The sequence below is a fragment of the Ruegeria sp. SCP11 genome, from assembly GCF_040329455.1.
Taxonomy (GTDB): Bacteria; Pseudomonadota; Alphaproteobacteria; order Rhodobacterales; family Rhodobacteraceae; genus Ruegeria; species Ruegeria atlantica_E.
Genome location: NZ_JBDZYG010000001.1, coordinates 564,048 through 611,451, shown reverse-complemented (window position 1 = coordinate 611,451; position 47,404 = coordinate 564,048). Strand labels below are relative to the sequence as shown.

Genomic DNA, 47,404 nt, shown 5'->3' with positions numbered 1-47,404 from the left:
TAACAGCTCATCGTTTGTCGAGCGCACCATCTCAGACGTGTCTCTCTCCAACGGTGATGTGATCGAGATCGCGGGTTTTCAAGATTCTGGGGAACCTTTGAGAACAGACTACCTAGACTTCGAGTTTGTCGACTGGATACTGGTTTGAAAAACACTTCAGATAAACGTTTTGCCTCGCCTCATCGCCAATGGGTACAGCACAGGTTGCAAAACGAAAGCATTCGCCAGTTAGCGTCAAAGCCAACCGTACAGACTTGAAGGATACACAAGGAGTGAGATTTACTACTTTTTGTGGAGGTCAAACAGAATTCGGTTGGGCCATGTCGCTTTGCCCTTGATTTGAAGCAAGCAGTGGGAAAGTACTTTGCCAGTACTCGGTACTTGCATCCGCAGCTATTATCTTCTCTTTAGTTTTTCGTATTGGCAGAACTGATAGTAGATGACTACTTCTTTGCCACGCCCTATCCCCTTAGTTTTAAGCCAAAAACAGTTCTGTGACCAATTTGACTGCACTTTCACCCAAACACCTAGATTGCATCGCTTCAGTCAGCCAAAATCCGATAGACAGAACTCCTGCCTATCCCTAGGCGTTGCGCTGTCTCTGATGCCCTTACACTCTTTGCCTTAAGCTTTCTGACCTCATCTGATTTTGCCATGGCTGTGGGCTTCCTGCCTTTGTATTTCCCGAGCGTCTTTGCATCAGCAATCCCCTCCCTCTGGCGTTCAAGCATGATGCCTCTTTCGAACTCAGCGATACCACCTAGAACTGTAAGCATCAGCTTGCCTGTGGGCGTGGATGTATCGATGCCAAGATTGATGATCTTGAGTGAAGCAGATTTACCTTCAATTTCCATTAGGATCGACAACAGGTGAACCAATGAATTGGCCAGACGGTCTAGTTTTGTAACGACCAAGGTATCTCCCTCACGTATGAACTCTAACGCAAAGGTAAGCTATTCTCTTGCTGTCACATCGACAGACGAAACCTACTCCCTGAAAACCCCTTCATAGCCATCAGTTTCTAACTGTTCAATCTGTGCTTCAAATCCCGACCTCTGATCCAAGATTGACGTCCTGGCATATCCGATAAGCATAAACCTTCCTCTCAATAGCCTCTTAGACATAGGGACACGGATACCTCAAAACGTTACCACCCACCCTATTGGAACCAACTAACTCAGGCTGTGCGCATCCCATGAGATCAAGGCCCACTGATACCACCAGTTAAACAGGTTGAGCTCACTAAAAGACCAAAATGTGAGTTTTGCTCAACCTACCGCCGAGACAGAACACGCTGTGCAACCTCTCGAACACGATCAATGCCCCTGAAAGAGCGCTTTTTCAGGTTAAGAGAAATGCTTCATTGTTCCGAATGTGCATGCCCTATCGAAAGAACATGGGGCGCGTACAGTCGCCGGCAGTTGAACTAACCATGTGCTCAAGACTGCGCTCCAAGCAAAAGAGCAGACACTGCGCAAAATGATGTCAAAGTCACACTACTCTTACCAGTGTCGTAGTTTGTTGCCTTTTTGCTACTTTTTGCGCGGATTATATGAGCCTTCGTTGTTGCTCGTCTCCAATAGCGGCGATAGAAAGGCGGCGCGATTGATCGTGACCAAGGAAACTCCTTGGAAATGCTGTGCAAAGATAGAAAAAATGAAAATAAAAGAAAGAAGTTTGACCTCTTTTGTACTAGCAGGGTTTTTGGCAATTTTTACCACGACCGTACTGCAGTTCACTATATTTGAAGGCGCTATACTTTTAAATGTGAATTTCCTGCTGCTTGGCGGTGCATTTCTTGTGAATATTTGGGCAATATTTCATTATATTAGCCATCGAAACGCAGGGATCGCATGCATACAGGTCAGCTATTACAACGCTTTCGGAATGATTTTACCCGGCATTATATATCTAAGCGTTGGTCTTCTTCCATGGGTTGCTGGATTTCGTATATATAGTGACAATTTGATGTTCCAAACATCGGCTTTGTTGTTACTCGCCTCTTTCGCTCTGCACCTTGGAATTATACGAGGCTTAACGTTTTCTGGTAACCAAAAGACAGAAATAGCTAGATATTCCGAGAAAAGAATTTTTTGGGTATTGGTGATTTTGTTTCTTCTATGCCTGTGTGCTTTTGCATGGATTGGACCGAGCATAATAACTATGCCAAGGATAGAACTGAGCAGTAAAGTAGAAGAGGGAAGAAATACATTCGGCGTCTTCAAACGAGTCTCTTTAGTTCTTTTTGCTGTTGGTCTTGTAGCTGGGTATTTCGCTCGACATAGCGAACACAGGCAGAACCGTAGAGTTTTTATGGTATTGTTTATCTTAAGCGCCGCAACCCTTCTAATCTTTGTAAATCCGCTAAACTCAGCCAGATGGCGTGTTATGGGGTTTATAGTCTCTTTCGCATTGATTTTCTTTTCGTTTAATTCTCCAAAATTGAAGACAACATTCTTCTTACTTCTTCTTTTCGGAACGATAGTCGTCTATCCGTTGATTGGTGTTTTTAGCCGGTCTGCAGACCAGTGGAACACTTTGACCGCAGGCCAATGGCAAGCTTTTTTTGCCGCTGGGGATTTTGATGGAGTTCAAAATGTTTTGCAGGGCATTTATTACGTTCAGGTTGAGGGGGTTTCGTGGGGCTTTGGTATGGTCTCGTCAATTTTCGCATTTGTCCCACCCCAGATATGGGTGGACAAGCCGGTACACTCTGGAAGGCTTGCAGCAGAATTGGTGGGAACAATTAACCCAAACCTTGCAATGCCTTTGCCCGGCGAGGCATTTATGAACTTCGGTTGGTTTGGAATCGGATTTATGTACGTTGTTGGAAGATGGATCGCTGCAATTGATAGAAACATTCGGGTTGCATCAATCCCCAACTTTAGCTTCTTTGTTTCAGTGGTTATTGCTGGAAGTGCACTCTTTGTCTCTCGCGGCGCATTAATGTCAGCAATGGAATTTATCGGCATCATCATGATTAGCATAATGGGTATAATGCTCGTGGGAAGTCGGTACACCCAACATTCTTGATGATACCATTTGAGGTTTCATAAGTTTTTACGAGATAAAAATATAGCACTTCATTACAGGGGTCAGGTGTGACGCAATTTGAAAAACGAAAACTTCAGGGTCTTCAGTACCTTCGTGCAATTGCTGCAATTGCAGTGGTCATTGAACATATATTAGGGCAAATCTCTTTGCGATCTGGTGTGGCTATGCCACTTGATGGAATTGATTTAGGTGCAAGGGGGGTAAGCCTTTTCTTTGTCCTTAGCGGGTACATTATTTACCATGCTCATAGTTCTGATGGCCGCGGTTGGAATTACCTTTATAATTTCTATTATAAAAGATTGATTAGAATAGTACCGTTCACTCTCCTGGTTGCAAGTGTCTGGGTTGTAATGGCGCAACTTGGGAAGGTAGTTGGTGTAGAGGCCTCTGGTGGAGACTTTTGCAGTTGGCTCAGCGCATCATTCATACTCCCATTGTGCGAACCTTATCCTCAAGTTATTTGGACCTTAAGGCATGAGGCGCTTTTCTACCTTATGTTTGGGGTATTCTTTTTCTCTCAGAGAGCTTTCTTTGTTATGCTATGTTTGTGGGCGGTTGGTTCAATTTTAGTTCCAACAGGTTTCCCATTGGATGCATCGTCGCCAGAGGAGATTTTACTGGTTACGGCTTTCTCGGAAGCCAACGTTCTGTTTCTCCTCGGTGTACTAACCGGAGTTGCTGACAGAAAATTATTAAAGTTCAGCGTTCCTTCCTCTGTGTTTTTGATCGGCATCCTAATATCTGCTGGCTTTGGGGCGCTTCTCGGTGAGGAGAAGTATACGTTATTAACCGTTTCCACATTTGGAGTTTTTTGTGCTGTGCTTGTGTTCTTGGGAGCAAGAGTGGATATGTCATGGCGAATGGGCGAGCTGCTTGGTGATGCCAGCTTTGCGATGTACATCACACACCCGCTACTTCTAACTGCTTCAACAATTTTGCTCTTTAAGATCACGAACAATTTGTTTGTGGTGTTTATGGCAGAGTTCCTTGTTATGATGTTGGTGGCAGTTCTCTTCTATCGCTTTATAGAAGCTCCATTTCTAAAGCTTGTTCGAAAAAAGAAGCGGTCTGCGGTCAAGGACTTGCGACTCACAAGCTGAATTGGCTCATAAATAAAAGTAGGGAGCGGAGTAGGACTCGAGGAAAATTCCGATGCCTCTATCTTAAGCGGACATGCCCAATCCAAAACGGCGCTGACCTTCTGTATTGACACGTTTCAGATGATGTACTCTTCTAGGGTTTCGTTCCTTCTGAATGGCCAGAATAATCCATGTATTAACTTGTCTTTCGAATCTTAAGATAGGTTGTGAGTGTTACACGAAGCAAATCAACTGAATTTTGAACCTCTGCCATTCCTTCTGGGATTGTTTCGACCTCAACAAGAGGGGGGTGGCGTTTGAGAAACTGAGCCCAAAAACCAAGGGGTTTATTATTGTTCTTTTGATTTGAGGTTGTTTTCCCTTAAGCAGACTGCCTCTGAGGCTGCTACATTCCACGGCATACCGCCTCTTTCCCGAAGCACACCGCGATCACGTGGGCGATGCAGAACGGCGCAACCATCGAGGAGGACGCCAGTTTCTTCTCCACCTCCACCGACACCATTGAGCGGGTGTATAGGCACCACTCACCCTACTGTCAGGAATCAGCGATGGAAGCGATCAACAATCCTATCAAGGCGCTGAAACGTGGGCCGTTTCATAGGCGGGGGTGATCCAGTGACCCCAAGAGTTGGTGCTAAGTTGTTGATTTCAATGGCGCACCTGAGAGGATTCGAACCTCTGGCCTCTGCCTTCGGAGGGCAGCGCTCTATCCAGCTGAGCTACAGGTGCCTTGGCCGTTAGCTATCCTTGATCCGATCCGGGTGCAACTGCAAATCTTCCCGGATCGGTCAGGTTTCACGCAAAGAGATCGTGCGCCAGTTCAAGCGCATCAACCAGCGTATCGACCTCACCCTTGGTGTTGTAGAGACCAAAGCTTGCGCGGCAAGTTGCGGTCACGCCCAAGAAATCCATCAACGGTCCAGCGCAGTGATGACCAGCGCGTACAGCGACACCTTTCTTATCGAGAATCGTAGAAACGTCATGCGCATGCCCTGCCCCGTCCAGCGTGAAGCTGAAGATCGCAGCCTTGTCCGGGCGTGTTCCCTGAACCTGCACCCAATTCAGGCCGGTCAGCTTTTGCATTGCGTAATCTCGCAGCGCGCCTTCATGAGCGGCGACGTTCTCCATCCCCAGATCCATCATGTAATCCAGGGCCACACCCAAGCCGATGGTTTGTACGATGCCAGGCGTTCCGGCCTCGAATTTCATTGGCGGATCGTTATAGATTACCTGATCCTTACTGACTTCTTTGATCATGTCGCCGCCACCGATGAAGGGGCGCATCTCGGCCATACGGTCGGACTTGATGTAGATCGCGCCCGAGCCTGACGGGCCATAGAGCTTGTGACCTGTGATCGCGTAGAAGTCGCAACCAATATCTTGAACGTTGACCGGCATGTGTACCGCACCCTGGCTGCCATCAACCAGCACCGGAACACCCTTGGCATGGGCGCCTTCGGTGATCGCCTTGACGTCCACAACTGTACCCAGAACATTCGAGCACTGGGTAACAGCCACAAGCTTGGTCTTTGGGCCGATCGCATCAATCACGGCCTGCGGGTCCAACCCACCATCCGCATCTATATCCACCCATTTCAAGACAACGCCTTGACGTTCCCGCAAGAAGTGCCAGGGCACGATATTAGCGTGGTGCTCCATAACACTGAGGACGATCTCATCACCCGCCTGCAGACGCGGCATCGCCCAGCCATAGGCCACAAGGTTGATCCCCTCGGTCGTGCCCGAATTCAGTACGATTTCGTTCTCATTCGCCGCACCTAAGAACTTGGCAATCGTACCACGAACAGATTCATACTTCTCGGTCGCGAGGTTGGACAAGAAATGCAGGCCGCGATGCACATTCGAATATTCCTCGGCATAGGCCCGCGTTACCGCGTCGATCACCACCTGTGGTTTCTGCGCCGAAGCACCATTGTCCAGATAGGTCAGGGGCTTACCGTTCACCTCACGCGACAGGATCGGAAAGTCTGCACGGATTTTTTCTACGTCATACATGGTTTTCTTGTCCCTATACCGGGGCGCTGGGTGTCACTGCGAGGACAAAAGGCACGGCGACCAGAGCCGACAGCACAATGACCCCAAAGGATTTCCAGAGCGTCCCGAATTTATGCGCTTCATTGAGGAAATGAAGCGTGACGTAAAGGCTCACTATTGCCGTGGCGAACAAAAACAGCACCATCAGAAACGGAATGGCAATCGCCAGCAGAAGCGTAATGAACATTGCCGTGATCTGTAGGTACTGCAGCCAGACCGTTAACGTCATGATCTCGTTAAAGGTGGCGCGTCCGCCCAACAAACGCCCCGCAAACAGAAATGCGGCGATACTGAACATCATTAGCGTGCCCGAGCGGATCAGGCTCATAAAAATCGGTTCGGGCGGCGGAGCATCCATGCCGTCCGGGACGGGCAGAAGATATTCGAACCCGAACTGAACCAGCGCATTCAGGATAACGGCTAGACAAAAGCCCAACCACAGAACCTCGCGCCCAAGTCGATATTCCAGCAATCGTCGGGCAGCCTCTGCTGGGTTGGTGAGGGTTAGAACCGCAAGGCTGCCCAAAGTCATGGTATTCATTCAGAGGACCTTTGTGCTTGTTTGAGGCCAGCCAGCCAAAACCAGATAAAAACCCCAAGCCACACAGCGCCCACCAAGGTCAATGCCGGACCGGGCCCGATGAAACCTGCGACCAGACCGTTCAGAAGCAGCAGAGGCGTAGACGCTAGAAGCGCCCAGAACAGAGCGAGCCGCGCGCCATAAGACGTACCCCGACCGCCCACAAGACGGGCAGCGCCATAGGATACGAATGCTAGCGCATAAAAGAACAGCGGTAGAATGATGACAGTGCCCAGCAAGGCGCCGCCCATCAGCATGTTAAGTTCAAGCCCTTCCAAATGAGCCCGACGCGCTAGGCTGGGAAGCTGCGCAATGAACGCCACGACGCAGAACCCCATAACGAAGATCAGCGCCCTGTCCTCACGTTCGCCCAAGTCCAGAAGCCGGCGCACCACACGCCCCGGCCCCCGGTAAGTGGCCACGATATCCGATGTCAGAGGCATCAGCTGTGCCGCGCCAGCCAGCCTTCCAGACGGGTCACGATCTCCTCAGCCAGTTCGCTGTCTTCGATCTCGTCCACCGCCTCGGCCAAAAACGCCAGCGTCAGCATGTTTGTGGCATCCTTGTACGGAACGCCCCGCGACCGCAGATAGAACAAAGCCGTCTCATCAATCGCGCCCGAAGTCGAGCCGTGCGAACAGGCAACGTCATCGGCGTAGATCTCAAGCTCGGGCTTGGCAAGAAACTGGCTGTCATCATCCAACAGCAGCGATTGGCTGATCTGATAGCCATCGGTTTTCTGTGCGCCTTCCTTCACAAGGATCTTGCCCTGAAATACGCCGGTCGCGCCGTTGCGCAGCACTTTCTTGAACACCTGACGGCTTTCGCAGTTCACCGCGTCATGGGTGACGAAAACGGTGTCGTCGTGGTGGAAGTCACCATCTCCAACACAGGCACCTGCCACGTGGGCCACGGCATCATCACCTGTCAATTCGATGACCTGCTCATTTCGGGTCAGAACGCCGTTCGCGGTCAGGGTAAACGATTTGTAGGTCGATTCCTGACCCAAGCGGGTGAACATATGGGTGGCAGCACGCCGCTCATGGTCCCGACCTTGCGCCCGGATGTGATGCAAAGTGCCATTGTCGGCGATATCGATTTCCATGCACTTATTGAAGCGAGACGCCGCCGGACCATTTTCCAGAATTGTCACTTCGGCATCGCTTTCCACGCGGATGACATGGTGCAGGATCGCATCCGAAGTCACCGACTCATGGCGGTACACAAAGTTGATCGGCTTGGACGGTTTACCGGTTACGTGGATCGCGACACCATCAGTCGCATAGGCTGTGTTCAGTGCTGCCAGCGGTCGCTGAACCGGGGTCTGGCCCCGTTCTTCCAGTTTGCCGTACAACTCTTTCGCCCAATGGATATCCTTGCAGCAGATATCTTCGAGCCGATCGATCTTTACTCCCTCAAGGGTTAGATCGTCCGAATCCTCGGGGCTGAAGACGCCATCGATAAACACGATTTTCAGGCGATCGACATCGTTGAACACCATTGGTTCACCTGAGTCGAACACAGCGGCCTTTATTGCCTCGGGTGAAATGAGCGTGTCAGGCTGAGTGTACTTCCAGTATTCGTCACGACGCCCGGGCAGACCCATCTCGCGCAAACGAGCGAGCGCCCCGTCACGAGCTGTCTTCGTGCAGCCGGGATCGGGCATGGTCAGAGACGCCAACCGCGCCTCGGTTGCGGTCTGTTTCGCTTGCGGCAAAGCCATCAGTTCACCTCGGCCAGAATGTCGGCATAACCATTATGTTCAACTTCCAGCGCCAACTCAGGGCCGCCGGATTTCACGATCCGGCCATCCGCCATGATGTGGACGACGTCAGGTTTGATGTGGTCCAGCAGACGCTGATAGTGCGTGATGACAAGGAAACCCCGGCCTTCGTCACGCAGCGCGTTCACGCCTTCCGACACCAGCTTCATCGCATCCACGTCGAGACCCGAGTCGGTCTCATCCAGGATGCACATCTTTGGCTCCAGCATCGCCATCTGCAGGATTTCGTTACGCTTTTTCTCACCACCCGAGAACCCGACGTTCACCGGGCGCTTCAGCATATCCGCATCGATTTTCAGCGATTTGGCTTTAGCGCGCACTTCTTTCAGGAAATCGGCGGCGGACAGTTCTTCTTGCCCACGTGCCTTGCGCTGAGCGTTCACAGCGGTCCGCAGGAAGGTCATGTTGCCGACGCCCGGAATTTCAACCGGGTACTGGAATGCCAAGAATACACCGGCTGCGGCGCGCTCTTCCGGCTCCATCTCCAGCAGGTCCTCGCCGTCAAGAGTGGCCGAGCCTTCGGTCACTTCATAACCATCGCGGCCCGACAGTACATAGCTGAGCGTCGACTTGCCCGAGCCGTTCGGCCCCATGATCGCGTGTACCTTCCCGGCTTCAACCGTCAGGTCCACACCTTTGAGGATCTGCTTGTCTTCTTCTTCAAGCTGTACGTGCAGGTTCTTGATTTCCAGCATGTTTTTTCCTTTTGCATCTCGCAAGGGGCGTCGTGGCCCCGATAAATTCCTATCCCAGCACTTTGCGGATCAGACGTGCGGCAACCCAACCAAGGATTGCCCCGATGCCCACCGCCCAAACCGGGTTGATGAAGTCCATGTAGAAGATGTTGACGTAGGCCACCCCAAGAAGGCCGCCCAAAACAGGCAGGGCGTACCCAAGCCAGGTCAGCACATCATCCTTTCGGATGCCGTTTCGGGGTGTTCGCGTCATCAGCCGACAGAGCCTTCGAGTGAAATTGCCACCAACTGCTGCGCTTCCATGGCGAACTCCATCGGCAGGGCCTGCAGAACGTCCTTACAGAAGCCATTGACGACCAGCGCCACGGCCTCTTCTTCGTCCATGCCGCGCTGACGGCAATAGAAAAGCTGATCGTCGTCAACCTTGGAGGTTGTCGCCTCATGCTCAACGCGCGAGGAGTTGTTCTTGACCTCGATATACGGAACCGTATGCGCCCCACATTTGTCGCCGATCAGCAAGCTGTCACACTGGGTGTAATTTCGGCTATCCTTGGCTTTCGGGTGCATCGACACCAGACCACGATAGGTGTTCTGCGCCTTACCCGCGCTGATGCCCTTGGACACAATGCGCGACTTGGTGTTCTTGCCTAGGTGAACCATCTTGGTGCCGGTATCGGCCTGCTGATAGTTATTGGTGATGGCGATCGAGTAGAACTCACCCTGGCTTTCATTGCCGCGTAAGATGCAAGACGGATACTTCCAAGTCACGGCCGAGCCGGTTTCCACCTGCGTCCACATCACCTTGGACCGATCACCCCGGCAATCGGCGCGCTTGGTCACGAAGTTGTAGATGCCACCCTTGCCGTTCTCATCCCCGGGGAACCAGTTCTGCACGGTCGAGTATTTCACCTCGGCGTCTTCCTCGACGATGATTTCGACCACAGCCGCGTGTAGCTGTGCGGTGTCGCGCTGAGGTGCGGTACAGCCTTCCAGATACGACACATAAGAGCCCTTGTCTGCGATGATCAGCGTGCGTTCGAACTGACCGGTATTTTCCGCGTTGATGCGGAAATAGGTGCTCAGTTCCATCGGGCAGCGGACGCCCGGTGGGATGTAGACGAAGGACCCATCCGAGAACACGGCCGAGTTCAGCGTGGCATAGAAGTTGTCCGAGACCGGAACAACCGACCCAAGGTATTTCTTTACCAGCTCGGGATGCTCTCTAATCGCTTCAGAGATCGAGCAGAAGATTACGCCGTGTTTTGCAAGTTCGCCCTGGAAAGTCGTACCAACCGAAACCGAGTCAAACACTGCATCAACAGCGACCTTACGGCCTTCGGCTGGTGCATCCTCAGCGCCTTCAACACCGGCCAGAATCATCTGTTCTTTCAGTGGGATCCCCAGCTTTTCGTATGTAGCCAAAAGCTTGGGATCGACCTCGTCCAGCGATTTCGGTTTTTCCTCCATCGATTTTGGACGGGCGTAGTAATACTGGTCCTGAAAGTCGATCTCAGGGTAGTTGACCATTGCCCACGACGGCTCATCCATCTTGGTCCAACGCTCAAAGGCCGAAAGACGCCATTCAGTCATCCACTCGGGCTCTTCGTTTTTCTCCGAAATCAGACGGACGATATCCGGATTCACACCCTTGGGCGCGTATTCCATTTCGATATCGGTATCCCAGCCGTACTTATATGTGCCAACCTCGCGCACCGCGTCCACGGTTTCCTGATCGACACCTTCTTTTACCTGGGTCTGGTCCAAAGCGGCCATATGACACCCTCCGTCAGATCACGCGGCGCGCGCGCGATGCTTTTTCTCTTTTTCAAGCCACGTTTCGGCGAAACGCAGCACATCTTCTTCCGTTGTCCGAGGCCCAAGCGACACGCGGATCGCGCTGGCCGCTGTAACCTCGTCATACCCCATTGCGGTCAATACCGCGCTGGCACGAACCTTGCCGCTGGAGCAGGCAGAACCCGCACTGATCGCAAAACCCGCCAGGTCCATCTGCATCACCTGGGTTTCACCCTTCCAACCAGGGGTGGCAAAACAGAGGGTATTGGGCAGGCGGTCCTGATCTTTCCCGACAAAAATAGTAGATTTAGAACTGGCCTCAAGGGCCTTTTCTAGAATATTTCTAAATTCTTTGACCTGCTCCCAAACGCCATTGGCCAAATCTCGTGCGGCTGCTTCAGCTGCAGCCCCGAACCCCGCAATTCCAATGACATTTTCCGTTCCGGAACGACGGCCCATTTCCTGCCCGCCGCCCTTAATCTGGGCTGGCAAATCCGTGCCGCGCTTCATAACGACAGCACCAACCCCCTTAGGTCCGCCGAGTTTATGCGCCGAAATCAACGCCATCTGAGAATCCAACCAGTTGAACGCAACTGGCAGCTTTCCAAAGGCCTGCGTTGCATCGGTCACCGCCAGCCCCGAAGGAAGCGCCTGAACGATCCCGGTTTCCGAATTGGCAAGTTGCAAAGTCGAATTCGCAGGATCAATCACTTGAACTCGACCAGAGGAGTCCACGGTCAAATCCTCTGTTATCCAAGATCTTACGGCGTCATGCTCAACAGCGGCCCCATGCAGGTCACGACCGCCAAGCGTAAGCGCTGCCCCTTCGGTCGAGCCTGAAGTGAACACAATGTCCGCTCCATCCGCGCCGAACGCCGATGCGATTTGCGCGCGCGCTCGTTCAATCAGCGACTTTGCCGCCCTGCCCTCGGAATGAACCGAGGACGGATTGCCGCACACATCCATCGCCGCGATCATCGCCTCACGGGCTTCAGGACGCAGCGGAGTTGTAGCGTTGTGATCCAGGTAAATACGAATCATAGATTCACCTTTTCGCGAATGCGAAATTCTTTCACGTTTTGCGAGGCCAAATGCATCGTCTCACTCATCCACAACGGAAAAAAGGCTGGGAACTGCGGGGCACGGAGCCAGATCATTCTTGATCACATCAGACAGCCGCGTCTGGTGCAGAAAGACATATACATGGGCACTCAGGCCCTCCCACAAGCGGTTTGTCAGCGATTGCGCCCGACTGCCGGAAGAAGCGCCCGAAGCACCCGCCCCTTTTTGCAGGGCGTCAACGGTTTCATCTACGGCTCCCAGAATCTCGACCACGCGGATTTCTGATGCAGGCCGCGCCAAACGATATCCTCCGCCTGGGCCGCGCACAGAAGACACCAGCTCGGCCCTGCGAAGCTTGACGAATAGCTGTTCCAGATAAGGCAAAGAGATATCCTGACGTTCTGAAATCTCGCCCAGCGTCACAAGGGCATCGTCGGCTTGAAGTGCAATATCGGCCAATGCAACCATTGCATAACGACCCTTGGTCGAAAGCTTCATTCTCTATTCCTCTTGGCTGGTACCGCGCGAAAACATTGACGCCGCCGTTGCCAGTGCGTATCTCCGACGGGCAGCGCTTTGCGCAACGCATCTTAATTAGAACCGTTCTAAGGTGCCTGACGATAACCGTCAAGTATATCCCGGCGCCAAGAAGAAAAAGACAGGACCAAAGCACACATGCCCGAGGTGATTTTTCCCGGACCCGAAGGCCGCCTGGAAGGCCGTTACCACCCGCAAAAGGAAAAAGACGCACCGATCGCCATCGTGCTCCACCCGCATCCACAATTCGGCGGGACCATGAACAACAAGGTGGTCTACAATCTGCATTATGCGTTTTACAACATGGGTTTTACCGTGTTGCGTTTTAATTTCCGCGGCGTGGGCCGCAGCCAAGGCGAATACGATCAGGGCGTAGGTGAACTGAGCGACGCAGCATCGGCGCTGGATTACCTGCAGTCGATGAACAACAACTCCAAGCATTGCTGGGTGGCAGGTTTCTCGTTTGGCGCGTGGATTGGTATGCAACTTCTGATGCGTCGGCCCGAGATCACAGGCTTTATCAGCGTGTCGCCCCCGGCAAATATGTACGACTTTTCGTTCCTGGCACCCTGCCCGTCTTCGGGCTTGATCATCAATGGTTCAGCCGACCGCGTCGCGCCGCCAGCCGACACCGTCTCGCTTGTGAACAAGCTGCACGAGCAAAAGGGCATCACCATCACCCATAATGAGGTCGAAGGTGCGGATCACTTCTTCCAGGATCGTCACATGGACACGCTGATCACCGATGTTAGCGACTATGTGAAGCGCCGTTTGACCGAGAACACACGCTGATGTCCGATACCATCACAACCCTTGCCGCCAAACTGGCCGAGGACACGATGAAAGTGATGGATGAAACCGGCGACGACCGTTTCTTTGTTGAAGTGGGTGACTTGTTGGGCGCGTCCTCTCAAACCTTGGAAGAGGCGTTCTTGACTGAGATTCGCGTGCGTTTGGCAGAGCGCAAAGCGCGTAAATTTGTAATTCAAAGACTGTCAGAACACCGTTCAAAAGTTAAGGCGATCGAAAAACAATGACCGATAGACTGTCCGCGCAATTAGAGTTTTTGAAATGCGCGGACAGGCTGAAGTCAGTCAATCGTGCAAATTTTCTTCTGAACCAGTCCCGACCCGAGAATGCGGCCGAACATAGCTGGCAACTAGCCTTGTGGGCTTTGGTGATGCAACCCTTGGCCAGTGAGCGGGTAAGCATCAACCGGGTTATCCGGATGTTGTTGCTTCACGATCTGGTCGAGATCATCGTCGGCGACCATCCGATCCATTTGCAAACAGACTGGCAAGCCGTCGAACGGTCAGAGCAAGCCGCGGCAGCCGAACTGTTCGGGCTTTTGCCCGATGATCACAGGTTGGAATGCCTCACCCTGTGGCAAGAGTTCGAGGCCGACGAAACGCCCGATGCGAAATTTGCGAAATACCTCGATCGCTGCCAGCCAATGTTTCAAGTTCTGTGCGCGTCCAACTCGATGCCAGAACATCGAGCAATCGTTGAGGAAAACCTGAGCAGCGGTCGTGCAGCCTATTTGAAAACCGAGTTTCCGCAGGCTTTCGAGGCGGCCCGTAGCTTACTTGAATATACCCCTCCTGCTGACACTCCATTCTCGGATCGCCTCCCCTTCCTTGCCGAGAGTGATAAATTGAAATCGGTCAGTCGTGCCTCACGCCTTTTGAACGGTGAACGGTTCGAGAATTCGGCCGAGCATTCTTGGCATATCATGCTCTATGCTTGGATTCTGTCCGAACATGCCGCTCCTGACGTTTCCAACGATCGGGTTCTGCAAATGTTGTTGCTTCACGATATCGTTGAAATCGACGCTGGCGACCACCCGATACACGGTCAGGTCGATCATGAAGCTCAAGAGGCCGCCGAAAATGCTGCGGCAGAAAGATTGTTCGGTCTCCTGCCCGATGATCAAAAATCCGCGTTCTTGTCATTGTGGCGGGAGTTCGAAGCCGCCGAAAGTTCCGACGCCCAATTTGCCAAGGCAATTGACCGATTTCAGGCGCCGGTGGGAAATCTTGAAACGGGTGGCGGCTCTTGGAAAGATTACGATGTAACCTATGCGCAAATCGAACAGCGGGTGGGAATCCCCGTTCACAGGGGTGCTCCGGGTTTGTGGGCCTGGCTTCAGCCCCGATTGAGCAGCTATTTCTCGGCAGCTGTCGATATCTAGAAAAAAGAAAAAGAGGCACAAAGGCCTCTTTTTCTCGTGTTTCGGCAGGCGCTTAAACCTTAAAACTCTCTAACCGTTCAACAAACTCGGCTGCGTTTTGTCGACGGACCCCCCGTCTGCAAGCCACCCAAGCACCTCATCAAGGCCGAAACGAAAACGGTAGTAGATGCAGCCATCTTCATTTGAACCAAATTTGAAAACAAAAAAAATCTTAAAACAACAAACCTTTAACATTGCAACTGATGAAAAAACAGTCAGGTTATCCATACTTCACAAATGCTTAAAAAATTGACGCTACATCGCCATTTTCAAGGCGTCGACAGATTCTCCTTGTCCGGCCGGCAGATTTCGTGCTCAACCGCAAGAAACATTTGTCGAGAATCTCCCGTGCCTAAAGCCTATCTAATCCTGTTACTGGCAGTCGTAGCTGAGACCATCGGCACGACCTCTTTGCAAGCCAGCCAGCAATTCAGCCGACTCTGGCCCTCTGTTTTGGTAGTGGTCAGCTATGGGCTCGCATTTTACCTGTTGGGATTAACGTTGAAGTTCATGCCGGTCGGCATCGTCTACGCCATCTGGTCCGGTTTGGGCATCTTTCTGATCGCGATTATCGGATTTATTGTCTTCGGCCAAAGACTGGACTGGCCGGCAGTGATTGGACTGATCATGATTTTGGCAGGAATTCTGATCATTCACCTATTTTCCAAGACTGCAGGTCACTGATCGCCGGTTAGGGCTAGCAAAATGCTCCGCATCGCGGTATGCGCGCGGCAACTTCCCGTTCAAAGGCTGACCTCATGGACCTGCGCAATATCGCAATCATCGCTCACGTGGACCACGGCAAGACGACCCTGGTAGATGAGCTGCTTAAACAATCCGGCGCGTTCCGGGAAAACCAAGCTGTGGCCGAACGCGCCATGGACAGCAATGATCTTGAGCGCGAGCGCGGGATCACAATCCTTGCCAAGGCCACTTCGGTCGAATGGAAAGGCACGCGCATCAACATCGTGGACACTCCGGGTCACGCCGATTTCGGTGGTGAGGTCGAACGTATCCTAAGCATGGTTGATGGGGTTGTCCTGCTGGTCGATGCAGCCGAAGGCCCGATGCCGCAAACCAAATTCGTGACCTCTAAGGCGCTGGCTTTGGGTCTGCGCCCCATTGTGGTTCTGAACAAGGTCGACAAGCCCGATGCCGAACCCGACCGCGCCCTGGACGAATGCTTCGACCTGTTTGCAAACCTTGGTGCCGATGATGACCAGCTGGACTTCCCAGCCATGTACGCCTCGGGCCGCTCTGGTTGGGCTGATTTGGAACTGGACGGTCCCCGCAAGGACCTGTCCGCCCTCTTCGACCTGATCGTCGACCACGTCCCTGCCCCGAAACAGGCAGACAAGAAGGACGAACCCTTTCGTATGCTGGCCACCACTTTGGGCAGCGACCCGTTCATCGGTCGCATTCTGACTGGTCGCGTTGAAAGCGGTACACTTAAAGCCGGCGACAGCCTCAAGGCGCTCAGCCGTGATGGTACACTGATCGAGAACTTCCGCGCTTCGAAAATCCTGGCTTTCCGCGGTCTGGCGCAACAGCCCATCGACGTCGCCGAAGCTGGTGACATTGTCACCATCGCGGGTATGAGCAAAGCGACCGTGGCGGATTCTCTGGTGTCTCCGCAAGTTGAAGAGGCCCTGCCCGCACAACCCATCGACCCGCCGACCATTACCGTGACTTTCGGCATCAACGATTCGCCGCTGGCCGGTCGTGACGGCAAAAAGGTCCAGTCCCGCGTTATCCGTGACCGCCTGATGAAAGAAGCAGAATTGAATGTAGCCATCCGCATCACCGACACCCCCGGTGGCGAAGCCTTCGAAGTCGCGGGACGCGGCGAATTGCAGATGGGCGTTCTGATCGAAAACATGCGTCGCGAAGGGTTCGAACTCAGCATCTCGCGCCCGCAGGTTCTATTCCGCGAAGAAGACGGCCAGCGTATGGAGCCCATAGAGGAAGTCACCATCGACGTGGATGACGAATTTTCCGGCGCAGTAATCGAAAAGGTCACCGGCGCGCGCAAGGGTGAACTGGTCGAGATGAAACCGGCGGGCGCTGGCAAAACTCGCATCATCGCACATGTGCCCTCACGTGGATTGATCGGCTATCACGGTGAATTCCTGACCGACACTCGCGGCACCGGAGTTCTGAACCGCGTATTCCACGGCTGGTCAGCGCATAAAGGCCCAATTCCGGGTCGTCGCGCTGGCGTGCTGATCTCAATGGAAAAGGGCCTGGCCGTAGCTTATGCGCTATGGAACTTGGAAGAGCGCGGTCGCATGTTCGTTGGCCCCCAAGCCGAAGTTTATCAGGGTATGGTGATCGGCGAGCATTCCCGCGATAACGATTTGGAAGTAAACCCGCTGAAGGGTAAGAAACTGACCAACGTCCGCGCGAGCGGATCGGACGACGCCGTACGCTTGACGCCCCACGTTCAGTTCTCTTTGGAAGAGGCAATTGCCTATATCGACGACGACGAATTGGTCGAAGTCACTCCGAACGCGGTCCGCCTTCGCAAGCGCTTTTTGGACCCGCATGAGCGCAAGCGGATGGCGAAATCAGCGTAAAGAAATTCGCTCAATAGTTTACACTTTGGCAACAATGCCACACTATTGACAAAATTAAGACCTGTGCGTGGATGCACGACCATGACAAGCCCGCCATATTGGCGGGCTTTCCTTTTGTTTTCAATAGATTTTCGGACAAAAAGCGGCCTTGCATAAGTTAACCTAACCTAAACACCCCTTGAAAATGTGACTTAAAACGGATGTAATTGTGTTTGAAGTATGGCATAAGTGCTGTGCCAAAAACGAGTAGCACAAATCTTTAGTGCGTAAGAGTTAGTAACGAGTTCCGAAGGAGTGGCGCCATGCGCGTGAAATCCCGTTTATTATCCATTGTATTTCTTTCAGCAACATTTCCCTTGATCACCGCAGGCTCGGCCCAAGCGGAAAGGTGTAACATCAAAACAGCACGGCAATCTGTGTCTACAGACACCTTGTGTGGATGTACCGTCGTCGACACGAGGATGCTTCGCTACATCCAACGTCGGGCTGATTTCGAAGATATTTTAGCGCGTACGCTAGAAAGCTGTCCTGCGTTCGCAGCTGTCCTCACCGATTTCCCGACTGCAACAACCGCTTCCGCTGGCCTTAATGGTGAAGGCGATAATGGCGTTAATAACAACGGCGGCGGCGGTAACAACGGCGGCGGTGGCAATAACAGCGGCGGCGGCAATAACGACGGCGGCGGAAACAACGACGACGGTGGAAACAACGACGACGGAGGAAACAACGACGACGGCGGAAACAACGACGACGGCGGAAACAACGACGACGGCGGAAACAACGACGACGGTGGAAACAACGACGGCGGCGGCGGTGGTAACAACGGTGGCGGCGGCAATAACGGCGGCGGCGGTGGTAACAACGGTGGCGGCGGCAATAACGGCGGCGGCGGCGGTAACAACGGCGGCGGCGGCAATAACGGCGGCGGCGGCGGTAACAACGGCGGCGGCGGCAATAACGGCGGCGGCGGCGGTAACAACGGTGGCGGCGGCAATAACGGCGGCGGCGGAAGCAACGGTGGTCCCGGAAATGGCAACGGGAACAACGGCAACCCCGGCAACGGAGGCGGCAACACCGGAGGATCTGGCCCAGGTACCGGAAACGGCGGTGGCAATAACGGCAACGGTGGCAACAACGGTGGCGGCGGCAACGGCAACGGCGGCAACAATGGCGGCGGTGGCAATAGCGGCGGCAATGGCAACGGCGGCAACAATGGCGGCGGTGGCAATAGCGGCGGCAACGGCAACGGCGGCAACAATGGCGGCCCGGGGAACGGTAACGGAAATGCTGGGAACTCCGGGAACGGCGGCGGCAATAACGGAGGCTCTGGCACCGGCTCAGGTAATGGCGGCAGCAACAATGGAAATGGTAACGGTGGTGGTGGCTCCGGAAACGGCGGTAGCACCGGTGGTGCTTCGGGCGGACAAGGCGGACAAGGCGGCACGATCAACTAAGTTGACAAGCGTTGACATAAGCCAGCGCCTGAAAATGGCTCCAACCATCCGAAAAAAGCAAAAGGGCGACTTCTGGTCGCCCTTTATTCGTTGAAAACAGCTCTCATGTAGAACTGGTAGCCGTTAGTTAACTACTTGCGTAAACACCAACCCAGCTACTAGGCCGACTTGGATTTTGCATACGTAGGAACAAATACCGTGTGGCAGACCATGGCTTGATCTGATTGGTCAGGTTGTCGAGGATCAAATCCCCTGCTGCTGACCTGTAAACTAAAACTGCATGCGAATTGCGCTTGGTATCCAAGACAGTTGCAATAAGCAGTTTACTTGGATCAACGCCTGCGCGGATCAGGTCTCTTTTCTTCAGCAGGGCGAAATCCTCACAATCGCCGCCCCGTGACGTTGGCAACGCCCATCTTTCAGCAGTCCGGTATTGCGAGCGATCCGTTACCGACCGGGTTGTTGCGTTCACTTTACGGTTTACGCGCTGGATTATTCGCATTTCCTGTTGATAGGACATGGATACTGACGCCTTGGTAGAACAGGCCCAGCTATATTGGCGGCACAACTGCTTCGCACCCGACGGCGGCGGTGACACGGCAACACTCTTGATAAACCGACCCTCGCTCGCATCCGCAGTCGAAACCATGCCTAATGTGCCCAACACAAATGCGGAGACAACGGCCAATCGCCCCATAGTTGAGGTCAAACGCCCAAAATCGGCTCTATGATCACTGCTCAAAGGTATCATGTCAGTTCCTCGATCCAATTCTCCTCGTACGCTTTTGGGTAAATCAGACCGTAGTACGTTTCCGATAACTATCGACAGACAAAGCCCATTGCGCAATCTGAGGCGAAATTGCAAATCAAAAGAGGCGGAAATCCGTCAGTCTTTAAGGCCATTTCAGGCAAAAAATGAGAAGACCGAGACACAATCCAAGGGCGAAACGGCGCAAAAAAACATTGGAATTTTGGCGCAACACGCTGAAAATAAAGAGGACTCAAAATAAGTCAAAAACCGGGCAACTAACTAAGTTGCCCGGTTTTTCGATCGGCCAAATTCCGCTTAATTTACAAAGGTCGCGTTGGTGATAGTCGCGACAGAGTTATTCGTTTATCTCGACAACCACCAATTCGCGCTCACTTGCACCTCGTGCATGGTCCAACGCCTTTTGATATTCGGAAGAATTATAACAATCCACCGCAGCTTCGACGGAAGGAAACCGAGCCACAACATTCCGCGGGCGTTCCTTCCCTTCAAGTTGAACGTAGCGCGCGGCACGAGCTATGAACTCCCCCCCATGCTTGGCAAGGGCGGGTCCCGCCAATTCAGCGTATTTGCTATAAGCTTCAGTGTCGGTCACAGTAACATGAGCAATCCAGAGTGCAGGCATCTTAACCTCCCAAGACTTGTTCTGCGGCCTTGATTGCCGCATCTGAATTCGATGCATCGCGGCCACCGCCCTGTGCCATGTCGGGACGCCCTCCGCCGCCTTTGCCGCCCAGTTCGGAAACTGCAGCCCGAACCAAATCAACAGCCGAGACTTTGTCGGTCAGATCCGAAGTCACACCAGCCGCGACGGCTGCTTTGCCGCCAGCATCCGCAATCAAAAGAACGGCGCCGGAACCCAACCGAGCTTTATGTTCGTCAATCAGCGCGGGAAGATCCTTGCCCGACACACCGGAGAGAGACTGTGCAAGGAACGGAACACCGTTTACGTCACGCGCATCGGCGCCACCCTGGCCCGATCCACCAGCCATCGCCAAGCCCCGGCGAAGTTGGGCGACTTCGTTCTGCAAAGCTTTGCGTTCGTCCAGTAGTGTCTTGACCCGACTGACCACATCATCGGGCTGCGCTTTCAACTCAGCCGCAATCTGCCCCAAGCGCTGGTCTTGTGCTGACAGATGGCGGAACGCCTCATCCCCGGTCAACGCTTCTATCCGGCGCACGCCAGCGCTACTGGCGCTATCACCCAGCACGACGAAGGTACCGATGTCTCCGGTCTGGCGCACGTGTGTGCCGCCACACAGTTCGATCGACCATGTCTCACCGTCATGACCCTTGCCTGTCGGCGCTTTGCCCATCGAGACCACACGAACCTCGTCGCCGTACTTTTCGCCAAATAGCGCCTGAGCCCCCAATTCGCGGGCATCGTCCGGCGTCATGATCCGGGTTTCGACGCTAGAATTCTGGCGGATAAACTCATTCACCTCACGCTCGACCTTTTGGATTTCCTCAGGGCTCAGCGCCTTGGAATGGCTGAAATCGAACCGCAACCGGTCCGAGGCATTCAAGGACCCGCGCTGAGCGACGTGGTCTCCCAGCGTTTCGCGCAGCGCTTCGTGTAGCAAATGCGTGGCCGAGTGGTTTGCCCGAATAGCACTGCGGCGCGCGTGATCGACTTCAAGCTCAACCGCGTCACCTTTCGACAACGTACCCTGGCTAACGGTCACCCGATGTGCATAGACCTTGCCTTCAGCAAACTTACGCGTGTCCTCAACCTTCGCCACATCTTGCATGTTTTCGAGACGACGGATTTCCCCTGTGTCGCCAACCTGACCACCGGCTTCACCGTAGAAAGGTGTCTGGTTTACAACGACCCATCCGGAACCACCCTTTTCGATCTTGTCGACCAAGGCTCCATCGACGACCAACGCGGCCACTTGGCCTTCGGCTTTCTCGGTATCGTAGCCCAGAAAATCCGTGGCTCCGGCATTATCCAAGACATCGAACCAGACCGCTTGGTCCGCGGCTTCTCCTGATCCAGCCCAAGCGGCACGAGCTTTGGCCTTTTGCTCTGCCATGGCCGCATCGAATCCATCCGTATCCACGGTCAGGCCCTTTTCGCGCAGCGCATCCTGCGTCAGGTCCAATGGGAACCCGTACGTGTCATACAACTTGAACGCCGCATCACCTGGCAGGGCAGCCCCCTCGGAAAGACCAGCCACCTCATCATCCAGCAGTTTCAGGCCGCGATCCAAAGTCTGCTTAAAACGGGTTTCTTCCAGCAGCAGAGTCTCTTCGATCAAGGCCTGTGCCTGCCCCAACTCGGAGTATTGCGCTCCCATCAGTTGCACCAGCGACGGCACCAAACGGTGCATAACCGGGTCTTTGGCCCCCAAAAGATGCGCGTGACGCATCGCACGGCGCATGATCCGGCGCAGAACATAACCACGCCCGTCATTCGACGGCATCACGCCATCGGCAATCAGAAAGGAAGTCGACCTCAGGTGGTCCGCAATCACACGATGGTGAACGTTCTGATCGCCATACGGATCGACACCAGTCGCATCAGCAGAGGCTTCGATCAGAGTCTTAAACAGGTCCGTGTCGTAGTTGTCATGGCTTCCCTGCAACAGCGCACCAATCCGCTCCAGCCCCATGCCGGTATCGATCGACTGCATATCGAGTTCGACCATCGAGCCGTCTTCGAACTGCTCGTTCTGCATGAAAACGATGTTCCAGATTTCGATGAAACGGTCACCATCTTCCTCAGCAGAACCCGGAGGGCCACCCCAGATATGATCGCCGTGATCATAGAAAATCTCGGTGCAGGGGCCGCAAGGGCCGGTCGGGCCCATCTGCCAAAAGTTATCATTTGTGGCGATGCGGATGATCCGGTCTTCGGGAACGCCGACCTTCTTCCAAATCTCAAACGCCTCGTCATCCGTGTGGTAAACCGTCGTCAGCAAGCGGTTCTTATCGATGCCGAATTCCTTGGTGATCAACTCCCATGCAAACGGGATAGCCTCGGGCTTGAAGTAGTTTCCAAACGAAAAATTCCCCAGCATCTCAAAGAACGTATGGTGGCGCGCGGTGTAGCCCACGTTGTCCAGGTCGTTGTGTTTACCACCTGCCCGCACACATTTTTGAGCTGTGGTGGCGCGCTGATAATCACGGGTTTCTACGCCGGTAAACAGGTTCTTGAACTGTACCATGCCCGAGTTGACGAACATCAGCGTCGGGTCATTGCGCGGGACCAGGGGGCTGGACGGCACCACTTCATGCCCCTGTTTGGCAAAGTAGTTCAGAAAGGTCGATCGGATATCGTTCAGCGTGGGCATAAGGTTCTCTCAGCGCGCAATCATATTGTGTCGAAACGGGTTTATCCCTGTCCCCCCGGATAGTCCACAGCATAGGGTGTGCAGAACGAAACAAGGCGGCCCTAACAGACCGCCTTGCTCATGATAATGTTGGGGTAATTACGCTTCGAGGATATCGTCATCCTCAGCAGCACCGGGCGGCATGTCGAAATCCAGACCGTGGGCCGCACGAATCTTGTCTTCTATCTCCAGCGCGGCACGGCTGTTATCACGTAGGTATTGCTTGGCATTCTCACGCCCCTGCCCGATCCGCTCATCACCGTAACTGAACCATGAACCCGACTTCTCGACCACACCAGCCTTCACGCCAAGGTCTAGCAACTCACCCATTTTTGAGATGCCTTCGCCATACATGATGTCGAATTCCACCTGCTTGAACGGCGGAGCCACCTTATTCTTAACGACTTTAACGCGGGTCTGGTTGCCGACCACTTCGTCACGGTCCTTAATCGCACCGATGCGGCGGATGTCCAGCCGGACCGAGCTATAGAATTTAAGCGCGTTACCACCAGTGGTGGTTTCCGGGCTGCCGAACATCACGCCGATTTTCATCCGGATTTGGTTGATGAAGATTACCATGCAGTTCGAACGGCTGATCGAACCGGTCAGTTTGCGCATCGCCTGGCTCATCAGGCGAGCTTGAACGCCAACATTGCTGTCGCCCATGTCGCCCTCAAGCTCGGATTTTGGTGTCAGCGCCGCCACCGAGTCGACGACGACCATGTTCACTGCGCCCGAACGAACCAACGTGTCGGTGATTTCCAATGCTTGTTCACCAGTGTCAGGTTGCGAGATCAGCAACTCATCCAGATCAACGCCCAGCTTGCGGGCATATTGCGGATCCAGAGCATGTTCCGCGTCAACGAACGCACATACACCGCCACGTTTCTGCTGTTCGGCAATACAATGCAGTGTCAGTGTGGTCTTACCCGAACTCTCAGGCCCGTAAATCTCAACAATCCGCCCCATCGGCAGACCACCGATCCCCAGCGCGATATCCAGTCCGAGCGAGCCTGTTGAGCTTGCTTCGATATCCTGTTTGGCACCCTCGCCCAGCTTCATGATCGAGCCTTTGCCGAACTGCCGTTCGATCTGTGCCAATGCGCTGTCGAGCGCCTTTTGCTTATCTGCGTTTTTCTTGTCGCTCATTGTCAGAAGATCCGCCATTGTCCTGTCGCCTTCCCTTTTGTCACACCCTTGAACGGGCGGCAATCGCTGCTTTGTTCGCCTCTTGTTCCTTATGGGACCAAAAAGAGAACATTTCAACTAAAACTTACAGAACTTACTGTTGGGCAATTGTGTTAAAGAGTCGTTTACGCCAATCTACGAAAGTAACAAATACGAACCAAGGGCAATTAAATGCTTGTTTTCTATAAAGAACGCCTCGCGTTTCTGGCCGTTCCCAAAACAGGCAGCACGGCGTACCACACCGCCCTTCGCGACCGGGCCGATTTTGTTGTGACAGGCCCTCCTGACCTGAAACACGCTCCTGTCCGCCGCTATGACCGCTTTTTTCAGAACATTTTTCGAAAGATGCACGGGACCGAGATGGATATCATGGCTGTAGTGCGCGAGCCGATTGACTGGCTGGGAAGTTGGTATCGGTTTCGTGGCCGCGACGACCGCATCGGGCATCCGCATTCTACCCGAGACATGAGCTTTGATGAGTTCGTACGGGCCTATATGCAATCCCCCCGCCCCGAGTTCGCTGATGTAGGCAGTCAGAGCCAGTTTTTCCGCACGCGAAGCAACGGTCATGGCGCAAGTCATATATACAAGTACGAAAATCAGGATAAAATTCTGGGTTTCCTGGAAGATCGGTTGAATATGAAAATTGACCTGCAACAGGAAAATGTCTCACCCAAACGAGACCTATCTCTGACACCCGAAACCGAGCAAGAATTCCGCAAACGCCACGCAGCCGAATTTACCTGCCACGCTTCAGCACTTTAGTTGAGTTGCTGAAACACCGCCTCGGTCAGTTGATTTAGCGAGAACGGCTTGGGTAGGAAGGCTGAGTTCGCGATCTCCGGCCCGGAATCGCCAAATGCGCCTTCCGTGTAACCCGACATGAAAATTACCCGGACATCTGGACGGGTTTCCATTGCTTTGCGCACCCAGGTGGGTCCATCCATACCGGGCATAACCACGTCAGTGACAAATGCGTCGACATTCAGCGCCCTGTCCTCAAGAAGGCGCAACGCCTCTTCGGCTGACCCGGCCTCTAGCACGGTATATCCCTTTAACCGAAGTGCTCGTGTTGCAAATGCACGCACTGGCGCTTCGTCCTCAACCAGCAGGACAACCCCTTCGCCTTGACGGGCGTTTTGGGGGTGAGTAGCGGGCTCCGCCTCTGGCAACGCCTGCTGAGACAAGGAAGATACTGGAAGGTAGACGATGAACTCGGTCCTGTGTCCCTGAAGGCTGTCCACGAAAATGAAACCTCCGGTTTGCTTGACGATCCCGTAAACGGTGGAGAGGCCGAGCCCTGTGCCTTCTCCAGTACGTTTGGTGGTATAGAAGGGCTCGAACACTTTTTGCAGCTTGTCTGATGGAATTCCCGTACCGCTATCAATCACTTTGACAGTTACATATTCTCCCGGCTGAACCGTCGCGCGGTCACGTCTGAGCGGCTCGCTCAGCACCACTACCTCGGTCTCGATCCTCACCTCACCGCCATCCGGCATGGCATCGCGGGCGTTGACCACCAGATTCATTAGAACTTGCTCCAGTTGCCGTTTATCCGCGCGCACCGGTTTCAGCACCGGATCGTGGCTCAGGATGAGGCGCACTTTCTCGCCGACCAAACGATTCAACAGATGAATTAGGTCTGAGATCGTGTCCCGCAGGTCCAAAACCTCGGGCTGCAGATTCTGTTTGCGGGAAAAGGCCAATAGCTGGCCAACCAGAGCGGCCGCACGGTTAGCATTCTGATTGATCTGCACAAGGTCGCCATAGTCCGGGTCACTTTGATCGTGCCTCAGCAACAACAAGTCGCAATGACCCGAAATAGCCGTCAGTAGATTGTTGAAATCATGGGCAACTCCACCGGCCAGTTGCCCAACCGCCTGCATCTTTTGGCCTTGCACAAACTGAGCCTCCAGCGTTTTGAGTTCGGTGGCGTCGTTCAACACTGCTATCAGATGGATCTGGTCGTTGCTCACAACGCGGCTCAGCGTGACCTGAACAAAGATCTCCTTATCTCTGCGTGTTAAACGCAGAAATTCAGAACGCATTGCCGGTTCCTGAGCGGCAGTACGTCCCAGCCATTCGAGAAGCGGGTGACCGAGCCCTTGCATAATCTGGTCGACATTGGTCCTACCCGGTTCAATCTCGCCAATCAGCTTCACGGCAAGACGGTTAGCCTCCAAAATACTACCATCAGGCGATAGACACATAATTGGCACCGGCAACTCGGCGAAGGAAGCCCCACTACTAGTTTGCTCGTTTTCCGCAAGAGGTAAAACAATCAGATCGCGAGCGGTGCCAGAGCGACTAAGCTCTTTAACGGCTGCTGAAACAGTTCCACTTTCGGTTTGAACCTGTAGAATATCACCCTCAGCTTTTTCCTCATTTTGAAACATCAGGTGCGGTATTTCTCGACCCAAAAGCTGCACCGCAGCAGCGTTCATTCGAAGCAGAGTGCCATTTCGCCCTTCAGTTACAACTGGAACACTAACCTCATCCCATTGACCCGGCGAATCCAGGTGAAAGCGCCAACAGAAACGCCCATTGCCCACGTCAAATACAGAAACCGGAATTGTTGACGCCACAGTTACGATGTCTTCCCTCGTCCTGCCGTAAATTTCAGCCTTGGATTGCAGACGCAGCAATGTTGCCGAAGGATTTGCGAACATCGTCCTCAGACACCGCTCCAGTCGTCCACCCGCAGAGGCCTGAAACTGCCCCCGAGCCTCAGCATTGGCGTGAAGGATATCTCCTTGGGCATTCGCGATCACGCATGGAAACAAGTCCTGTTCCGCAAACACAGCCATCGTCTTAATCGCTTGCTGCCCGAAATAGTCAGAGATCTTGCCACGAAGAACCACTAGAAACGCGGTAGCCAAAAACGAGACGCCCGCCACCATGAGCCCGGTATGCCAGATTTGAGGAAGAAGGCTCACGACGGACGGCAGACACAAAAGTGATCCGATTACGATTAAGGAAAAAAGTCGTATGCTGGACGGGGTCTTTTGCAAGGACGGATTAGAGGATACTTCCGTGGTTTCAGTCATAAACAACTCAAGTCGTTGGGCTTATGCGTACTCAGCCCAAATTAAGTTAATCCCCGATTAACAAAACTCGAAGAATCTCCTTAAAGTTGTTATGTTTGACGCTCTATCGCGTCAAGTGTGCTGTAAAGAAGCCGTCTGTACGGTGGGAAACGAGCCACGTTTTCCGAAAGGATTCACACCATTCGGTATTGTTTTTTAGAAACTTATCAACGACGACCCCATTCTCATCGCCAAGTACGGAACATGTAGCATACGCCAACACGCCGCCCGAGGCGATCTTTGAGGTCAACCCGCATAGAATGGCCAACTGAATCTCAGTCAATTCCTGCAAGCGAGCTTCGGTCAATGCCCACTTGCCCGCAGGAGCCCGTCTCCAAGACCCGCTACCTGAACAGGGCGCATCCGCAAGGATCAGGTCAAACGGGGCCTGTCGCGCGAGGTCTTCAGTCGACAGGATCGTAACTTGCGCCCCCGCCCGTTCAGCTCTTTTTGGCAGGTCTCGCATCCTGCCGAAATTCACGTCATGGGCAAACACCTGAATCCCAGGATGAGCAGCCAGAGCCAGAGATTTTCCCCCTCCTCCTGCGCAGTAATCCAGCACCCGTGCACCGGGGCGAAGATCTAAAGACCCGACAACGGCCTGACTGGCGGCATCCTGAAGTTCAACCAGTCCATCCGAATAGGCTTTGCTATTTGAAATTTTGCGCGAACCCTCAACGACTTCCAGTGCAGTGTCGCAGGCTGGGTGCGCGACGGCCTGGATTCCCTCAGCGTACAAAGCAGCAACGGCTCCGGCTAAGTCAGTCTTGATCAGGTTAACCCGCAAATGAACCGGCGCGCGGTTTTGCAGTGCCTCTGCGACCGCAAACGCCTGATCCCCCAACGACGAATGAAAACGGGGCCAAAGCCATTCTGGGATGTCATATCGTTCAGCCTCGGTCGCGAAATCCCGCGCGACTTCATCTGAGGAAAGAACCGTCGGCGCGTGGCGAGCCCCTGTAAACAAGCCGTCCAGTGCCTCCCCCGAGGTTCGCACCGCGCCAATCATCAAGCCGCGCCCGGTCTCAGAACCTCCGAGCGCCGAAAATGAGCGCTTGCAACGCAACGCAGCAAACACATGATCACGGACCGCCGCTCGATCCTTGGAACCGGCGAAGCGGCTTCGACGGGCCCAGTTGGTCAGGGACTTCTCGACAGGTGATCCCAGTAGAATCTCGTCAAGAATTTCTATCGAAGCCTGAATACGTGCGGCCGGTGTCATGGTCTTTTCCGATACTGATGAGGTGACTTCGGGTCCAAGTGCCTCGAAAGCAAAACGGCGCCCGGGTCAGGGCGCCGTGTTTGGTAACAACCCGATTTACATTACCCGGTAGTTCGGGCTTTCGCGTGTAATCTGCACGTCATGCACGTGGCTCTCTTTCAAACCCGCACCTGTGATTTTGACAAAGTTGCAGTTCTTGCGCATTTCCTCAACGGTCGCACATCCGGTATAGCCCATCGCCGCGCGCAGGCCACCGACCAGTTGGTGAACCACGGCACTGGCCGACCCTTTGTAAGGCACCTGCCCTTCGATCCCTTCAGGCACCAACTTGTCGTTGGCGGCATCCTTTTGGAAGTACCGATCTGCCGAGCCGCGCGCCATCGCACCCAAGCTGCCCATGCCGCGGTAGGATTTGAACGAACGACCCTGATACAGGATCACCTCGCCCGGGCTTTCGTCTGTACCGGCAATCATCGAGCCGACCATGGCACAGGAGGCACCCGCCGCGATCGCCTTGGCAAAATCGCCCGAAAATTTGATGCCCCCATCAGCAATGACCGGAACATCGCCTGCTGCCGATGCACAGTCCATGATTGCCGTCAGCTGAGGCACACCGACCCCGGCAACCATACGTGTAGTGCAAATAGAACCCGGCCCAATGCCGACCTTGATCGCATCCGCACCTGCGTCGATCAGTGCCTTGGTCGCTTCACCTGTGGCAACGTTACCGGCGATAATCTGGACCTCATTCGACAGGGTCTTAGCCCGATTCACCGCATCCAGAACCCCTTGAGAGTGGCCGTGCGCCGTATCGACAACGATGATATCGACGCCCGAATCCACCAGTTGCTCGGACCGTTCAAACCCGGCATCCCCGACCGAGGTCGCCGCCGCTACACGCAAACGACCCAGAGGGTCCTTGCAGGCAGTGGGGTTCAGAACGGCTTGCTCGGTATCCTTCAGCGTCAGCAACCCGGTCAGTTTGCCAGCTCCATCAACCACCAGCAGCTTTTCGATGCGGCGGGCTCTCATCAGGCTCTTGGCCTCTTCCAGATCTGCAGGCTCTTGCAGCATCGCCAGATTGTCCGAGGTCATCATCGCCTTGATCGGCGTATCGTCCGAGGTGGCAAAGCGCATGTCGCGGTTGGTGACGATGCCGACAACGCGGCCTTGCTCATCCACGACGGGAAAACCTGTGAAGTTATAGCGCTGAACCAGTGCTTGCGCGTCGGCCAACGTTTGATCGGCACGCAGCGTGACCGGATTGTAAACGATCCCCGATTCAAATCGCTTAACCCGGCGCACTTCGCGGGCCTGCTCCTCAACCGAGAGGTTCTTGTGAATAACGCCGATCCCGCCAGCTTGCGCCATTGCAATGGCCATGCGGGCCTCGGTCACCGTGTCCATCGCCGAACTGAGAAGCGGGATGTTCATGGTGATCTGACGGGTCACGCGCGTGGTCGTGTCCGCCGTCGCAGGCAGCACCGTCGATGCCCCCGGAACCAAGAGTACGTCGTCAAAGGTGAGTGCCTCACGAATCTGCATCTACTAACCTCATGCAAAAGCCCGTTTGGCGGTGACCCTATTACATGGATTCAGGCCAAGGAAAAGCCCCTGACCAAAACTAGTTTCACCCTGAAAGGCGATACCCCTGCAAAAAACGACGTTCTCCGTATCAAAGGTGCCGCTGAATGGCCTTTCCCTTTGCGCGCAAACTCATATCTTGCCCGGCATACGCGCGAATACAAAAAGGCAGGCCAGTTATGACCACCGACCCTCTTGTTGTCTTTACCCCCTCGGGCAAACGCGGGCATTTCCCCGTTGGTACCCCTGTTCTGACCGCTGCCCGACAATTGGGCGTGGATTTGGATTCGGTCTGCGGCGGGCGCGGGATCTGCTCAAAATGTCAGATCACGCCGAGCTATGGAGAATTCCCCAAACACGGCGTTTCGGTCTCTGAGGATGCGCTAAGCGAGTGGAACGCGGTCGAGCAGCGCTATGACGACAAACGAGGGCTGAAACCGGGACGCCGTCTGGGCTGTCAGGCGACAGTTCAGGGCGATATCGTGATCGACGTGCCGCCCGAAAGCCAGGTCCACCGCCAGGTCGTCCGCAAAGCCGCCGCAGCTCGCGCCATCACAATGGACCCGGCCACCCGTCTGTACTTCGTGGTTGTGGAAGAGCCCGACATGCATTCGCCTACCGGTGATCTGGAGCGTCTTGAACGCGCTCTGCGCCAGCAGTGGAACATCGAGGCCGTCACTGCCGATCTGTCGCTGATGTCAAAGCTTCAGCCGGTGCTGCGCAAGGGCAAATGGGAGGTCACGGTTGCCGTTCACAAGGGCCACAAGGACACTGTTGCACGTATCGTGGAAATCTGGCCCGGCCTGCATGAAAGCGGGTTGTACGGCCTGGCCATTGACCTCGGCTCGACCACTATCGCGGCACACCTGACCGATCTTGAGACCGGAGAAGTAAAAGCGTCCTCGGGCTTGATGAACCCTCAGATCCGTTTTGGCGAAGACCTGATGAGCCGCGTTTCGTACTCGATGATGAACCCCGGCGGGGACCAAGAGATGACGAAAGCCGTGCGCGAGGCGATCAATGACCTAACGGTTTCGATTGCGGATGAGGCCGGAATTGACGCCGACCTTATCGTGGAAACAGTATTCGTATGTAATCCGGTCATGCACCACCTGCTTTTGGGGTTGGACCCGGTTGAACTGGGACAGGCCCCGTTTGCGCTGGCAACGTCAGAAAGCGTCTCTCTGCCCGCACGTGAAATGGACCTGAATAAAATGAACCCGCGGGCGCAGGTCTATATCCTGCCATGTATCGCAGGCCACGTGGGTGCAGACTGTGCCGCGGTGGCTCTGTCCGAAGAACCCGGCAAGTCCGAGGACCTCGTGCTGATCGTGGATGTGGGTACCAACGCCGAAATCCTGCTTGGCAACACCACGCGTGTTCTGGCTTGCTCGTCGCCGACAGGTCCGGCGTTTGAGGGTGCACAGATCAGTTCCGGTCAGCGCGCGGCTCCCGGGGCCATCGAGAGAATCGAGATTGCCCCCGCAACCAAAGAGCCGCGCTTCCGTATTATCGGTTCAGACAAATGGTCCGACGAGGAAGGGTTCGAACAGGACGTCGCCACAACTGGTATCACCGGCATCTGCGGCTCGGGTATCATTGAAGCCGTCGCCGAAATGCGTATCGCTGGCCTGCTGGATGAAAGTGGCTTGATCGGATCGGCCGAACAAACCGGTACCGCCCGTTGTGTCCCCGAAGGACGTACACACGCCTATCTGATCCACGATGCCAGCGCAGAGGGCGGCCCGCGCATCACCGTGACCCAGGGTGATATCCGCGCCATTCAGCTGGCCAAATCGGCGCTCTACGCCGGCGCGCGCCTCTTGATGGATGAAATGGAGGTCGACAAGGTCGACCGGGTTGTTCTGGCCGGTGCGTTCGGGGCCCACATCTCGACCAAACACGCGATGGTTTTGGGCATGATCCCCGATGCACCTTTGGACAATGTCTCAAGCGCGGGCAACGCCGCCGGAACCGGCGCACGGATCGCCCTGTGTAATATCGCCGCCCGAACTGAGATAGAACGTGTCGTGCGCGAGATCACAAAGGTCGAAACTGCCATCGAGCCCAAATTCCAAGATCACTTCGTCGCCGCCAACGCGATCCCGCACAAAACCGATCCTTTCCCGGAACTGGCGCAGGTCGTTACCCTGCCCGCGCCTTCGTTCAATACTGGCGGGGATGAGGAAAAGTCTGGTCGCCGTCGCCGCAGGAGGTCATAGTCGCCTCATTGTTGGGAGGCATTGATGGATCTGGCAAACGAAGAACAGGCGGAATACTGGGGTAACTCGGACTCCGGTACCAAGTGGCTGACCTACGAAGATCAGCTAGATCAGAATTTCGCCTCGGTTCTTGAGTTGGTTCTAAACCGCGCCGGACTATCGGAAAGTACGAATGTACTAGACATCGGCTGCGGCACGGGCGTCAGTACCCTGGCTGCAGCTGAGCGTGTTGGGCCGGCGGGGCATGTTCTGGCAGCCGATATCTCGCAGCCCTTCCTGGATCGCGCGCAAATTCGTGCCTCCGAAAAAGGTTTGACCAACATCCAGTTTCAATATGCGGATGCGCAGACATTTACCTTTCCGCAAGGCCAGATGGATGCCGCAATCTCGCGCTTTGGTGTGATGTTCTTTGAGGACACGGTGGCTGCTTTTGCCAACATCGCGCGTGCCTTGAAACCCGGTGGAAAGATGACCTTCGCGGCTTGGGGCCCCCTAGGCGACAACCCTTGGTTCAAAGTGCCTCATTTGGCGGCGGTCAAGCGGTTGGGCCAGCCACCGCGCGTCGACCGCTATGCGCCTGGACCGCTGGCATTTCACGATCTGTATCATGTCACCGGCATGATGACGCAAGCCGGTCTGACCGATGTGAGCGGCGAAGCGGTGCCAATGGCGTTACCCGGTTTTGGTGGCGCCGAAGGTTCCGCAGCCCTGTGTACGCGCGTTGGCCCTGCGGCCCGCGTGATAGCGCATTTTGATGGCAATGCGCAGGATGTTGAGGCCATTCAAAACAGCGTCACAGAGGATTTCCGGCGCTTCCAATCTGGAACAGACCTACGCATCCCGGCCGTTATCAATCTGTTTCAGGCACGCTGGCCGGGATAATAAGATCGGAACAAGCGGCCCCAAGTGATACTGCAACCACACGGCCAATCCCCTCTCCCCGGAAGTTCTGAATATTGGGGTAAACAGCTTTTGAAAACGCTTGGCTCTGGTACGCCAAACTTTAAAAAATTCATGAAATTGTATATAATTTGTTAATAGAAGCTTTAAAGCGGACTCGTTCGCGGGACGTGTCATGGGGGGCCAAAAGACAAAATCTGTCCAATCGAATGGAAGCGAATGGCATGCCTCCATGTCGGTCGCGTTGGCGCTTGGGCTGGGCTTCTTTGTATTGACTTCCGTTGCTGGCGTATTGGGCGTGGGCTTGGTCGTTGGCTACCGAAACACTTCCGAGTTGTTGACACAAAAGGCGCAATTGATCATTGGCGCGCAACGTCAGCAGGTTGAACGCTATTTGACCGCGGCCTCAGACCAAATCGATTTCATTGCAACTCGGATTTCCTCAGATGAAGTAGAGCCGGACGGGTCCGAAGAATTCGTCAGCCTGCTGTTGGGGGCCGTTTCGGCGACCCCTCAAATTCTGCGCATTCAGTTCATAGACGGAGAACAAATCCTGACTGGCGTCGAGCGTGTTCAGGACGAAACCTTGCCGATTTTCTTGAAGATCGGCGATGATGTGGACTTGCTGCACCTCATAAGCGATGCGATTGAAACCGGAGAGTCCCACTGGGGGCGTATTCTCTGGCGTGAAGAATATGCGCAAGCAGTGTTGAATTATCAAAAACCCGTCATTCGGCAGGGCAAAATTATCGGCGTCCTGTCCGCCTGGGTTTCTATCGTAAAACTGTCCGAGTTCTTGGCCGATCAGGAAGTGGAGTTCGGCGCAAATGTCTTCATGCTTTATGGAAAGAATTCTGTTTTGGCGCACCCACTTATGGCGTTCGGTTACGCTGGGTTGAATCGCGCCGCCCCTCTGCCAGAGCAAAATCGATTTTCCGACCCTATCGTTGCGGCGATGTGGCTGCCCAATGATCGCTTCAGTGTCGCCAAGTATTTTCTGACCGGAGCAAACACCCGCTTTGTTGCGTATGCCGATTGGGAGTATGTCGTTTTCTTTGATGAGCTATCTAGTTACGGCCCTCACCCCCTTACCGTTGCGACATATTTCGAAGCCCACGACATTATCGCCGAGGCAGCTCGACTGAAATGGGCCATAGTATTCTGCCTCATCATGGCAGTTCTCTCGGCGGGGATGGCTGCACTGATCGGACAAAAAATTGCGCAACCAGTTCGTCGATTGTCGGACAGCGCCAAGCGGGTTCATGATCTGGACATATCCAACATCGCCGAAATCGAAGGCTCTTTCTTTCGCGAACTGGACGAAGCCGCACGTTCGTATAATTTCATGCTTGATGGCCTTCGTTGGTTTGAACTCTATGTTCCCAAGCGGTTGGTACGCCAATTGATGCGCCATCATACTGGCAAACAGATCAATTCCGCACATCGCGATGTCGTCATAATGTTTACTGATATCGTCGAATTTACGGCTCTGTCCGAACACCTGACCGCGCCTCAAACCGCATTGTTCTTGAACGAGCACTTTGCTGGTCTTGCCGAGTGCATCCAACGCAATGGCGGTACCATCGACAAGTTCATCGGAGACTCGGTGATGGCGATTTGGGGGGCACTGGAGCATCAGGACGACGCGGCTGACCTGGCCTGTCATGCGGCAATCGAGATCGCGCAGTGGATCGAGGATTACAACCAGCACAGGCGACTGGATGCGGGGCTATCGTATTCGGTTAGACTACGTATCGGGATACACATTGGTCGCGTGGTCGTTGGAAATATCGGGAGCGAAGGCAGACTAAGCTATACCGTCGTTGGAGACGCCGTGAATGTCGCCCAACGTCTAGAGGAAGCTGGTCGAACCCTGGGCAACATTGAAGACGAAGTGAATGTTCTGACATCCAGCTCAGTCCGCAGCGCTTTGGTTAAACCACTCGAGTTCGAACGCATCGGCGCACATAAACTCCGTGGCAGAGAGGAGTTGGTCGAAATTTATTCACTCAAACTGCAATAGAGAAAAAAGGCACGCCTAGACTAAGGGCTTATTCAAGGTACATAAAGCCGTCCACACAACAACCAACCCATTGTAATATTTAGGGGTATCCGTGGAGCGGGTAGCGGGAATCGAACCCGCGCGTTCAGCTTGGGAAGCTGACAGGCTACCATTACATCATACCCGCCGCGTAGCGCTGGATAGCACCGCGCGTCGATTGTCTGCAAGCGACTTTCAGACAGGAGCAGGATTTACTCAGTCCGTGCCCGCAGGCTGTCGATCAGCGACTGGTCCACATCCAAGGCTTCGAAGGCCGCATCCAACGTCTTCTTGTCCAGATGCTGCGGATTGAGGTCCATGTCTTTTGAAAACGCATCGACAATCGCCTGCATCGCTTTGATTCTTGCATATTTCTTGTTGTTTGCCGGGATCACATGCCACGGTGCGATCTCAGTTGAGGTGCGGGCCAGCATCTCATCCACGGCAACCTCCGCTTCGTCCCACCGTTCGCGGTTGCGGAAGTCCTCATAAGTCAGCTTCCAGCGTTTCATCGGGTTGCGCAGACGTTCTGTAAACCGCTCCATCTGTTCTTCCTGAGAGATGTGGAAGAACAGCTTTACGATGCGGGTGCCGTCATCCACCAGCATGCGTTCAAAATCGTTTATTTCTTGATAAGCTGCCCGCCAACGCTCTTCCGGAGTGAACTTCTCGATCCGTTCGACCAGAACCCGCCCGTACCAACTGCGGTCAAAGGCCGAGATCGCACCCTGGGGCGGCAACCTCTCCCAAAAGCGTAACAGGTAATGGCGGTTGAGGTAGTAGTTCCGAGGGGCGCCAATGGGCCACACCTTGAAACTGCGCGGGTCCAGCGCTTGGCTGATCCGCCGGATGGTGCCGCCCTTGCCCGCCGCGTCCCAGCCTTCAAAGACAAGTACGCCCTTGGCCCCGTGAAACAGAAAGGCCTGTTGTATCAGCGCCAATTGCGCCTGCAATTCAGCAAGTTTTTCGAAATACGCCTGCTTGCCCAGTTTCTGGCTGAGGTCTGCGTCCGCAAGCTTCGGAGGATGATGCCGTGTCATATCTGCGCTGGTCCTTCGTCATCTGCTCCAAACAGTCTGACTTCCTGCGCAAATTTAAGCCTTGATCGGTGTCAAGAATGAAAAAGGCCGGGCAAACTGCCCGGCCTCGTCAATTTTGAGCTTTGTGGATCAGGCGCGGCGACGGCGTCCACCGCCACGACGTCCACCGGCGGCGCCGGCAGCGCCTGCCTCGTCCGGCGATTTGTTGAACTTGATCCATGCCCCACCATGCGGGTCATTGTTGGTCAACAGGTTGGCGGCGCGGATGGCCTCCATTTCCTTACCTGCGCGCGGCTTGGTCGAGCCCAGACCGAACATCTGAACAAATGCCTCGTCATCCATGCCTTCGGGCAGAATGATGCCAGCGGCAACAACCTGTTCTTTCTTCTCGGCAATCTTTTTCTGCGTAGTGGGCAGAGCCACCGGGTTCATGATCGCCGACGTCATTCCAGCACCCATGGCCATCGGCAGGAACGCGTTGTTGATGCCGTGACGGTTCGGCAGACCGAACGAGATGTTGGACGCACCACAGGTGGTGTTCACGCCCAGTTCCTCGCGCAGACGACGGACCAGAGCAAACACCTGCTGACCAGCGGTTGCCATTGCACCGATGGGCATTACCAGCGGGTCAACGACGATGTCATGCGCAGGGATGCCGAAATCGGCGGCGCGCTCAACGATCTTCTTGGCCACGTCAAAACGGACATCGGGGTCTTCCGAGATGCCGGTGTCGTCGTTCGAGATCGCCACAACCGGCACGTTGTATTTCTTGACCAGCGGCAAAACCAGTTCCAGACGCTCTTCTTCGCCAGTCACCGAGTTCAGCAGCGGACGACCTTCTGCCGCCTCAAGGCCAGCTTCCAGAGCACCGGGAACCGACGAGTCGATGCACAGCGGCACGTCGACAAGCCCCTGCACCAGATCAACGATCTTGCGCATCAGCGGCGGTTCGGTCTCGTTCGGATTGGGGTTCGAGTTGTAAACAACGCCCGCATTGATATCCAGGACTGTTGCGCCTGCCATAACCTGCGCCAGCGCGTCTTTCTCGACGGTTGAGAAATCGCCCGCTTCAAGTTCGGCAGCCAGCTTTTTACGGCCGGTCGGGTTGATCCGCTCACCGATCACGCAGAACGGTTCGTCAAAGCCCAGGACGGCGGTTTTTGTTTTTGATTCTACGACTGTACGGGTCATGTCCGTTCCTTAGGAGTTTACAGGCTTTGCCGAAGCGCCGCCGTTATTGATCGCCCAGTTGGCGTTGGTCTTGATCCCGCCCAGCGGGAAGAAATGCACGTTGGTGATGTTGAAGTCCGGGTTGGCCGCTTTGTGGTTAGCCAGTTCGGTGACAACATCGGTTGGCTCATAGGGTAGCAGCAGCTTGGAAACATCCATCGCGCGCTTTTGCAGAACCTTTAGCGACGGGCCAACACCGCACGCAATAGCGAATTTGATCAGGGTCTGCAGCTTAGCCGGACCGGCGATACCGATATGAATCGGCAGATCAATACCCGCTTCTTTCAGGCTGTCAGCCCATGCGATGATCGGTTTGGCGTCAAATGCAAACTGAGTCGCCAATGCCATCTCGGCATCGGTGGTTTCGTTAAACTTTTGCTTCCAGCGCAGAGCGTCGTCGACGTTTTTGGTCGAACCGTCCGGGTCGATGTCCTTGTTGCCCTCGGGGTGGCCTGCCACGTGCAGACGCTTGAAGCCTGCCTTGTCGAACAGACCGGTTTCCAGCAGCTGCATCGAGCTATCGAAATCGCCATGCGGGTTCGCAACACCGCCAGCCAGCAGCAGCGCCTGATCAATGCCGGCCTCACCCTGATACATGGAAATCCAGTTTTCCAGCGTCGCCGCGTCCTTGATGATCCGCGCCGGGAAGTGCGGCATCACCGGGTAACCTTCAGCCGCGATGCGCTTGGCCGTTTTGACCATGTCCTCAATCGGCGTGCCTTCGATATGGGCGATGTAAACGCGCGTACCCTCGGGCAGTAATGCGCGGAAATCCTCGACCTTTTCGGCGGTGCGCGGCATCACCTCGATCGAATAGCCCTGTAAAAAGGCTTCGACGGTCGGATTGACTGGGCCGTTTTCGACCGCATCACGTTTCTTAAAGTTCAGCAAAGCCATTGCGGCCTCCCATATAGATCTGGGGCTCATGCCCAACCGTCATTGGCGATCAGGGCCTTGATGCGATCCTGATCGTATTCCGTTTCCAGACGCACGGCCTCAGCCTCGGCAATCTCGGACGGATCGCCCTCAACTGCAAAAGGCTCGGCTTTGCGCCACTCGGCCAGGTAGGCATCGCTGTCCTTGGCATTCACCTTCATGGCAGCCCGGTCGATGGCTTGCTCGAACCGTTCCTCCAACTGCCGCTTGGCGCCCCGGCGACCTTTGCCGACGATGACTTGAGCGGGAATATCGCGCCAGTAAACGATGGTGACGTCAGGCATTGTTGCTGATTCCTCCTAACCAGATGGGGAGTTTCTAAACTTCTATATGGGTCAAAGTCGGTCGATTTTCGACACACGACGTATTTCAAACGACCTTTTGCTCACGACGGGATACAGGGCTTGTATCGGAAACGCGCGCAAACGCGCATATCAAAATACTCATCACTTTAATGAGCGTCTTGCACGATGGATTGGGCCGACCTATGGTCGGGGTAACTCGAAAATCGGAGGGCGTTAAAGATGGCGCCCAAGCGTCCCAAAGGTGCGGGCGCGTTCCCGAAGGCGGTTGAAAGCCCCGCGCCGGCAAGACCCGATCCAGATGCATTATATGCAGCGCTGGATTTGGGAACAAATAGCTGCCGCATGTTGGTAGCCCAGCCCAAGGGCAGCGGGTTCCATGTGGTAGACAGCTTTTCCAAATCCGTGCAATTGGGCGCGGGCTTGGAACGGACCGGACGGCTGTCTCGGTCATCGATGGCGCGCACCATTCAAGCGCTGCGCATCTGTCAACAAAAGCTTAAGCGAAATAAAGTCAAACGGATGCGACTGGTCGCGACCGAGGCGTGTCGCCGCGCAAAGAACTCGCGTGACTTCATCCGGCAGGTGAAACGCGAGACCGGCCTGCCCCTGGAAATCATTCAGCCCGAGGAAGAGGCCCGTCTAGCCGTGATCTCTTGCGCACCGCTGGTGTCGACCAAGACCGAACAGTTGCTGGTTGTTGATATCGGTGGCGGCTCGACCGAGTTGGTGTGGATTGACATCTCTTCCGTACCCCGCCGGGACCGTCCGGCCGCGATCATGCGCCTGCACAATGGGTTCCACACTGCGGACAGCCCATTTCCAGCAGCCAAAGTGGTAGATTGGATCAGCGTACCGCTAGGCGTTGCGACACTTCGAGATCAGTTCCACGACGTGGAAGATGACTCGGCGCGCTTTGCACTGATGAGTTGGTTTTTTGAAGAGAACCTTGCCGATTTTGCTCCTTATAAGGACGAGCAAGCCCGCGAAGGGTTCCAGATTGTCGGCACTAGCGGCACGGTGACAACAGTGGCGGCCTCGCATCTGGGGCTGAAACGTTATGACCGAACCAAGGTGGACGGTCTGCGTATGACCAGCGATCAGATTGACAAAGTCATACGGGGATACTTAGAACTCGGCCCACTGGGGCGGCGGCGAGATCCGCGTATCGGCGATGACCGGCAGGCCCTGATCATGTCCGGCTCAGCCATTCTGCAGGCTTTGTTACGCTGTTGGCCCACTGACCGCCTTTCCGTGGCGGATCGTGGGCTGCGCGAAGGTTTGCTTTATGCGCAGATGAGCGCGGACGGTGTATTGGAAGACGGACCGTTCTGATGGCGAAGACACCGAGTGGAAAAAACAACTCAGGCCGCGGGCAACGCGACCTGAAGGTAAAGGTGAAAACAGCGCGTGGGCGCAAGCTCAGCTCGACCCGCTGGCTTGAGCGGCAGTTGAACGATCCTTACGTGAAACGCGCGCAGGCCGAAGGCTATCGCGGTCGCGCGGCGTACAAGATTCTCGAACTGGACGACAAGTTCCGCTTTCTCGTTCCCGGCGCGCGGGTCGTCGATCTGGGCTGTGCCCCCGGAGGCTGGCTTCAGGTCGCGGTCAAGCGGGTGAACGCGCTGGGCGAACGATCGGGAAAGCGTATCGGCACAGTTTTAGGCGTTGACCTGCAAGAGGTCGAACCCGTCGCAGGTGCCGAAGCGCATGTTCTGGACTTCATGGAAGATGATGCCGACGAAAAGGTCAAAACATGGCTAGGCGGCAAGGCGGATGTGGTTATGTCCGATATGGCGGCGGCATCGTCCGGGCATAAGCAAACCGACCACCTGCGGATCATGGCCCTGTGCGAAACAGCGGCTTATTTCGCCTTCGACGTTCTGGAGGAAGGTGGCACTTTCGTCGCCAAGGTTCTTGCTGGGGGTGCCGAGGGCGATCTGCAGAAACTATTGAAGCAGAAGTTCGAAAAGGTGGCGAATGTGAAACCGCCCGCATCCCGATCGGACAGTTCTGAGAAGTTCGTGGTCGCGACTGGTTTTCGCGGCTGACCTAGTCGTCCAACCAGCTCCGATCACCGGCTAGAAACTGCTCACGCAAGGACGCCGCTGCCGTGCGTTGAAGCAACAACGCTTCACCATGATTGATGTATTCCGGTTTTCTGGCCTGAAGATCAGCAATTCTCTGGTTCAACGACAATGGGTTTTGCAACTGAGATGTGTGGACCGGTTTGTCGGACATGAGTCACCTTGAGGTCTAGCAGAGTTTCTACTTTGACCCACACTTAGCCGGGAAATTTGCCGGTATCGTGGCACAAACCGGGCCGCGTAATGCCGATCTATGGGGACAGTTGCGACTTAAGTTGCAACAAACCCGGATCTTCCGGCAGCATCGTCAGCCCTTCTTCCAGAGCCGCGCGCCCGGCCTCTGGGCCTCGATTTATCTGTGCCAATTGCACCAACATCGGCCAAGCCTCGGCGCGCTGCGGGTCGAGGGTGACAACCTCTCGGAAGGCGCGTTCAGCGGCCGGAGCGTTGCGGAAGGTCACTGCCATGCCACCCAAAACAAGGTGAGTTTCAGGGAAATCGAGGCGGTTGGATATAGCTCCTTGCCATTCAGCCATGCCCTGCCCGACCAAAGCCTGTTGCTCCGGTGTCAAGGATTGGCTCGGAATGTTCAGGAACTCTTTAGCGGCAGAAATACGCACGTTTCGAAAGGGGTCCGAGAGCAGAGGTTCAAGCCGCCGGACCTGATCGGACACCGTCGCCTGACGTTGTAAAGGCACCGCATTGGCGCGCACCAAGGGATCCGGATCAGACAACAAGGATGCTGCCTGCATCGCAACCTCCTCGGACCCGAAGGGTTGGAGCAGATAGGCCGCCGTGGCCCGTACGATGCCGGCTATTTGCGGGTCAGTCGCAATTGCCAGCAATTCATCCGGCCCGTTCGCCTGCCCCGTCAAAGCCGATCGAAACGCTGTTCCGTAGTGCGCGCTCCGGTGAATGGAGACTGGAAACCACGCCTCGATCTGTTGTGCAGCCCAAGCCTGATCTTCGGTTTGATGGCAATCGGTACACGCATCCTGCCCCAAACCCAAATCGGGGCGCGGGATACGGAAACTATGATCTCGCCGTCCATCAACGCCCATATAGACGCGTTCGATCATATGACAGGACGTGCATTGTGCGCCTTCAGTACCTTCTGCGTGGTGGTGATGCGCGGGCGTGTCGTACTCCTTTGCTGTCAGGGTCGGAAAATCAGGGTTGCCCGCCGGTGAGTGACATTGGTTACAAACCCCATTGCCGTCCGCCTTCAACTCCGCGCTGTGCGGTTCATGGCAATTCATGCAACTGACGCCCTGCGCGTACATCTTGGATTGCAGGAACGAACCGTAGACATAGACTTCGTCCAATATCTGGCCGTCCGGATGATAGAGACCGGGGCGTAGCACCGCCAGATTATAGGCATCGTGGTAAGGTTTTCCCGGGATCGGGTTACCGTCTCCATGCGCTTCGCGCCGGGAATGGCACCCGGCGCATTGTTGGATTTCTGTCTCGGTCCGGCCCTTGCCCCAATCCATTGTGAAGCCAAATTCGCTCAGATCTGCATCGACACTTTGACCTTGTGTCCAATCGATGTGCGCCGAACCCGGGCCGTGGCAGGCCTCGCACCCAACCCCGATCTCTGCTTGCACCGATGCATAACTGCGGGTCTGCGCGTCGTAGTTTTTGTCAAACCCTGTGGCGTGGCATTCAGCGCAGCGGGCGTTCCAGTTCTTATACGGCCCGGTCCAGTGCAACCCGTCATCCGGCGGCAGGTCTTGGTCAGGATATAGATGAAACCAACGCTTTTCCTCAGTGTCCCAGACGACGTCAAAACTCTGCAATCTGCCGGGTTCCGTTTCGAACAGATATTGCTGCAATGGCTCAATGCCGACCACCGAATGCACCTCGTAGAGCTTTTTCGCCCCGTCTTTCTCGGTCACGTGGGCCTGCAGAACGCCTTCGTCGCGCTCAAAGTCCACCGTCATTCCGTCGTGATCGAACCGCGTCTCATCAAAATCCGCTTTAACATGCCCATCGTCTACCCGCGTCCAGGCCAGTGCGTGATGGGACCCTGCCCATGCCTCGGCTTCATCCGTGTGACACTCAACACACTGCTCTGATCCCACGTAGTCAGGCGTTTGAGCCAATGCATCGAACGGTACCCACAGAATAAGAAGGAACGCCCACCGTCTCACGTCGCTTGCCCGTCACTCTCATTCTGCAAGTCCATCAAAGCGCCGTTGTATTCCGCTCCGAGGATGAGAATGGCTGCACACAAATACAGAAAGATCAGCGCGGCCATCGCCCCGGCAAGACCTGCGTAAGTAGCACTGTAGGAGGCGAACTGTGCGATATAGACAGAAAATCCCCACCCTCCTGCCGCCAATAGCGCCAGTGTCAGCAATACACCCGGCAGAATTTGCCTTAACTTGTGACGCCCTGTCGGCAGTATCAGATGCGCCAAAACCACGACGCCAATAGGAACACCGACCGTGAACGTCCAACGCAAGCGATCCACCGACAACCAGTCGGACACGTTCACATCCGTTTTTTCGGAAACGAGTTGAGTGTAGATGGGCAAAACAACTTCGACTGCGGCAATTACCAGAATGCCAATACCGCCAATGACGACCAGCCCCAGACATAGCAATCGGGTTTTCCAAAAAGGCCAGCTATCGTGGTCGTGATAAGCTTGGTTCATCGCAGCACGTACCGCCATGACTCCATTTGAGGCAAAAAACACGGCCAGCAAACCACCCAGCGTGATCACGCCCGAGCCTGACTCGTCCAAAACCGAGCGTAACTCTGCCACGATCGGCGCGGCAACATCCTGTGGCCAAGCGCCAAATATCAACTCGATCAGTTCGTTCGTTACATAGTCCTGCGACAGAGAGCCAGCGAGAGCAACGGTGAACAGAACGAAGGGAAACAACGCCATCATCATCGACATGGCGACGTGGCTGCTCATGACAAAGCCATTCTTGGAGCCGAACCTATTCAAGGCCAGAAAAAGCGCCTGAACCGGTCGGCCTAAATAGGGAATCACACGCGCGATCATGACGAAAGCCTAACCCGCCCGCTCCGTTCACTGAACCGGCAAATCAAAAAGCTGCGCAAATAATCTCCGACAAATGTCTGGGCGCATTGCATAATCCGCCCCCGCTGTGCAGGATCAGCTTTAAGCCCTCTGCGCAGCTCCCGAAACAGGCCGAAATATGACACTGGACAATGACACCATAGCGTCCCCTACAAGGCTCAAGCTTTCCGTTGTACGGGACGTGTCCATTGTTGCGACGCTTGTGGTGCTGGGATTATATGCCGGATCCGCGTTTCTGATCCCGCTGACCATGGCCTTGCTCATCAATGTCTTGATTATAGCTCTAAGCGACCGGATCATCGCCCTGACCCGAATGCCCGTCTGGCTGGCAAACGTCGCAGGCGTCACGGTTGTTTTGGCCGGCTTGTTTGTGATCATGTATATTCTGGGAAGCCAGGCGACCCAGTTTGCCAGAACAATTGGCACTTACGAAGATCAGTTCGACGAAGCCGTCAATCGTGTCACCGGTCTAGTAGGCAACGACGTGACCAAGTTTATTCGCGACAACCTGATCAACATCGACATGTCCTATGTTGCGAGAGTTCTTCTTGGCAGCGCAACTTCATTGCTGAACCAATTCTTTCTGATCAGTCTTTACGTCGCCTTCCTCATGGCCGAGCGGCTGGCCTTTCGGAAAAAGATACAGCTGGCTGCAGGAGACCCCAAAACCGGTAGCGAATTTGCGGCCATTGTAGATGCGATATCCTTCAGCCTGCAACGTTATGTCGGGGTCAAGACACTGATCAGTCTGATAACTGCGGGCATCAGCTATTCGGTTTTCAAAATTCTGGGTCTGGAATTTGCGGAAACTTGGGCCGTCCTGACCTTCGCCCTGAATTTCATACCATCAATCGGCTCAATTATCGCGGTGATTTTTCCGTCCATGATTGCTCTGGTTCAATTCGAAAGCATTGGGCCATTCCTGATCATAGTATTTGGTTGCGGTACAATTCAGTTCCTGATCGGCAACTTCCTGGACCCCGCCTTTCTTGGCCGATCTCTGAATATGTCCACCTTCCTCGTTATCCTGGCACTGATGTTCTGGACCACGATCTGGGGATTGATCGGCGCTTTCTTGAGCGTGCCCCTGACGGTCTGCATTCTGATCGTTTTCAGCCATATTCCAGCTCTGCGCCCAGTTGCCATCCTGATGTCGCTGGATGGAAGACTGGGCGAAGAAATCAGCCCCAGCTCTGCTAGCTAAAAGATGAAACGCCCCCTGTTCATTGGCTCGGAGATCTATCGAAACTCGACCTATGGCTCCAAGCACCCTCTGGCGATCCCGCGCGTTTCAACCGTAATTGACCTGTGTCGAGCGCAAGGGTGGCTGACGACCGAAAACTATCGCGTCAGCCCATGCGCGAAACCCTCCGCCCTCGAGGCGTTTCATACACCGGATTACATCGCGGCCTTGCAAAAAGCTGAACATGATCAGTCGGTGTCAGACGAAACGCGAAACAAGTACGCGCTGGGCACTCTGTCCAACCCCGTTTTCCCCGAGATGTACCGACGCCCCGCCACGGCCGCCGGAGGCTCGATGTTGGGGGCCGATTTGATCCGCAACGGCGGTATCGTCTTCAACCCGGCCGGTGGCACCCATCATGGACTGGCGGACCGGGCCAATGGGTTTTGCTATCTGAACGATCCAGTTCTGGCGATCCTGACCTTACTGAGTGCAGGTCTAGATCGGATCGTATACGTCGACATCGATGCGCATCACTGTGATGGAGTCGAAGCGGCCTTTCACGGCTCATCCAAGGTCCGAATGATTTCAGTTCACGAGTCTCGCCGATGGCCGTTCAGCGGTACACTGGATAACAATGCGGGTGGTGCCGCGTTCAATCTTCCCGTCGACCGCAACCTCAACGACGACGAATTCCACGTCATCCTTGACGAGTTGATCCTGCCTGCAACTGCGTCGTTCAAACCCCAGGCGATCGTATTGCAATGCGGAGCTGATGCAGTGGCCGAAGACCCGTTGTCTCGACTGACACTGTCGAACAATTCACATTGGCGCGCGACCGCCAGCCTGCGCAATATGGCACCACGGTTGCTGGTTCTGGGTGGCGGTGGGTACAACCCCTGGTCCGTTGCACGGCTATGGAGCGGCGTTTGGGCCGTTCTTAATCGGATCGACCCACCCGGTTTTCTGAATGCCGAAGCGCAATCCATTCTAGGTAAACTGACTTGGAACCGTGCGGCGGGGAAGCAACCACCCAAGCATTGGTTCGAAACATTACGCGATACGTCAAAACACGGCGACATTCGACCGGAATTGCGGGCTGACTTGCGCTATCTTGCGGCTCGGATTTCGTAGTGGATCAGGCGCGGTAACGCTGCTAACCTCTCATCATTAATACACATTCTCGACCACTCTACTTCGGCGCAGCGCGTCATTTCCTGACATCTGACCATGATTGGACTCAATAAATGAATGCACTTAATCAGATGAATGAACTTAGGGCGCGCATGGGTCAGGCGATCATCGGACAAACCGAGGTGATTGACAGACTGATCATCGGATTGCTGGCAAATGGCAATCTGCTGATCGAGGGCCTGCCCGGATTGGCGAAAACCCGTGCCGTCAAAGCCATGGCACGCAATCTTGACGCCAGTTTCAGTCGAATTCAATTCACGCCCGATCTTCTGCCCTCAGACGTAACTGGTACCGAAGTGTTTCAGCAAAGCGATGCCGGCAACACCTTCCGTTTCGAACCCGGCCCGATCTTTGCAAACATAGTTTTGGCTGATGAGATCAACCGGGCACCTGCCAAGGTACAGGCCGCATTGTTGGAGGCGATGGAGGAACGGCAGGTCACCGTCTCGGGCACCACGCACAAGATGGATCCGCTGTTCATTGTGATGGCCACTCAAAACCCGATCGAGCAAGAGGGGACCTATCCCCTGCCCGAAGCGCAGATGGACCGGTTTCTGATGCATGTTCAGATCACTTATCCTCCTGTCGAAGACGAGGTTGAGGTTATTCGTCTGGTCCGCGGCGAAGAGATCGCGGCCGGGTCTGGATCGACAAATGATACTCCGGCGCCCATCCCGCAAGACGCCGTGTTTCAAGCGCGGTCCGAGATCGGACAGATCCACGTGTCCGATGCAATGGACCGGTACATGGCCGATCTGGTGCAGGCCACCCGAACACCCGAGAAATACAGTGATGAGCTTGCGACCTGGATCGAAATTGGCGCCAGTCCACGCGCATCTTTGGCATTGGACAAATGCGGGCGCGCGCATGCCTGGATGAATGAGCGCGTCTACGTTGATCCAGCCGACATCCGCGCCATCGCTCATGACGTCTTTCGCCACCGCATCACCCTCAGTTTCGAGGCGCAAGGAAGCGCCAAAACGCCCGACGATGTGATCGCGGAAATCCTGCGCCTCGTTGCGCTACCTTGACTATTCGGAGAGAGAGCTTCGTGGCCCAAACCGCCACATACCCCAATGACCCACGCATTCACGTGGATGCAGAACACCT

The 47,404-nt window shown here is 54.8% G+C and carries 40 protein-coding genes, 2 tRNA genes and 1 pseudogene (1 of these 43 running past the window's edge); 18 read left to right on the top strand and 25 right to left on the bottom strand.

All coding sequences use genetic code 11. The annotated features are described in order from the left end of the window. Positions 1 to 542: 542 nt before the first annotated feature. A pseudogene (locus tag ABLN94_RS03045) lies at positions 543 to 1,094 on the bottom strand (recombinase family protein). 517 nt (positions 1,095 to 1,611) lie between these two features. Between ABLN94_RS03045 and ABLN94_RS03040 the strand changes: the two are divergent. Both ABLN94_RS03040 and ABLN94_RS03035 read left to right on the top strand, forming a co-directional pair. Then, positions 1,612 to 3,033, top strand: a complete 1,422-nt coding sequence (locus tag ABLN94_RS03040; protein ID WP_352989008.1) for an oligosaccharide repeat unit polymerase — start codon at positions 1,612 to 1,614, stop codon at positions 3,031 to 3,033. Positions 3,034 to 3,101: 68 nt separating this feature from the next. Further along, entirely contained in the window at positions 3,102 to 4,154 is a 1,053-nt protein-coding gene (locus tag ABLN94_RS03035) for an acyltransferase family protein (protein WP_352988963.1), read from the top strand. 652 nt (positions 4,155 to 4,806) lie between these two features. Here ABLN94_RS03035 and ABLN94_RS03030 read toward each other — a convergent pair. The 10 genes from ABLN94_RS03030 to ABLN94_RS02985 all read right to left on the bottom strand — a co-directional run bounded on the left by ABLN94_RS03030 (position 4,807) and on the right by ABLN94_RS02985 (position 12,621). Further along, positions 4,807 to 4,883 (bottom strand) — tRNA-Arg (locus ABLN94_RS03030). Positions 4,884 to 4,949: 66 nt separating this feature from the next. After that, positions 4,950 to 6,170: a cysteine desulfurase gene (locus ABLN94_RS03025; protein ID WP_352988960.1), complete on the bottom strand. Its 1,221-nt coding sequence runs from the start codon at positions 6,168 to 6,170 to the stop codon at positions 4,950 to 4,952. 13 nt (positions 6,171 to 6,183) lie between these two features. Next, positions 6,184 to 6,750 (bottom strand): Yip1 family protein, encoded by a 567-nt coding sequence (locus tag ABLN94_RS03020; RefSeq protein WP_352988957.1) that lies wholly within the window; start codon positions 6,748 to 6,750, stop codon positions 6,184 to 6,186. Beyond that, the gene (locus ABLN94_RS03015; protein ID WP_352988954.1) at positions 6,747 to 7,232 is read right to left on the bottom strand and encodes a YIP1 family protein; all 486 of its coding nucleotides are present in this window, start codon (positions 7,230 to 7,232) and stop codon (positions 6,747 to 6,749) included. The genes ABLN94_RS03020 and ABLN94_RS03015 overlap by 4 nt, the downstream gene beginning before the upstream one ends. Next, positions 7,232 to 8,512, bottom strand: coding sequence for a Fe-S cluster assembly protein SufD (gene sufD, locus ABLN94_RS03010; protein WP_352988951.1), 1,281 nt, complete (start codon positions 8,510 to 8,512; stop codon positions 7,232 to 7,234). The genes ABLN94_RS03015 and sufD overlap by 1 nt, the downstream gene beginning before the upstream one ends. Then, positions 8,512 to 9,267, bottom strand: coding sequence for a Fe-S cluster assembly ATPase SufC (gene sufC / locus ABLN94_RS03005; RefSeq protein WP_170497491.1), 756 nt, complete (start codon positions 9,265 to 9,267; stop codon positions 8,512 to 8,514). Before sufC ends, sufD begins: the two co-directional genes overlap by 1 nt. Before the next feature lie 49 nt (positions 9,268 to 9,316). After that, entirely contained in the window at positions 9,317 to 9,520 is a 204-nt protein-coding gene (locus ABLN94_RS03000; protein ID WP_352988948.1) for a hypothetical protein, read from the bottom strand. Further along, positions 9,520 to 11,040, bottom strand: coding sequence for a Fe-S cluster assembly protein SufB (sufB, locus tag ABLN94_RS02995; protein ID WP_352988945.1), 1,521 nt, complete (start codon positions 11,038 to 11,040; stop codon positions 9,520 to 9,522). Before sufB ends, ABLN94_RS03000 begins: the two co-directional genes overlap by 1 nt. 18 nt (positions 11,041 to 11,058) lie before the next feature. After that, entirely contained in the window at positions 11,059 to 12,102 is a 1,044-nt protein-coding gene (locus ABLN94_RS02990; RefSeq protein WP_352988942.1) for a cysteine desulfurase family protein, read from the bottom strand. A 60-nt stretch (positions 12,103 to 12,162) separates the two neighbouring features. Further along, a complete protein-coding gene (locus tag ABLN94_RS02985; RefSeq protein ID WP_170497483.1) occupies positions 12,163 to 12,621 on the bottom strand; it encodes an Rrf2 family transcriptional regulator in 459 nt (152 codons plus the stop codon). Between the two features lie 177 nt (positions 12,622 to 12,798). Between ABLN94_RS02985 and ABLN94_RS02980 the strand changes: the two genes are divergently transcribed. From ABLN94_RS02980 to ABLN94_RS02955, 6 genes are all read left to right on the top strand, one after another. Further along, a complete protein-coding gene (locus ABLN94_RS02980) occupies positions 12,799 to 13,452 on the top strand; it encodes an alpha/beta hydrolase (protein ID WP_170497481.1) in 654 nt (217 codons plus the stop codon). Beyond that, positions 13,452 to 13,697, top strand: coding sequence for a hypothetical protein (locus ABLN94_RS02975; protein ID WP_170497479.1), 246 nt, complete (start codon positions 13,452 to 13,454; stop codon positions 13,695 to 13,697). Before ABLN94_RS02980 ends, ABLN94_RS02975 begins: the two co-directional genes overlap by 1 nt. Continuing rightward, positions 13,694 to 14,851 carry an HD domain-containing protein gene (locus ABLN94_RS02970; RefSeq protein ID WP_352988938.1) on the top strand — a complete coding sequence of 386 codons (1,158 nt, stop codon included), beginning with the start codon at positions 13,694 to 13,696 and terminating at the stop codon, positions 14,849 to 14,851. Before ABLN94_RS02975 ends, ABLN94_RS02970 begins: the two co-directional genes overlap by 4 nt. A gap of 387 nt (positions 14,852 to 15,238) precedes the next feature. Next, on the top strand, positions 15,239 to 15,574 hold the full coding sequence (locus ABLN94_RS02965) for an SMR family transporter (RefSeq protein ID WP_170497475.1): 336 nt from the start codon (positions 15,239 to 15,241) through the stop codon (positions 15,572 to 15,574). Positions 15,575 to 15,648: 74 nt separating this feature from the next. Then, positions 15,649 to 17,466: a translational GTPase TypA gene (gene typA / locus ABLN94_RS02960; protein ID WP_352988935.1), complete on the top strand. Its 1,818-nt coding sequence runs from the start codon at positions 15,649 to 15,651 to the stop codon at positions 17,464 to 17,466. A gap of 461 nt (positions 17,467 to 17,927) precedes the next feature. Continuing rightward, positions 17,928 to 18,920 carry a hypothetical protein gene (locus tag ABLN94_RS02955; RefSeq protein ID WP_352988933.1) on the top strand — a complete coding sequence of 331 codons (993 nt, stop codon included), beginning with the start codon at positions 17,928 to 17,930 and terminating at the stop codon, positions 18,918 to 18,920. A 127-nt stretch (positions 18,921 to 19,047) separates the two neighbouring features. On the opposite strand, the gene ABLN94_RS02950 is transcribed toward ABLN94_RS02955, so the two are convergent. The 4 genes from ABLN94_RS02950 to recA all read right to left on the bottom strand — a co-directional run bounded on the left by ABLN94_RS02950 (position 19,048) and on the right by recA (position 24,191). Then, positions 19,048 to 19,569 (bottom strand): transglutaminase-like cysteine peptidase, encoded by a 522-nt coding sequence (locus ABLN94_RS02950; protein ID WP_352989005.1) that lies wholly within the window; start codon positions 19,567 to 19,569, stop codon positions 19,048 to 19,050. Positions 19,570 to 20,026: 457 nt separating this feature from the next. Beyond that, positions 20,027 to 20,314 (bottom strand): DUF1330 domain-containing protein, encoded by a 288-nt coding sequence (locus tag ABLN94_RS02945; protein WP_170492928.1) that lies wholly within the window; start codon positions 20,312 to 20,314, stop codon positions 20,027 to 20,029. Position 20,315: 1 nt separating this feature from the next. Further along, positions 20,316 to 22,985: an alanine--tRNA ligase gene (gene alaS, locus ABLN94_RS02940; RefSeq protein ID WP_352988932.1), complete on the bottom strand. Its 2,670-nt coding sequence runs from the start codon at positions 22,983 to 22,985 to the stop codon at positions 20,316 to 20,318. Between the two features lie 138 nt (positions 22,986 to 23,123). Next, positions 23,124 to 24,191 (bottom strand): recombinase RecA, encoded by a 1,068-nt coding sequence (gene recA / locus ABLN94_RS02935; protein ID WP_170492934.1) that lies wholly within the window; start codon positions 24,189 to 24,191, stop codon positions 23,124 to 23,126. Between the two features lie 192 nt (positions 24,192 to 24,383). On the opposite strand from recA, the gene ABLN94_RS02930 reads away from it, so the two are divergent. Continuing rightward, entirely contained in the window at positions 24,384 to 24,977 is a 594-nt protein-coding gene (locus ABLN94_RS02930; RefSeq protein WP_352988929.1) for a sulfotransferase family 2 domain-containing protein, read from the top strand. Here the strand turns inward: ABLN94_RS02930 and ABLN94_RS02925 are convergent. The 3 genes from ABLN94_RS02925 to guaB form a co-directional block, all read right to left on the bottom strand. Continuing rightward, entirely contained in the window at positions 24,974 to 27,259 is a 2,286-nt protein-coding gene (locus tag ABLN94_RS02925) for an ATP-binding protein (protein WP_352988927.1), read from the bottom strand. The two genes, ABLN94_RS02930 and ABLN94_RS02925, sit on opposite strands and share 4 nt — an antisense overlap. Positions 27,260 to 27,362: 103 nt before the next feature. Further along, positions 27,363 to 28,520 carry an RsmB/NOP family class I SAM-dependent RNA methyltransferase gene (locus tag ABLN94_RS02920; protein ID WP_352988924.1) on the bottom strand — a complete coding sequence of 386 codons (1,158 nt, stop codon included), beginning with the start codon at positions 28,518 to 28,520 and terminating at the stop codon, positions 27,363 to 27,365. Between the two features lie 96 nt (positions 28,521 to 28,616). Further along, the gene (guaB, locus tag ABLN94_RS02915; RefSeq protein ID WP_352988921.1) at positions 28,617 to 30,065 is read right to left on the bottom strand and encodes an IMP dehydrogenase; all 1,449 of its coding nucleotides are present in this window, start codon (positions 30,063 to 30,065) and stop codon (positions 28,617 to 28,619) included. 218 nt (positions 30,066 to 30,283) lie between these two features. Here guaB and ABLN94_RS02910 point away from each other — a divergent pair, with 218 nt between their 5' ends. The 3 genes from ABLN94_RS02910 to ABLN94_RS02900 all read left to right on the top strand — a co-directional run bounded on the left by ABLN94_RS02910 (position 30,284) and on the right by ABLN94_RS02900 (position 35,249). Then, positions 30,284 to 32,326: an ASKHA domain-containing protein gene (locus ABLN94_RS02910; protein WP_352988918.1), complete on the top strand. Its 2,043-nt coding sequence runs from the start codon at positions 30,284 to 30,286 to the stop codon at positions 32,324 to 32,326. Between the two features lie 24 nt (positions 32,327 to 32,350). Further along, positions 32,351 to 33,208, top strand: coding sequence for a class I SAM-dependent methyltransferase (locus ABLN94_RS02905; protein WP_352988915.1), 858 nt, complete (start codon positions 32,351 to 32,353; stop codon positions 33,206 to 33,208). Positions 33,209 to 33,458: 250 nt separating this feature from the next. Further along, the gene (locus tag ABLN94_RS02900) at positions 33,459 to 35,249 is read left to right on the top strand and encodes an adenylate/guanylate cyclase domain-containing protein (protein WP_352988912.1); all 1,791 of its coding nucleotides are present in this window, start codon (positions 33,459 to 33,461) and stop codon (positions 35,247 to 35,249) included. A 92-nt stretch (positions 35,250 to 35,341) separates the two neighbouring features. Here ABLN94_RS02900 and ABLN94_RS02895 read toward each other — a convergent pair. From ABLN94_RS02895 to ABLN94_RS02875, 5 genes are all read right to left on the bottom strand, one after another. After that, positions 35,342 to 35,415, bottom strand: a tRNA-Gly gene (locus ABLN94_RS02895). 64 nt (positions 35,416 to 35,479) lie between these two features. Next, the gene (locus ABLN94_RS02890; RefSeq protein WP_352988909.1) at positions 35,480 to 36,307 is read right to left on the bottom strand and encodes a polyphosphate kinase 2 family protein; all 828 of its coding nucleotides are present in this window, start codon (positions 36,305 to 36,307) and stop codon (positions 35,480 to 35,482) included. A gap of 129 nt (positions 36,308 to 36,436) precedes the next feature. Next, on the bottom strand, positions 36,437 to 37,498 hold the full coding sequence (locus ABLN94_RS02885; protein ID WP_170492960.1) for a methyltetrahydrofolate cobalamin methyltransferase: 1,062 nt from the start codon (positions 37,496 to 37,498) through the stop codon (positions 36,437 to 36,439). Positions 37,499 to 37,507: 9 nt separating this feature from the next. Further along, positions 37,508 to 38,434, bottom strand: a complete 927-nt coding sequence (locus ABLN94_RS02880; protein ID WP_352988906.1) for a methylenetetrahydrofolate reductase — start codon at positions 38,432 to 38,434, stop codon at positions 37,508 to 37,510. Positions 38,435 to 38,460: 26 nt separating this feature from the next. Then, positions 38,461 to 38,757 carry a virulence factor gene (locus tag ABLN94_RS02875; protein WP_170324990.1) on the bottom strand — a complete coding sequence of 99 codons (297 nt, stop codon included), beginning with the start codon at positions 38,755 to 38,757 and terminating at the stop codon, positions 38,461 to 38,463. Between the two features lie 240 nt (positions 38,758 to 38,997). On the opposite strand from ABLN94_RS02875, the gene ABLN94_RS02870 reads away from it, so the two are divergent. Beyond that, positions 38,998 to 40,110 (top strand): Ppx/GppA phosphatase family protein, encoded by a 1,113-nt coding sequence (locus ABLN94_RS02870; protein WP_170492965.1) that lies wholly within the window; start codon positions 38,998 to 39,000, stop codon positions 40,108 to 40,110. Next, positions 40,110 to 40,826 carry an RlmE family RNA methyltransferase gene (locus tag ABLN94_RS02865; protein ID WP_170381081.1) on the top strand — a complete coding sequence of 239 codons (717 nt, stop codon included), beginning with the start codon at positions 40,110 to 40,112 and terminating at the stop codon, positions 40,824 to 40,826. Before ABLN94_RS02870 ends, ABLN94_RS02865 begins: the two co-directional genes overlap by 1 nt. Positions 40,827 to 41,113: 287 nt before the next feature. Here ABLN94_RS02865 and ABLN94_RS02860 read toward each other — a convergent pair whose 3' ends face one another. Next, positions 41,114 to 43,015, bottom strand: a complete 1,902-nt coding sequence (locus tag ABLN94_RS02860) for a multiheme c-type cytochrome (RefSeq protein ID WP_352988902.1) — start codon at positions 43,013 to 43,015, stop codon at positions 41,114 to 41,116. After that, positions 43,012 to 43,878 (bottom strand): YihY/virulence factor BrkB family protein, encoded by an 867-nt coding sequence (locus tag ABLN94_RS02855; RefSeq protein ID WP_352988899.1) that lies wholly within the window; start codon positions 43,876 to 43,878, stop codon positions 43,012 to 43,014. The genes ABLN94_RS02860 and ABLN94_RS02855 overlap by 4 nt, the downstream gene beginning before the upstream one ends. 157 nt (positions 43,879 to 44,035) lie before the next feature. Between ABLN94_RS02855 and ABLN94_RS02850 the strand changes: the two genes are divergently transcribed. From ABLN94_RS02850 to ABLN94_RS02835, 4 genes are all read left to right on the top strand, one after another. Beyond that, positions 44,036 to 45,121 (top strand): AI-2E family transporter, encoded by a 1,086-nt coding sequence (locus ABLN94_RS02850; protein WP_352988898.1) that lies wholly within the window; start codon positions 44,036 to 44,038, stop codon positions 45,119 to 45,121. A gap of 3 nt (positions 45,122 to 45,124) precedes the next feature. Next, a complete protein-coding gene (locus ABLN94_RS02845; protein ID WP_352988895.1) occupies positions 45,125 to 46,234 on the top strand; it encodes an acetoin utilization protein AcuC in 1,110 nt (369 codons plus the stop codon). Positions 46,235 to 46,347: 113 nt separating this feature from the next. Continuing rightward, positions 46,348 to 47,325, top strand: a complete 978-nt coding sequence (locus tag ABLN94_RS02840; protein WP_352988892.1) for an AAA family ATPase — start codon at positions 46,348 to 46,350, stop codon at positions 47,323 to 47,325. 20 nt (positions 47,326 to 47,345) lie between these two features. Further along, positions 47,346 to 47,404, top strand: the beginning of a protein-coding gene (locus ABLN94_RS02835) for a DUF58 domain-containing protein (protein ID WP_352988891.1). Its footprint extends 889 nt past the window's final position; the window shows 59 of its 948 coding nt (coding positions 1-59); its start codon is at positions 47,346 to 47,348; its stop codon lies beyond the right edge, outside the window.

Coding starts and splice junctions, on each gene's coding strand:
- ABLN94_RS02990 (WP_352988942.1), bottom strand. CDS start 12,102: ATGATTCGTATTTACCTGGATCACAACGCTACAACTCCGCTGCGTCCT.
- ABLN94_RS02950 (WP_352989005.1), bottom strand. CDS start 19,569: ATGGTTTCGACTGCGGATGCGAGCGAGGGTCGGTTTATCAAGAGTGTT.
- ABLN94_RS02870 (WP_170492965.1), top strand. CDS start 38,998: ATGGCGCCCAAGCGTCCCAAAGGTGCGGGCGCGTTCCCGAAGGCGGTT.
- ABLN94_RS03015 (WP_352988954.1), bottom strand. CDS start 7,232: ATGCCTCTGACATCGGATATCGTGGCCACTTACCGGGGGCCGGGGCGT.
- sufD (WP_352988951.1), bottom strand. CDS start 8,512: ATGGCTTTGCCGCAAGCGAAACAGACCGCAACCGAGGCGCGGTTGGCG.
- ABLN94_RS03025 (WP_352988960.1), bottom strand. CDS start 6,170: ATGTATGACGTAGAAAAAATCCGTGCAGACTTTCCGATCCTGTCGCGT.
- ABLN94_RS02900 (WP_352988912.1), top strand. CDS start 33,459: ATGTCGGTCGCGTTGGCGCTTGGGCTGGGCTTCTTTGTATTGACTTCC.
- ABLN94_RS02890 (WP_352988909.1), bottom strand. CDS start 36,307: ATGACACGGCATCATCCTCCGAAGCTTGCGGACGCAGACCTCAGCCAG.
- ABLN94_RS02855 (WP_352988899.1), bottom strand. CDS start 43,878: ATGATCGCGCGTGTGATTCCCTATTTAGGCCGACCGGTTCAGGCGCTT.
- recA (WP_170492934.1), bottom strand. CDS start 24,191: ATGGCGGATCTTCTGACAATGAGCGACAAGAAAAACGCAGATAAGCAA.
- ABLN94_RS02880 (WP_352988906.1), bottom strand. CDS start 38,434: ATGGCTTTGCTGAACTTTAAGAAACGTGATGCGGTCGAAAACGGCCCA.
- ABLN94_RS02980 (WP_170497481.1), top strand. CDS start 12,799: ATGCCCGAGGTGATTTTTCCCGGACCCGAAGGCCGCCTGGAAGGCCGT.
- ABLN94_RS02885 (WP_170492960.1), bottom strand. CDS start 37,498: ATGACCCGTACAGTCGTAGAATCAAAAACAAAAACCGCCGTCCTGGGC.
- ABLN94_RS02975 (WP_170497479.1), top strand. CDS start 13,452: ATGTCCGATACCATCACAACCCTTGCCGCCAAACTGGCCGAGGACACG.
- ABLN94_RS02845 (WP_352988895.1), top strand. CDS start 45,125: ATGAAACGCCCCCTGTTCATTGGCTCGGAGATCTATCGAAACTCGACC.
- ABLN94_RS02910 (WP_352988918.1), top strand. CDS start 30,284: ATGACCACCGACCCTCTTGTTGTCTTTACCCCCTCGGGCAAACGCGGG.
- ABLN94_RS02920 (WP_352988924.1), bottom strand. CDS start 28,520: ATGACACCGGCCGCACGTATTCAGGCTTCGATAGAAATTCTTGACGAG.
- sufB (WP_352988945.1), bottom strand. CDS start 11,040: ATGGCCGCTTTGGACCAGACCCAGGTAAAAGAAGGTGTCGATCAGGAA.
- ABLN94_RS02930 (WP_352988929.1), top strand. CDS start 24,384: ATGCTTGTTTTCTATAAAGAACGCCTCGCGTTTCTGGCCGTTCCCAAA.
- ABLN94_RS02875 (WP_170324990.1), bottom strand. CDS start 38,757: ATGCCTGACGTCACCATCGTTTACTGGCGCGATATTCCCGCTCAAGTC.
- guaB (WP_352988921.1), bottom strand. CDS start 30,065: ATGCAGATTCGTGAGGCACTCACCTTTGACGACGTACTCTTGGTTCCG.
- ABLN94_RS02970 (WP_352988938.1), top strand. CDS start 13,694: ATGACCGATAGACTGTCCGCGCAATTAGAGTTTTTGAAATGCGCGGAC.
- ABLN94_RS03020 (WP_352988957.1), bottom strand. CDS start 6,750: ATGAATACCATGACTTTGGGCAGCCTTGCGGTTCTAACCCTCACCAAC.
- typA (WP_352988935.1), top strand. CDS start 15,649: ATGGACCTGCGCAATATCGCAATCATCGCTCACGTGGACCACGGCAAG.
- ABLN94_RS02925 (WP_352988927.1), bottom strand. CDS start 27,259: ATGACTGAAACCACGGAAGTATCCTCTAATCCGTCCTTGCAAAAGACC.
- ABLN94_RS02955 (WP_352988933.1), top strand. CDS start 17,928: ATGCTTCGCTACATCCAACGTCGGGCTGATTTCGAAGATATTTTAGCG.
- ABLN94_RS02905 (WP_352988915.1), top strand. CDS start 32,351: ATGGATCTGGCAAACGAAGAACAGGCGGAATACTGGGGTAACTCGGAC.
- ABLN94_RS03000 (WP_352988948.1), bottom strand. CDS start 9,520: ATGACGCGAACACCCCGAAACGGCATCCGAAAGGATGATGTGCTGACC.
- alaS (WP_352988932.1), bottom strand. CDS start 22,985: ATGCCCACGCTGAACGATATCCGATCGACCTTTCTGAACTACTTTGCC.
- ABLN94_RS02865 (WP_170381081.1), top strand. CDS start 40,110: ATGGCGAAGACACCGAGTGGAAAAAACAACTCAGGCCGCGGGCAACGC.
- ABLN94_RS02945 (WP_170492928.1), bottom strand. CDS start 20,314: ATGCCTGCACTCTGGATTGCTCATGTTACTGTGACCGACACTGAAGCT.
- ABLN94_RS02850 (WP_352988898.1), top strand. CDS start 44,036: ATGACACTGGACAATGACACCATAGCGTCCCCTACAAGGCTCAAGCTT.
- ABLN94_RS02840 (WP_352988892.1), top strand. CDS start 46,348: ATGAATGCACTTAATCAGATGAATGAACTTAGGGCGCGCATGGGTCAG.
- ABLN94_RS02985 (WP_170497483.1), bottom strand. CDS start 12,621: ATGAAGCTTTCGACCAAGGGTCGTTATGCAATGGTTGCATTGGCCGAT.
- sufC (WP_170497491.1), bottom strand. CDS start 9,267: ATGCTGGAAATCAAGAACCTGCACGTACAGCTTGAAGAAGAAGACAAG.